The organism is Kitasatospora sp. NPDC059146, assembly GCF_042786665.1.
Classification (GTDB): Bacteria; Actinomycetota; Actinomycetes; order Streptomycetales; family Streptomycetaceae; genus Kitasatospora.
Window position 1 is genome coordinate 1 of sequence record NZ_JBHZCY010000028.1, and the last position, 56998, is coordinate 56998.

Genomic DNA, 56998 nt, shown 5'->3' on the forward strand with positions numbered 1-56998 from the left:
GTACGTCCAGTACGAGGCCGACTCGGGCGCACGCCCAGCCGGGCGCCCAACGCCGCGCGCTGATCTGCCAAGATCCGCCGGACAGGCCCTAGCCGGCTAACAACAGCCGTGGGCCACCGCCGCCCCGACGACCCCCTCCGCCGTCCCGGCCGCCTCCGCCGCCCCGACGGCCTCCTCCTTCTCGGCGATGCGGCCGCGCAGCATCGCGTCCATGACCGCCATGTACCGCTGGGTGCGGGGGCCGCCGAGCAGGAAGGGGTTGGCGGCCCCGGGCGGCTGGTGCCGCAGCTGCTCGGCCCGTTCCAGGCCGTGGTCGTTCGGGTGGTTGGAGAGCTCGACCTCCACGTTCGCCCGGCGCATGACGGCCCGGAAGGAGTGGACGGAGGCGAGGAAGGTGCGCAGCTCGGCGACCGTCGAGGGCGGCTTGAGACCGCCCCACAGCATCGCGCTGTGGTGCCGGCGCCCCGCCCGGACCGGGATGACCGGGGAGACGGTGCCGGGGGTGTGGCCCGGGGTGTGGTGCAGTTCGATCGTCGTGCCGCCGAGGGTGAGCTGCGCGCCGTCCGCGATGTCGAGGTCGCGGGCGGGGGCGTCGGCAGGGCGGGTGCGGGCCAGGAGGTCCCAGTCGGCCGCGGACATGTGCACCCGGGCGCCGTAGCGGTCGGCGAGGGTCTGCGCGCCGCCGAAGTGGTCCGGGTGGCCGTGGGTCACGACGATGTGCCGGATCGCCGTCGGGTCGGCGCCGACGGCCCGCAGCCCGGGGACGATGAGATCCTCGGCGTCGGCGGGCGAGGTGAGCGCGTCGATCAGCACGATGCCGTCGTCCGTCAGCACCGCCATCGCCGAGACCCAGCCCGCGCTCAGCAGCACGAGGTTGTCGAACAGTCTGACGGGCGGGGGCGCGGGCAGCTGGGGGAGGGCGGAGCCGGGTGTCAGCGCCGTCACCAGGGCCCGCAGCACGGGGTCGTCACCGGCCAGGCGGCGCGCCCGCTCGTCGTGCGCGCAGGCGGCGGACGGCGCCTTCGCCGCAGGGCGCGGGCCGGACGGTGCCTTCGCCGACGTTCCGGTGGCGGCCGAGGCCGGGCCCGGCAGGGCGGCCGGCGCGGCCCCGGCGGCGATACCGAGGACGGCGAGCTGGGCGAGCCGGCGCCGGGTGTAGTCGGCCTCCGTCGCGGCGCGGCGGGTGGGGCGGATCATCGCGGTCGGGCTCCTGGTCGGTCGGGAAGGGACGTTCCTGCGCACGTCAGCCGAGGGTGTTGACGACGGTCTTCGTCGCCTCGGCGAGCAGGGCGTCGTCGGACTTGGCGCCCGCCTTGCCGCGGTCGGACAGGACGACGATCACGATCGGGGCGCGCCCGCCCGACGGCCACGCCACCGCGGCGTCGTTGCGGGTGCCGTAGCCCGCGTTGCCGGTCTTGTCGCCGATCCGCCAGTCGGCGGGCACCCCCGCGCGGACGTACGGGCCGCCGGTCGTGTTGCCGACCAGCCAGTCCGTCAGCAGAGCGCGCCGGTCCTGCGGGAGGAGGTCGCCGAGCACGTAACGGCGCAGGTCGCCGGCGAACACCCGCGGCGTGCTGGTGTCGCGGGTGTCGCCCGGGGTGGCCTCGTTCAGGGTGGGCTCGGTGCGGTCGACGCTGGTGGTCGAGTCGCCCAGGTCCCGCAGGGACTTCTGGACGGCCGCCGGGCCGCCGAGTTCGGCGACGACCAGGTTGGCCGCCGTGTTGTCGCTGTACTGGATGGAGGCGGAGGCCAGGTCCCGCAGCTTCATGCCGGTGGCCACGTGCTGCGAGGTGACCGGCGCCCACTCCAGCACGTCCTCCTGACGGTAGGACACGACCTTGTCCAGGTCCGCGTCGGACGCCGTCCGCAGCAGCGCCCCGGCGGCCAGCGACTTGATCGTGGACGCGTACGCGAACCGCTCGTCGGCCCGGTGGGCGACCTCCCGGCCGCTGCCGGTGTCCACCGCGAACACGCCGAGCCGGGCGCCGAAGCGCTGCTCCAGCGCCGCGAAGGAGGCCTCCGCCGCATCGGCCGGGGCCGCCCCGGCCACCGGTACCGCCGTCACGGCGGAGGCCGCCGTACCGGAGGCCGTCGAGGCGCCGCCCGCCCCGCCGCACCCGCCGACCAGCGCGGCCACCAGCAGGGCCGCGGCGGGCAGCGCGACGCGGGGACGGTGGCGGCGGGGGCGGTGGAGGTCGGACGTCATCAGTGGTCTCCCAGGTGGTTCGTACCGTCACGGTCACGCCGATGCGGTCGCGCCGTCGCGCTCAGCCAACCAGGCCGCCGACCCTCCAGTCCAAGACCGCAATCGTGAAGGAGGCGATAAGAAAACACCTATGATGGCTGGCCATGGACCTGCTGGGGCACCTCCGCCACTTTCGCGCCGTCGCCGAGGAACGGCACTTCGGCCGCGCCGCCGAGCGCCTGCGGATCGCCCAGCCCTCGCTCTCCCAGCGGATCCAGCGCCTCGAACGCGAACTCGGCGTCACCCTCTTCGACCGCGGCCCGCGCGGCGTCGACCTCACCCCGGCGGGCCGGCTGCTGCTCGCCGAGGCCGAGGAGACCCTGGACAGCGCCGCCCGCCTCCTGGCCACCGCCGCCGACCTGCGCAGCGGACGGGCCGGCACCCTGCGCGCGGCCGTCCCGCCCGACCTCGGGCCGGCCACCCTCGCCGCGCTGCTCACCGGCTTCGAGGCCGCCTCCCCGGGCACCCGGCTCGAACTGCGCGAGGTGCCCGTCACGGCCGTGGTGCGCGAACTCGCCCAGCACACCGTCGACGTCGCCGTCGTGCGCCACCCCTGCCCGGCCGACGGACTGGCCTTCGGCCCCGTCCTGCACCAGCCGCTCGGCGTCCTGCTCGCCGACCGCAGCCCGTACGCCGACCGCCCGGAGCTCGCGGTGGCCGACCTCACCGGCCTGCGCCTGGTGCTCTTCCCGCGCGCCACCGCCCCGGCCCTGTACGACGAGGTGCTCACCACCCTGACCAGGCACGGCTGCACCCCCGAGGCCGTCGTCGACCCGCCGGGGCCCGACGTCGCGGGCGCGCTCGTGCTCACCGGCAGCGCCATCGCCCTGGTGCCGCGCACCGCGCCGCCACCGGGTACAGTCTGGCGTCCGCTCACCGGCACCCCGCTGGCCTGGCGGACCTCCACGGCCTGGCCGGCCGGGCGGGGCGGGCCCGCCGTCCGCCTGTTCGCCCACACCGCCCACGAGGCGCTGACCGGACCGGGCGGCCTGCTGCCCCCACCGCCCCACCGCCCGCTCTACCCCCGGCCCGCAATGGAGTTCCCGCTGTGACCAGCGACCGCACCGGAGCCGAGCGCCCGACCGCCGACCGTACGGCCGCCGTCGGATCAGCCGCCGACCGGACCCCGCACAGCCGCGCCGCGCGCACCCGCATCACCGCCGCCTTCGCCGACGCCGGCGTCACCGGCCGGCTGCACGCACGCGACCTCGACACCGGCGCCGAGATCGGCCTCGGCGCCGACACCGCCGTCAGCACCGCCAGCGTCCACAAGCTCTGCCTCCTCGTGACGCTCTACCGCGAGGCCGCCGCCGGACGGATCGACCTCACCCGACAGGTCGAGATCCCCGCCACCGGCCGCACCCCCGGCGGCACCGGCCTCGCCGCCATGCTCGACCCCGCCCGCCTCTCCCTGCGCGACCTCGCCTACCTCACCGCCGCCGTCAGCGACAACACCGCCGCCGACACCCTGTGGGACGAGATCGGCCTCGACGCCGTCAACCGCACCATGGCCGACCTCGGCCTCACCCGCACCGTCGCCGTCCACACACTCCGCGACCTCAGCGCCGCCCTCGCCGAGGACACCGGCCCGGACTCCCCGGTCGACCCCGCCGTCGTCGCCCGCCTCAGAGTCCTCGACCCCGCCTTCACCAACCACAGCACCCCCCGCGACATGACCACCCTGCTCGCCGCCCTCTGGCACGGCGACGCCTGCCCCGGCGACCACGGCGCCGCCCTGCGCCGCCTCCTCGGCCTCCAGGTCTGGCCGCACCGCCTGGCCTCCGGCTTCCCCTACGACGACGTCCGCGTCCACGGCAAGACCGGCACCCTCCCCACGCTGCGCCACGAGGTCGGCGTCGTCGAGTACCCCGACGGCGGCCGCTACGCCCTCGCCGTCTTCACCCGCGCCGCGGCCACCACCATCACCCTGCCCGCCGCCGACGCCGCCATCGGCACCGCCGCCCGCCTCGCCGTCGACGCCCTCCGGGCCCGCGCGGCCACGGGCCCGACGGGCTGACAGCCCGCGCGCGTTCGATCCGCGCACTCTGCGCGTACCGCCGAGCAGTTCGCCGGGCGGGCCTCAGCGCAGCACCGACTCCAGGAAGTCGCTGCCGATCCGGGCCACGACGGAGATGTCGAGCTGGTGCAGGACGTAGCGGCCCCGGCGCCGGGTGACGAGGAGCCCGGCCTTGCGCAGGACGGCGAGGTGGCGGGAGATCTCGGGGGCGGTGAGCCCGTACGCGTCGGCCAGCTCGTTCGTCGAGTACGCGGCGCGCGCCAGGTTGCGGCACAGGTTCATCCGCATCGGGTGGGTCAGCGCGTCCAGGCGCAGCTTGACCGTCTCCACGGGCTCGGCGCCGCCGATCTCGTGGGCCGCGGCCGGGTACTGGATCACCGGCTGCCAGCCCGGCCCGTACAGGGTGAACAGGTGCGGCCAGCCGAAGACGCTGGGCAGCAGGGTGACGGCGGTGTCGCGGGCGTCGGTGCGCCCGTGCACGAGTTTGTCGACGACGATGCGGCTGCCGTGCTCGTCCTCCTCCAGGCTCAGCGCCGGCGACGCCGCCGTGAGGGCCTCCGCCAGGCCCTTGCGGCGCAGCAGGTCGGTCTTCTGCTGGGCGTCGGCGGTGAGCTGGACGCGGACCCGGCGCCAGGTGTCGGCGAAGAACGCCCGGTCGCAGTCCTCCAGGAGGCGCCGGATCCACGCCCGGGTCCCGGTGGGGTCGTTGAGCATCCGTTCGACGAACGCCGCCTGGTGCGGGCCGCGGGCCGCCGCCAGGTCGAGCGAGCGGCGCCGCGACCACGCGTCGGTCAGGGGCGAGGGCAGCCCCTTGGGGTAGTGGTTGGTGCTGCAGGAGATCTCCAGGGCCGCCCCGACGAACCTCTCGTCCGGCATCCGGTCGAGGTCGTCCAGCTCCTCGGCGAGGGTCTGCCGGGGGCAGGCGGGGATCAGGAAGTCGGAGCGCGTGGAGCGCCACATGAAGTCGGCCTCCAGCATCCGGCCGGCCAGTTCCGGTTCGAGCGTGCCGGAGGTCGCCGTCGTCCACGCGTGCAGCCGGGGGTGGTGGGCGGGCTCGGCGAGCGCGTGCAGCGCGTTGCCGAGCTCGGCCAGCGGCGAGGGGTGGAAGGCGATCCGCTCGTGCGGCAGTCCGGTGATGTCGATGGTCACGCTCACCCCACCATGGTGCCCGGCCCGCTGACCACGTCATTTGACGGGGGTCGTCAATCGGCGGGACCGGCGGGGCGGCCGGGGTGCACGGTGGGCGCATGAACGCACTGCACCAGCACCTCCTGGACAGCTACCGAGCCGCCCAGCACGCCGAACCGGCCCCGCCCGCCCCCGGCACCCACGACCTCGCGGTGCTCCGGGCGGCCCGTGACCACCGCCGTTTCGAAGCGGTCGTCGCCGGCCGCCCCACCCCCGGCCGGCTGCGCTTCGCCGTCCGCCGCTGGCTGAGCGCCCAGGGCCGGCGGGCCGGGGCCGAGACCAGGTGCTGAGACCGGTGCCGGGGCCGCGGCGCGGTCGCCGTCACCCGCCCGGCCCGCCACCCTGGGAGGTGGACCGGGGGGACGCACCGGGGACGCAGCCGGGAGGTTTCCAGTGGACGTACTCGTCGTGGGCGCCGGACCGGTCGGCCTGACCGCCGCCGTGGAACTGCGCAGGCGGGGGATCGGCTGCCGGCTCGTCGAACGGCTGCCGCAGCGGCTGCCGTTCGCGAAGGCGGTCGGTGTCCAGCCGCGCACGCTGGAGATCTGGGACCGGATGGGACTGGTGCGCGCCGCGCTCGACGCCGCCGTCCCGATGCGCGGGCAACTGCGCTACGTGAACGGCACCGAGCAGCCGAGGACCGACCTGGCGCTGCCGCCCGAGGTGCCGTACGGCTTCGCGGCGCTGCCCCAGTACGAGACCGAGCGGATCCTGGAGGAGCACCTGATCCGCCTCGGGGGCCGGATCGAGCGCCGCAGCGAACTGGTGTCGTTCACCCAGGACGACGACGGCGTCACCAGCCGCCTGGTCACCGCGGCGGGGCAGGAGGAGGTCCGCTCCCGGTACCTGATCGGCTGCGACGGTGCGCACAGTACCGTCCGCAAGGGGCTCGGGCTCGGCTTCCGGGGCGGGGCGTTCCCGGAGGAGTACATGCTCGCCGACGTCGAGGTCGACTGGGACCTGCCGCCCGGCTACGGCGTGCGCGCCCTGCACCGGGGTGAGGACGGCCGCGTCGACGACCTGCTGGTCTGCATCCCGCTGCCCGGCCGGGGCCGCTACCGGATGTCGATGCTGGTGCCACCCGAGCTGTCGGCCGCACCGGCCGCACCGGCCGCACCGGCCGAATCGGCCGCTTCAGCCGCGCCTGCCGTCCCGGCCGCTTCAGCCGCGCCTGCCGTCCCGGCCGAATCAGCCGCGCCTGCCGCTTCCGGCGTCGCGCACGGCCTGGAGGGCGGCCGGGGCCCGGCGCTGTCCGACGTCCAGACGGCCCTGGACCGGCTCTCGCCGCGGCCGGCCACCGCCTCGGCCCTGCGCTGGTCCTCGGTCTTCCGGATCAGCCACCGGCTGGTGGACCGGTACGGGGACGGCCGGGTCCTGGTCGCCGGGGACGCCGCGCACATCCACCCGCCCACCGGCGCGCAGGGCATGAACACCGGCATCCAGGACGCCTACAACCTCGCCTGGAAGCTCGCCCTCACGATCGGCGGCACCGCCCGCCCGGGCCTCCTGGCGAGCTACGACGCCGAGCGCCGCCCGGTCGGCGAGGAGGTGGTCGGCCGCACCGTCCGGCACGCCGCCGAAGGCGTCCAGGCCGACCCGGAGGACCCGGCGACCCTGCTGCTGCGCGAGGCCCAACTGCTCGTCGGCTACCGCGACAGCCCGATCGTCGGCCCCCCGGACGCCGACGGCGCCGACGGCGACAGCGGTGCCGGGCCCGCCCCCCGCCCCGGCGACCGGGCCCCCGACTGCACCGGCCTGACCGGCGAGATCGCCACCTACCCGCAGCGCCTGTACGACGTGCTGCGGGGCGGCGAACACGTGCTGCTGCTGTACGGCACCGACCGGGAGTCGACCGGAGGATTCGACGAACTCTCCTCCCTCGCAACCGAACTGACTGGTCATCAGCTCACCTCCTACGTGATCCTCGCCGACGGCGCACGGCCGCCCGCCGGCGGGACGCGGCTCCCGGTGTACCGCGACACCCGCGGCGAGTTCGCCCGCGCCTACGCCACCCAGGCGGGCCCGACGGCGTTCGTCGTCCGCCCGGACGGCTACCTGGGCACCCGCCTGTACCCGCCCACGGCCGAGGGCCTGACCGCCCACCTGGCCCGTGTCTTCCGCACCCCCCGCCCGGAAGGGCGCTGATCCCGGCTGGTCCCAGCGGTCCCGGTGTGCCCCGGTGTGCCTCCTCGCTTGGCCCGTGTCGCGGGGCGTTCGTACGATCTGGCCCTTCCCCCCGAGCACGGCAGGACCAGGACATCCCATGACGCATCCCCTCACCTCGCTGCGGGCGGCGCTGGGCCTGTCGCAGCCCGAGTACGCCCGCCTCGTCGCCCGCACCCACGACGAGCTCGGCCTGGGGCGGATGGCCGCCCGCCGGGAGAAGGTGTCCCGCTGGGAGTCGGGGCGGATCGCCCCCGAGTTCACCGCGCAGCTGGCGATGGCGCACCTGCACGGCGTGGCGGCCTGGGAGGTCCGCCGTCTGGGCTGGCCGTTCTGGGCGCACCTCGCCACCCGGGACGCGGCCCTGCTGGAACAGCCCCACACCGACGAGGGCGCCGTGACCGTCCTGGCCGGTACGGCGCTGCCGCCCGAGGAGACCCCGGCCCGGGCGCCGGCACCGGTCCTGAGCGGCGCGGCACTGACGGGCCAGCTGCGCGGTGCGCTGGAGCGCCTGCGCCTGACCCGGGTGGAGGCGGCGCCGGGGGCGGACCTCGGGGCGCTGACCGGCCGTGTCGCGGGGATCGAGGCGCGCACCGGCGCCCTGGAGGGCCACGAGAACGCCACCGGGCTGTCGCCCGCCGTCCTGTACGCGGCGGCGCACGCCGAGCACCGCCTGGTCGTCTCCCTGCTCACCCGCGCCGGGCACCCCGGCGCACCGGCGTCGGACCCGTCGTCGGCACACCTGTCGTCGGTACACCCGTCGGTGCGGCGCCTGTTCGCGCTGGCCGCCCGCACGTCCCTGCTCTGCGGGTGGTTCAGCCTCGCCCTCGGCGAGGACGCGCGGGCCGAGCGGCACGGCCTCGCCGCGGTCCGGGCCGCCGCCGCGGCCGGTGAGCCGGCACTCGCCGCGCGGGCCATGTCGCAGCTGACCCTCCACCAGCTGGTCGCCGGTGCGGCGGAGGGCGCCGTCACCCTCATCCGCGCCGCCCGCGCCGCCGGCCCCCGCAGCCCGGCGGCGGAGGCGACGCTGCACTGCTTCGACGCCACCGCGACGGCCCAACTCGGCCACGCGAGCGCGGCCGAGGCCGCACTGGACCACGCCGGGCAGTGCATGGCGGACGCGCCCGCCGACCCCTCGCTCGACCCCGGCATCCACCAGCGCCTGTCGATCACCCGGGGCGGCGTGCTGTGGTACCTGGGCAGACCCCGCGGGGCCGCACCGTACTTCCGGGCCTTCGCCGACACCCTGCTCCTGCCGCAGGACACCGCCCACCACCCGCACACCGCGCTGTTCCTGCTGTACGCGGTCGACACCCACCTGGCCCTCGGGGAACTCGACGTCGCCGCCGCACTGGCGCACCGCGCCCTCGACCTCACCGGCGTGCTTGCGCCGGGCCTGGCCCGTGGCTACCGCGACAAGCTCACCGTCCACCGGCACGAGCCCCTCATCGCCCACGCCCTCGACCACCTGAACGACAGCGCCGCGTCCTGAGCCCGCGTCCTGAGCCCGCGCCCTGGGCCCGCGCCCGCCCTGGGCCTGACTCCGGTGTCGTCCGTCCTCTTGTCAGATGTTAGGGAAGTTTCCTAACTTGATGTCATGTCCGAGACACCACGGCACCCCCGGTACTCCCGGCGCTCCCTCCTACGCGTCGGCGCGGCGGGCGGAGCGGCCTTCACCGGCGGCCTCCTGCTGCCCGGCGCCGCCCGGGCCGCCGCCCCGCACCCCCCCGTCCTCGACACCCCCGTCCTCGACACCCCCACCCCCGGCAGCCCCACCCTGCCGTCGCCCCGCGGCGAGCGCACCGCCGGGTCCGCGCTGCGGCCCTTCGGCCGGCACCTCGCCTACGGGGCCGACCCGTCCCGCCAGGTCGTCGTCTCCTGGCAGGTGCCGGACGCGGTGACCGCCCCCTTCGTCCGGATCGGCCTGCAGCCCGGCGACCTCGGCGCGCCGGTCCCCGCCGAGGTCCGCACCCTGGTCAGCAAACTCGCCTGGCAGCACCCGGTCGAGGACCAGCCGCTGGTCAAACCCACCACCGTCACCCAGTACTACCTGCACGCGCGGGTGGACCAGCTGGTCCCGGACACCACCTACTACTACGCCGTCGGCCACCAGGGCCACGATCCGGCCGGCCGGCTCGGCGACGTGGCGAGCTTCCGCACCGCACCCGCCCCCGGACGCGGCGCCGGCTTCACCTTCACGGCCTTCGGCGACCAGGGCATCGGCTACAACGCCGCCGCCACCGCCCACCTGATCGCCGGCCTCGACCCCGCCTTCCACCTCCACATGGGCGACCTCTCGTACGCCAACAGCGGCGGCAGCGGCAAGACCGACGACGCGTACGACGCCCGCCTGTGGGACTCCTTCTTCGTGCAGAACGACCCCGTCGCCGCCCGGACCCCGTGGATGGTGGCGGTCGGCAACCACGAGATGGAGCCCTGGTACGGCGGCGACGGCTACGGCGGCGTCCGCGCCCGGTTCACGATGCCCGACAACGCCTGGGACCAGTCGACGGGCATCTACTCCTGGCGCTACCAGAACGTCGGCCTGATCAGCCTCGACGGCAACGACGTCTGCTTCAACACCCCCGCCAACCTCGACCACACCAAGGGCCGGCAGAAGAAGTGGCTGGAGGCCCGGCTCGCCGCCCTGCGCGCCGACCCCGGCATCGACTTCATCGTCGTCTACCTGCACCAGTGCACGTACTCCACCTGCCACGACAACGGGGCCGAACTCGGCGCGCAGCAGGACTGGGCCCCGCTGTTCGACAAGTACCAGGTGGACCTGGTGCTCAGCGGCCACAACCACGTCTACGAGCGGACCGACCCGATCCGCGCGGGCAAGGCCACCCGCAAGGCCGCCTCCGGCGACACCGTCAACCCGGTGAAGGACGGCACCACCTACGTCGTCGCGGGCGGCGGTGGCGGCGGGCTCTACAAGTTCCCGGCCTCCGACACCTACCTCGGGCACGAGACCAGGAACGACGCCCCGGTCCCGATGGTGGTCTCCGACCGGAGCGGCCACGAGCAGACCGTCAAGGTCACCTGGTCCAGGGTCCGTTACACCGGCTACTGCCTGGTGGCGGTCGACGTGACGCCCGCCGTGGGCGGCGCGCCGGCCCGGATGGAGGTGCGGTCCGTCACCGAGGACGGCACGGCCGTGGACCGCGTCACCGTGCAGCGCGGCTGAACCCGGGCCGGCGCCGCGCGGAAAGCCGAGGAGCGGCCCGCCCCTTCCGTGGGCGGACCGCTCCGGTGTCACCGGGGCGACGGCTGTCACCCGGGCGACGCCGTCACAGGCCGACCTGCGACGAGCAGCGACGGAAGGGGACCGGGGGGAACCAGCCGACGGAGTCGTTGCCGCAGACGTAGACGCTGGTGAGACGGGTGTGGTACTTGATCGCGCTGGCCTGGTTCTTCGCCAGCTGGAACTCGTGGACCTCGCCGGAGGCGGTCTTCACGAAGGCGCTGGCCCCGTTGAAGCGGGTGCCGGTGGACATCCAGACCCAGCCGTCCGAGCAGTTGTCCACCTGGACCTCGACGTCGTAGAAACGCAGCGGCCGGGTGCAGCCCGCGGTGGCGGCGGTGCCCGCCGAGGCCGGAGTGGCCGCGACGGCGGTCAGCGCGGACACGGCGAGGCCGAGGACGGCGACCGTCTTGGGCAGCTTGCCCGACAGAGACTTCATGGGGTGGCTCCAAGCATTCGATGAGCGTTTCCGAGCATGCGATCCGAGCTGTCCGCTCGGGCCGTGCCCCCACTGTTCTCGGAGCGGCGCACCCGTGGCATCGGTCATTTGACTGTCGATGTGCCGGAAACGGCAGGTGGGCCGTGCGAGGTCCTCCGTATCCTTGGCCGGTCACCACACGCGTACGAACATGAAGGAGAGACCCCTCGTGGCCAGCCCGACCGAGACGCTCGAGTTCCAGGCGGAGACCCGCCAGCTGCTGCAGCTGGTGATCCACTCGATCTACTCGAACAAGGACATCTTCCTGCGCGAGCTGATCTCCAACGCCTCCGACGCCCTCGACAAGCTCCGTCTGGAATCCCTCACCGACACCGACCTCGCGGCCGACACCTCCGACCTGCACATCACCCTGGAGGTCGACCGGCAGGCCCGGACCCTGACGGTGCGGGACAACGGCATCGGCATGACCCGCGAGGACGTCGTCGACCTGATCGGCACCATCGCGAAGTCCGGCACCGCCGGCCTGCTGGCCAGGATCAAGGAGGCCAAGGACGCGGAGGCGGCCCAGAACCTGATCGGCCAGTTCGGCGTCGGCTTCTACTCGGCGTTCATGGTCGCCGACAAGGTCACCCTGCACACCCGCCGCGCCGGCACCGAGCAGGGCACCGTGTGGGAGTCCGACGGCGAGGGCACCTACACGATCGCGCCGGCCGACGGCCTGCCGGCGGGCACCTCGGTGACGCTGCACCTCAAGCCGGCCGACGGCGAGGACGGCCTCGGCGACTACCTGGCGGGGTGGAAGATCCGCCAGATCGTCAAGCAGTACTCGGACTTCATCCGCTGGCCCATCCGCATGGCCGCCGAACCCGCCGCCGCGGACGCCGCCGCGGACGGTGCCGAGACCGAGACCGAGGCCGAGACCGTGGACGGCGCCGAACCCGCCGACGCGTTCGAGACGCTGAACTCGATGAAGGCCCTGTGGGCCCGCCCCCGCAGCGAGGTGACCGAGGCCGAGTACCACGAGTTCTACCAGCAGATCAGCCACGACTGGCAGCCCCCGGCCGAGACCGTCCACATGCGCGCCGAGGGCACCTTCGAGTACGAGGCGCTGCTGTTCATCCCCGCCCACGCCCCGTTCGACCTGTTCTCCCGCGACACCAAGCGAGGCGTGCAGCTGTACGTCAAGCGCGTGTTCATCATGGACGACTGCGACGCGCTCATGCCGAACTACCTGCGCTTCGTCAAGGGCGTGGTCGACGCCCACGACCTGTCGCTGAACGTCTCCCGCGAGATCCTGCAGCACGACCGCCAGATCACCGCGGTCCGCCGGCGGCTCGTCAAGAAGGTCCTCACCGCCTTCAAGGACATGCAGGCCGCCAACCCCGAGGCCTACGCCACGGCGTGGGAGCAGTTCGGCCGGGTGATCAAGGAAGGCCTGCTGGAGGACCGCGACAACACCGACGCGCTGCTGCCCCTGGTCTCGGCCGCCTCCACCCACGACGCGCAGAAGCCGACCACGCTGCGCGAGTACGTCGCGCGGATGAAGGACGGCCAGGACACCATCTACTACCTGACCGGCGAGAACCGCCAGATGGTGGAGAACTCCCCGCACATGGAGGCCTTCACCGCCAAGGGCTACGAGGTCCTGATCCTCACCGACCCCGTCGACGAGGTCTGGACCGACCAGGTCCCCGCCTTCGAGGGCCACCGCTTCCAGTCCATCGCCAAGGGCCAGGTCGACCTCGGCGACGACGCCGACACCGACGGCGACGACGAGGCGAAGGCGCAGAAGGCCCGGCGCGAGGAGGACTTCGCCGCCCTCCTCACCTGGCTGCAGGCCACCCTGGCCGAGCACGTCAAGCAGGTCCGCCTCTCCACCCGGCTCACCACCTCCGCCGCCTGCCTGGTCGGCGATGCCCACGACCTGACCCCCACCCTGGAGAAGATGTACCGGGCCATGGGCCAGGAACTCCCCACCGTGAAGCGGATCCTGGAGCTCAACCCCACCCACCCCCTGATCACCGCCCTGCACCGGGCCCACGGGGCGAAGTCCGACGACCCGGTCCTCACCGACATCGCCGAACTCGTCCACGGCAGCGCCCTGCTCGCCGAGGGCGGCGACCTGCCCGACCCGGCCCGGTTCACCCGCCTCCTGACCGACCACCTCACCCACAGCCTGTAACTCCCAGGCGGGCACCGCGGCGGCCGGCCGTACTCCGGGCCGGCCACCGCGGGCCCTCAGCGGCCCGGGCGCTCGCCCGCCCACACCGGGGGAGTGCGGTCCGACCACGGGCAGGCCTGTTCGAGCTGCCCGGCGAGCCGGAAGAGCAGCCCCTCGCGCCCGTACCCGGCGGCGAACTGCATGCCGACCGGCAGCCCGGTGCCGGGGTCGGCCGTCACCGGCACCGACATGGCGGGCGTGCCCGCCACGTTGAACGCCGCGGTGAAGGGGGAGTGGTCGAGGATCCGGCGCAGCCAGCCGAGGCCGTCCAGGGCCTCCGCGCCCCGGCCGTGGGTGCCCAGGGGCACCGGCAGGTCCGGCACGGTCGGGGTGAGCAGCACGTCGTACGCGGCGAAGTACCGTGCCAGGCTGCGGGAGACCTGGTTGCGGACGGCCAGGGCGGTCACGAGCTCGGGGCCGGTGACCCGCCGCCCGTAGTGGTAGCTGGCCAGGATCGGCGCCTCCAGGGTCGAGAAGTCGACGGGCCGGCCGGTGGCGGCGGCCAGCTCGTCCACCATGACGGTGAGGTTCGCCGTCCACTGCCGGGCGTTGGCCAGGACGAACTCCTCCCAGCCGACGCCGAGTTCGGCCTCGGCCTGCTCCACCCGGTGGCCGAGCGACTCCAGCAGGCGCACGGTGCGCGACAGCGCGTCGAGGACGGGCGCCGTGGTGCGCCGCCCGCCCCAGGCCTGGGCGAGGACGCCGATCCGCAGGGAGCCCGGATCCCGGCGGACCTCCTGCGCGTACGGCCGCTCCGGCTGCGGGGCGACGTAGGGGTCGCCCGCCTCCGGGCCGCCCACCAGGTCGAGCAGGACCGCGCTGTCGCGCACGGTGCGGCTGACGCTGCCGTGCACGGCCAGGCCGTTGAAGATCTCGTCGACGGCGGGGCCGACGGGGATGCGGCCGCGGGTCGGCTTCATCCCGAACAGGCCGTTGTAGGCGGCGGGGACGCGGATCGAGCCCGCCGCGTCGGTGGCGTGCGCGATCGGCACGATCCCGGCGGCGACCGCCGCGCCCGCGCCCCCGCTGGAGCCGCCGGCGCTGCGGGTGGGGTCCCACGGGTTGCGGGTCGGGCCGTACAGCACGGGTTCGGTGGTGGTGCTGTAGGCCAGTTCCGGGGTCGCGGTGCGTCCGAAGGTCACGAGGCCGGCGGCGCGGAAGCGCGCCATCAGGGTCGAGTCCTCGGCAGCGACGTTCCCGGCGGCGAGGCGGCTGCCGAGCTCGGTGCGCCGCCCGGCCATGGTGACCCCGAGGTCCTTGACGAGGAAGGGCACCCCGGCCAGCGGCGCGCCGCCGGGGCGGGGCCGGTCGTCGGCCGGCCAGGTCTCCACGACGGCGTTCAGCCGCGGGCCGACGGCCCGTGCGGCCGCGCGCGCGGCGGCCTCCACCTCGGCGGGGCTCACCTGGCGCCGGGCGATCAGTTCGGCGAGCCCGACCGCGTCGAAGGCCGTGTACTCCGTGACGTCCACTGGGTCACTCCTGGATCCGGGACCGGTACCGATGTCGATACCGACCAGTCTTCAACGATACCGATCGGTATCGCGTGGAACGGACTGGTACCGTAGCAGGAGGTTCAGGAAGTGCGGGACGCCAGGGAGGCGGAGCACCCGCGAGCGACCGGAGGCCCCGAACAGCCATGACAGCGACCGCCGGACGACCGAGCAGGGTGGCCAAGCTGCCGCCCCGCGAACGCATCCTCGACGCCGCGGAGGAGCTCTTCCGCAGCGAGGGGATCCGGCGGGTGGGCGTCCAGGCGATCGCCGAGAAGGCCGAGACCACCAAGATGGCGATCTACCGTCACTTCGAGACCAAGGACGAACTGGTCGCCGAGTGGCTGCGGATCGTCGCCGCCGAGTACCAGGCGGCGTTCGACCGGGTCGAGGCCGAGCACCCCGACCGGCCCCGGGAGCAGATCCTCGGGCTGGCCCGCTTCATCGCCGACGGGCTGCCGGCGGTCTCGCACCGGGGCTGCCCCTTCATCAACTCCATCGCCGAACTGCCCGACCGCGCCCACCCCGCACGGCAGGTGATCGAGCGGCACAAGGAGCGCCAGGCCCGCCGGCTGCTCGACCTGTGCGCGCGGGCCGGGCTGCCCGACCCGGAGCAGACCGCGGCCGAGATCACCTTCCTCCTCGAAGGCGCGCAGGTCAGCACGCAGAACGGCAGCGTCGACCGGCCGGGCGAACGCCTGCTGCGCATCGTCGAGGCGATCCTGGACCGGGCCGCGCCCGCCGCGCCGCCCACCCGCTGACCCCGGGCGACGCGTTCGCGCGGTGTGCCGCTTTGTGACCCGTCGCCTTGTGACCGGTCACTACCCGCGTCGTTAATCTTTGTGACCCGGCCCGGGGACAGCGTGACGGGTCATGGACATGATGTTCTCCGGGGCGCCGGCTACCAGTTGGTAACCCGCGTTCTCCGACGGACCACCAGGAATTCCACGACTCGGGGGAACCATGCGCACGTGCACGTCCCGGCTGCTCGCCGCCGCCGTCACCGCCGCCCTGGCCGCCACCGCCGTGGCCGCCACGGCAGGCCCGGCCGCCGCGGCCGCGCGCTCCGCCACCGCGGGCGACCCCTTCTACGCCTACGACGGCAGCACGCCACTGGCCTCGCTCGCGCCGGGCACCGTGCTCAAGACGCGGACCCTGCCGTACCACGTGCTCGGGCTGCCCACCCCGGTGACGGCGATCCAACTGCTCTACCGCAGCACCGACGCCCAGGGCCGCCCCAGCGCCAACGTCACCACCGTGGTGCGCAGCCTGGCCGGGGACGGCAGCAAGGCCGTCTCGTACCAGTCCTTCTACGACTCGCTCGACCCGAAGGACGGCCCCTCCCGCGCGGTGGCCGGCGACGTCAGCATCAGCGGTCTGATCCCCAACGTCGAGGCGCTCTTCCTGGTGCCGCTGCTCGCCCAGGGCTACAACGTGGTGCTCCCCGACACCGAGGGCCAGAACGCCGACCTCGCGGCCGGCCCGGAGTACGCGACCAACACCCTGGACTCCATCCGGGCCGCCACCCGCTCCCCGGAGACCGGCATGGGCCCCGACACCCGCTTCGGGCTGATGGGCTACTCCGGCGGCGCCGTCGCCACCGGCTGGGCGGCCGCGCTCGCGCCGAGCTACGCGCCCGAGGTGAACGCCAAGCTGGTCGGCTACACCGAGGGCGGGCTGCTGGTGGACCCGGCGCACAACCTCAAGTACGTGGACGGCTCGCTGGTGTGGAGCGGCATCACCCCGCTGTCCGTGATCGGGGCCTCGCGCTCCTTCGGCAGCGACCTGACGCCCTACCTGAACGACTACGGCCGCTCGGTCTACCAGCAGCTGGAGCACGGCTCGATCGTCGACGCCCTGGGCCACTACCCCGGGCTGACCTGGAAGGCGCTGGTCAAGCCCCAGTACGCCGACCCGAACTCGGCGCCGCCCTTCGTCGAGGCCGTCAACCGGAACAACCTCGGCTCGGCCCCCACCCCGACCGTGCCCGGCTCCATCGCCCAGGGCAACGGCGGCTTCCTGGAGGGCACCTTCGCCAGCCCGCCCGGCATCGGCACGGGCGACGGCGTGGCGGTCGCCGGGGACGTCCGGGCCCTCGCCCGCCAGTACTGCGCGACCGGCACCGCTCCGGTCGCGTACCAGCAGTACGACCTCCTCAGCCACTTCGGCGTCCCCGTCGTCTGGGCCCCGCAGGCCGTCGGCTGGCTGGGCGACCGCTTCGCCGGCCGCCCCGCCCCCTCCGACTGCGGCCACATCCCGCCCGGCAACTCCCTCACCCCGGAACAGCCCACCCCCGGCCACTGACCCGGACGGGAGCACGAAGCACCCGCGGCACCGGACACCGTCATACCGGAGTACTACGACGGGACTTGGCACTCCGGTACGACGGTTTCCGCCCCTCCCCACCCGTACCGTCGCCCGTGTCCGAAGCGACCACGGGAACGAACGAGGGGGAACGGCGATGAACACGCGAGGACGGGCCGGGGCGGCCGCGGCGGCGGTGCTGCTGGCGGCGACGGCCACGGTGGGTGCGGCCGGGGCGCCGGGCGCGGCGGCGGCGCCGCAGCGGGCCACCGAGCGGCAGGCCAGGGCCTGGCTGCCGCAGCCCACCGGGCCGTACCCGATCGGCACGACCGCCCTGCAGCTCACGGACGACGGCCGGGACGACCCCTGGAAGCCCGGACAGCACCGCAAGCTGATGATCAGCCTCTGGTACCCGACCACCAGCCCCGCCACCGGCGACGACCGCGCGCCCTACATGCTCCCCGCCGCCGCCGACCACTTCGACAGCGCCGGGAGCATCGGCCAGCGCGAGAACGGCTTCGAACCCGGCCGCACCGACTGGGCGGGCATCCGAACCCACGCCCGCGCCGACGCGCCCGCCCTCCCCGGCGGCAAGCGGCCCGTCGTGCTGTACTCGGCGGGCTTCGGCGCCCCGCGCAGCTGGGGCACCGCCCTGGTGGAGGACCTCGCCTCCCGCGGCTACGTCGTCGTCACCGTCGACCACACCTACGAGGCCTCCGAGGTCGCCTTCCCCGACGGGGACCTCGCCACCTCCGTCTTCCCCGCGCTCATGGACCAGCCCGGCCTCGACCTGGGCGCCCTCCTGCGCAAGATGCTGCAGACCCGGGTCGACGACACCCGCTTCGTCCTGGACCGGCTCGCCGGGCTGCGCCACGACGAGCAGCTGCCGTCCGGCCTCGCCGCCTCCCTCGACCTCGACCGGATCGCCGCGGTCGGCCACTCCGGGGGCGGCTCCGCGGCCCTGCAGACCATGCACGACGACCCGCGCCTCAAGGCCGGCGTCGACCTCGACGGCCAGCTGCACTTCCCCGGCCCGGACGGCAGCGGCGTCCAGCTGCCCCTGCCCACCGTCGCCGCGGACGGCCTGACCCGGCCCTTCCTGCTGATGGGCACCCAGGAGGCCGACTCCGGCAGCTACCACCAGCAGCCCGGCTGGGACGCCCTGTGGCAGCACAGCACCGGCTGGCACGCCGACGTGACCCTGGAAGGCTCCCGCCACGGCTCCTACACCGACGCCCAGCCCCTGCTGCCCCAGCTCGCCCGCCAGGGCGCCGTCACCCCGGAGGCCGTGGCCGCCGCCGTCGGCGACGTCCGCCCCGACCGCGCCGTCCTCGCCACCCGCTCCTACGTGGCGTCCTTCCTCGACCGCTGGCTGCGCGGCCACGACGACCACCTCCTGGACGGCCCGTCACCGCGCTTCCCCGAGATGCGCTACGAGCGGTAGCGCGCGCCGGTACGGCGCCCGGCAGCCGCCCAACCGCCCAGCCGCTCAACTACCCTACGGCTGTACCCGGTTGTCGGTCGCCAGCACGTCGCCCGGCACCGTCGAGCCCACCTGGCGCCGCAGCGCGCCGATCGCCGGATCGGAGATGGAGACGGTGAGCCGGTAGGGCGGCGGGCCGGTGACGGTGTTGTGCGCGTCGGTCGGTGCCACCAGCCGTTGCTGGACGGCGAAGCCGTCGAAGCCCGGGCACAGGGCCTCGGGCGGGAGCGTCACCCGGGCGGACGCGCCGCCCTCGGGCCCGACGTGGACGCTGCCGCCCGGGCCGGCCGGGGCGTCGTCGTCGCCGCGCGTCAGCGGGAGGCCGTGGGCCCCGCCGACCAGGCCGTCCGGGCCCTCGATCTCCACCGCCACGCCCTGCGGACCGAGCGGCGCCGACAGGTCCAGCGCTCGGCCGCCGGGGCCCGGGGCGAGACCCAGGTCGATGGTGAAGTGCCCCGGGTCCTGCGCCGAGTCCCGGGAGAACCCGTAGGAGCTGAGCACGAGTTGAGGCCCCGGCGGTGGGGTGTCGGCCGGTGGCCCGGCGAAGGTGAAGGACGCGGGCGCCGGCTCGAAGTGGTGGAAGCCCCGGGCGCCGCACCTGGCGCCGTCGGAGAACCCGCCGCCGGGCAGCGCGACGTCCGCGGTCGGCCGGGGCGCTCCGGGCACCGGCCGCGGGCCGGGCCTCGACCGGCCGTCCCGGTTCAGCACGCCGGCCGGGTCCGTCCCGACCGCGACGGCCAACAGCGCCGCGAACGCGGTGACCGCGATCAGCGCGGTGCGCCGGCGTCCGGGCCGCAGCCACCGCGAGCGCCCCGCGCCGCGGGCCGCGCGGGGAGCCGGCCCGGGCGTCCAGCGGCGGCCGCCCGGGTCCACCGGCGGCTCCTCCCGCCACCGCGCGGCGAGCATCCTGGTCCGGGCGGTCGGCTCCTTGACGGTGGCCTCCCCGATGAACCGCTCGTCCAGGACGAGCCCCTCGAACGGATCGGGCGTCGCCCGGCCCGGCGTCATCGGCTCCGGCTCCGGCTCACGGGAAGGGGGCTGCTGGGAATCATCGGTGCTCGACACGGCGCCAGTATGCCCGCCCGCTCGGACACACCGCCCTCCACCCACCGGCCGACGCCGCCCACCGGGCCGCGCGACCTCTCCCCGGGAATTCAGGAGGCGAGGCCCACCACGTTCTCCGCGGTGGCGTTCAGATCGCACCACACGGTCGAGGTCCCACCGCTTTCCACCCGGTTTCCGTAGTGGTGGTACCGGCCGTAACCCGGCTTGTAGCACGTCACATCCGCGACGAAGGGCCCGTTGGTACACCTGATCGACGCGCCCGCGTGCCCGCCGCTCCCCGTGAAGAACTGCTTGTTGCCGCAGCTCAACGCCGTCGGGGCGGCCGAGGCCGACGCCGACGAGACGCCGACGAACCCCGCGCCGGCCAGGGCCGTGGCCAGGGCGAACGCCGCAACCCGCTTCCGAGTCCGCATGATGATCCTCCTTCGTATTCAAAGGGATTGGACGAAACCACCCTAGGATTACGAATGGCGGAGGCGGTAGAGGTATTCAGTGAAATGGCTCAGATGCGGCATTTCCCGTGTAAACATCAACCCATGTTCGAATTTTGACCAGGAAAAGCACTGCCGAACACCTGCGGCGGAGCAGCGGCAGCGGTGGCGGGATTCGCACGTCGGTCGGGGCCGGTTCCGTCAGGGCAGGTAGCGCTCGAGCGCCGCGGCGCCCTTCTGCTCGATCTGCTGCCTGGCCCACTCGAGCCGCTCGTGGGTGATGTCTTGCCCGGAGGCCATGACGAGGTCTTCAGGGTCGAAAGGCCGCTCACCTCCGGTGAACAGCCGCTGCGGGGACGCCTTCGCGTCCGCGCCCTCCCCGCCCGCGGGATCGCTTCCTGCGATCGGACTGCCCATGGCTACCTCCCTGGTCGGCCTCCTCCAAGGGTGCCGCCGATCCGCCCCCACCGCTTCCCATCGGTATACGAACCACCCAGCCGCCGCGCCCCGGCCGCCCGACGTCCCGCTCGCCTCCGGGGTCGCTGCGCCATGCGCGTGCTCTCCGCCACCGGGCGCGCGCCCGACGGGACCGGCCCCCGACGCATCGCCATCGTGTCCGCGGGCGTGCTGATCCCGTTCCCGCGGCCAACTGTCGCACGGCTCGCGGACCTGCTGGCGGGCAGCGGCTTGGACACCCACTGCCGGGCTCTCTGACCGGGCTGATCGGGCTGCGGGAGCGGGCCGACAACCTCAGCGGAACGCTGACCTGCTGCCGTACCCGCGACGGCGGCTACCGCGTCCACGCCGTGCCGCCCGACCGCCGGCACTGGCCATCAGCCGACTTCCCGGGTGCCTGCCGCATCGTCGGTTCGTGACCAGGCCCGGGACATCCCGGCTACAGGCCGATGTCGTAGCGCCCGGTCTCGTGCAGCCAGGCCAGGTGTCCGGCGATCTGGTCGTCCAGTCCGCGCGTGTAGCGGGTGAGGATTTCGCTGCCGCGCCGGCGCAGGGCGGCCGCGAGTTCGGTGTACCGGGCCGTGTCGTGTTCGATCTCCCGGGCCGTCAGGTCGATGCCCGTCTGGACGCTGTGACCGTGGTGGTGGGCGAGGACCATGGGCAGGTTGGCGATGTGGCCGCGGGCCACGTCGCGCGGGCAGCCGTACACGTCGTTGGTGAGCCCGATGATGCGGATCGCCAGGTCGGTCAGTTCCCTGACCTGCGGGTCGAGCACCAGGGCGGTCGGCATCTCGAAGCCCTGGGCGACCTCGGTGAGGACGAAGTGGTGGTGCAGGTGGGCGATCAGGTGCCGGATGCGCCGGTACTCGGACACCGGCGGCACCGTCCGGTGCTCGGCGTAGGCGGCGTCGGCGGCCGCTCCCACACTGTAGTGGAGCATCCCCTTGCGGATGCGCAGGACCTGTTGCGGGGTCGCCGCCTGCTCGATCCGCTGGAACAGGTCACGGTAGGCACGTTCGATCGGGACGTCGTGGGGCACCGGGGCGTGGGGGTCTTCGGCGATGGCTTCGCAGGCCAGCAGGTGCTCCGACAGGTCCGTGGTACGGCCGGCGAGGCCCAGACCCTCGGTGTAGCGGTCGTCCTGCACGGTGGCCCAGACGCAGAACCGCGTCGCGATCAGCACCCGTTCCACGTCGCCTTCGGGGATCATCCACGCGTAGGTGCGGCCGAGCGTGGAATGGCGCAGGTATGTCTCGTCCGCGTCGGTGCCGATGATGCCGACGTCGCGAAGCCATGCCAGAGTGCGCTCCTCCAACTCGTCGGCGCGGGGGTGAAGCCGAGGGGGTACCGGAAACGAGATCCGGGGGAGCACCAGTTCCCTGGCCAGGTCACGCCTGTCCTCCCGGGGCGCGGGTACGGGCCTCATCGGGTGTTCCCCCCGCTGTCGTGGCCGTCCTCCCGGTGATCCAGGTGCCGGCTCGCCGTGCGCACCGCCCGGTGGGCCCGCGCGAGCGGCTCGGCGCAGAAGGCCCGGGCCGGTCCGTCCGACAATGCGGCCAGATAGGCGTCGGCACCGCTCAGCTCCCGGCGCGCGTATGCGGCCAGGTCCGCGGCCCCCCAGCCGTCCGGCCAGAAGTCGACACCGCGGGCCGCGTCCTCGTCCCGGTCGATGAGGATGTTGACGCTCTGCAGCGCCCGTCCGTAGGCGACGCCCAAGGTCCGGTCGGTGCGGGTGCCGTCGTGCCAGGCCCACAGGTCGGACAGCAGCAGGACCAGGGTGCCCGACACCGCGTAGGTGTACCGGTCGAGGTCGGTGCCGGTGCGGACGGTGAATCCGCCGGCGGCCCACTGGGCCATGCGTTCGGCCATGGTAGCGAAGGTCTCGTACACCCGGGGCCCGATGTCCGGCGGGGGCAGTGCCGTCCACTCCCCGATGCGCAGGGTCACTGCGGGCAGTACGCCGACGTGCTCCCGGAACAGCGTGGCGAAGTCACTCTCGGTGAAGCGGGTCTGCAGCAGCCGCCCGACGCCACGCAGCAGCACGCCCTTGTCCTCGGCGGCCAGCGACGAGTGGTCCTCGATCTCGTCGATCGCCCGCATGAGCAGGTAGGCGCACGTGACCGCCTCGTTCAGCGGAGCCGGCGTACCGATGACCGGCCCGTACCAGGTAGTGCTGTACTCGCGCACCACGGCGTGCGCGTCGTCGAGCAGGGCCATGACACCCCGTACCTCTCTTCGCGGGTCGGGCGACGACGGTGGGCCCTCGTGCCGCTTCCGGCCCCCGGCTTCGCGGAGCTGTCGGGGCAGCAGGCCGTTCGGGCAGGCCTCGCGCGCCCCTGCCTGCAGCAGACCGCATCTCGGCTCGATGTCAATCCTCCTGACCGGAAGTCGACTTCGGCACAACGGACGGGCCGGGCACCGCCGCGACCGGTGGCCGTCGGATCAGTGGCCCGGCGGCCTCCTTCGTCACGGACGCCGAACACCTCTACCGCTTGTCCCCGGACCACGCCGAGGTCGCGCAGTGGGACCGGGCCACCGGACCCGCCGGGCTGTTCGCCACTGATCCCGGCAACGACCACGTCACCCGCTACAGCGGCAGCCCCGGTTCCTGGACCCCGATCGGCGAGACCGCCGCGGAGACCGCCGTCACATGATCCTCATCGAGGGGCAGGGCGTCAGCGGCTCCACCATCTCGGCGGATGCCGGAGGCGAGCCGACCCCGGCGCCACGCGGACACGCCCGCCCACCCCGGTCTTCCCCCAGATCCGGCCCCCGGTCCGGCCGCGCCATCCCGTCCGAGGGGATGTCGGAGGCCCCTGCGAAGATCGCGGCCATGGAGCTCCCCACCGCCCTCGCCGGCCTCGACGACCACCCCTGGGCCACCGTCGACCACGCCTACGGCCCCGCCGAGGACCTGCCCGAGTTGTTGCGCGCCTTCGCCGAGGGCGGCGAGGACGCCGAGGAGGCACTGGACGAGCTGTACGGCTCGATCGTCCACCAGGGCACCGTGTACGCGGCCAGCGTCGACGCCGCCCCCTACCTCGCCCGGATCGCCGCCTCCGGCAGCCAGAGCGTCGACGCGCTCCGCCTGCTCGGCTGCCTCGCCGAGAGCGAGGACGAGCACGGCGTCGAGCCGGGCGCCGTACGGGCCGCCGTCACCGCCCAACTGCCCCTGCTCATACCGCTGCTGGCGGACGAGGACGCCGACGTACGGCAGGCGGCCGGCTGGACCGTCGGCCACACCCGGGACACCGGCACCGCCCTGCCCGCCGTCCGGGCCCGCCTCGCCACCGAGACCGAACCCGCCGTCCGGGCCGAACTCCTCACCGCCTACGGCCGGTTGGACCGCGAGGGCGCCGCCGACCAGGCCCGCGCCCTGCTCACCCCGGACACTCCCGCGCCGCTGCGCCTGGCCGCCGTGTTCGCCGCGCTGGACGCCGACGAGCCGTGGCTCGCCGCCCACCACGACGCCGTCCTCGGCCTGCTGCCCGCGTGCGAGACCGCCCGGTTCGGCCACGCGGGCGAGCACCGGGAGCCGCTGCGCACGATCGTCGGGCACCTGCTGGAGCGGGACGACGCCGCCGACCGCGAGAGCGCCCTCGCCCTGCTCGACGCCGCCCTGCGCGACGAGCGCCCCGAGGTGCGGGCCGAGGCCCTGTGGGCGGCCGACCGCGCCTGCGCCCTGTCCCGCAGCGCCCCGCAGCGGCTGGTCCCGGCGATCGTCCCGCTCGCCGCCGACCGGGCGGCCGCCCAACTGCTGGCCAAGCTCGGCCCGGCCGCCGCCGAGGCCGCGCCCGTCCTCGCCGAACTCGCCGCGCGGCCGGACGCCCAGGCGGACAACGGGCCGGACAACGGGCCGGGCAGCTGGCCGGACGACGAGGCGGCCGACCAGGCCCTCGCCGCGCTCGTCCTGGTGGCGCCGGAGGCCGCCGCCCCGCTGCTGGCCCGGGCCCTCGGCCGGCGCCCGCGCGCCATGCAGAGCGCCGCCGGGTCCTACGCCCCGGCCGACGCCCCCTTCCCGTTCGACCCGGAGCTGTTCGCCGCGGTCCGCGCCCGCCTGGCCGCCAAGGCCCTGGAGCGGCCCGCCTCGGAATGCCAGGACTGCGGCTGCACGACGGTCAAGGACAACAACGACATCGCGGGCCTGGTCCACCTGCTGCGGCGATGGGGCCCGCAGGCCGTCACGGCGCTGCCCGAACTGTGCGCCGTGCTGCCCCGGTTCCCGTACGCCGCCACCGCGATCACCGCCGTCGCCGCCGACGGCGGACCGGAGCAGCGCGCGCAGGCCGCCACCGGTCTGCGCGCCGAGGCCGGGAAGCTCCTGGTGGCCCAGGCACTGCACGAACTGACCGGCGAGAGCGGACCGTTGCTGGCCGCCGCCGAGGCGGCGTTCGCCACCGGAGTACGCGGCGCCGGTGACGGCGCCCAGGCCGCGGCCGCCCTCGGACCGGCGGCCACCCCCCTCGTCCCGGCCCTGCGGGAGGCGCTCGGCCGCACCGCCGAGCGCGACACCACCCCGCAGGTGGACACCGACCTCGCCCTGGCGCTCGCCCTGTGGCGGATCACCGGGCAGGCGGCCGAAGCCGTCCCGGTCCTGGCCTCGGTGCTCGACAACAGCCGGGGCCGGCAGTGGTTCCGCTGGACCGCCGCCCGCGCCGCCCGCGAGATCGCCGCCCTCGGCCCGGCCGGACGCCCACTGACCGCCCGCCTCGAATCCTTCCTCGACGACCCGACCCTGGCACCCTCGGCCGTCCTCGCCCTGCTCGCCGTCGGCGACCCGGCCGTCCTCGACCGCACCCGCCTCGCCGAAGCGGCCCTGCACTCCGCCGAGACCCACGCCGACCTCAAGCACGCCGTGGAGGCCCTGCGGGCCCTCGGCGCCTCGGCCCTGACCCCGGAACAGCACGACCGCCTGACCGCGCTCGCCACCCGGGACCGCCGCCTGGTCCTCTCCGGCGCCGACCACGCGATGATCCGCGAGGACGAACACCTGCGCACCGCACTGGCGGCCCTCCTCGGCCCGACCGCCTGAGACCTGCCGTCCCCGGCCTCCCCGGCCTCCCCGCCCCCGGCCTCCCCGCCCCCGGCCTCCCCGGCCTCCCCGCCCCCGGCCTCCCCGGTGACGCCGGGGAGCCCGGGCACGGCGAAGCCCCGCCGGGCGGGTGCTCGGCGGGGCTCCGTGTCGCGTGGGGGCGGTGGGTTCCGGGGGAGGGGGTGTCAGGCGCGGGCGTCGATCTTGCCCTGGAGGGCGGCGAGCAGGTCCTTGAGGATGCCGGCGGTGCCCTCGTCGGTCAGCTCGCCCTGCTCGTCGAAGCGCTCGTGCGAGCGGAAGGCGACCAGCTCGGGCTTGACCACGACGTCGCTGTCGGTCCAGACGAAGACCTGGCGCAGCGCCAGCTGGGCGCGGACGGAGCCGAAGTTGGTGGGGGCGGCGCCCATGATCGCGGTGGGCTTGCGGTGCAGCGGCAGGCCCTCGCTCTTGCTCCAGTCGGTGCTCAGCCAGTCCAGGGCGTTCTTGAGGACGCCGGGGACGGAGTAGTTGAACTCCGGGGTGGCGATGAGCAGTCCGTCGGCCTCGGTGACCTTGCGGCGCAGCTCGTCGACGACGGCCGGGCGCTTGCCGGGGTGGTCGAGGTCGTAGTCGTACGGCGGGATCTCGCGCAGGCCGTCGTAGATCTCGATCTCCATGCCGGCCGGGTTGAGCTTCCGGGCGGCGCGCAGCAGCGCGGTGTTGTGCGAGTCGGCGCGAAGCGAGCCGGAGATGGCGAAGACCTTGGACGCGCTCATGACGGTGCTCCTTGCGGTGTGCGTGTGGCTGCCGGGGCGGCGGTGGTTGTTCCGACGCCGAGAAACCTAAACCGTTCAGTTCAATGCGTCAACCAGACAGTTCAGTCTTGACTCTGAACTGGCTTGTGTAGTTCAGTCCTCGGCATGACGACGACTCAGTCCGCCGCGGCCCAGGCCGCCCCCGTCCGCTCGACCACCACCGTCATCGACCCCGTGCACACCTTCGAGGGCGCCGGGTTCCCCGTCCGCCGCCCGTTCCCGGTGGCCGAGCTCCCGATGCTCGACCCGTTCCTGATGGTCGACCAGACCGGTCCGCTGCTGCTCGCCCCCGGCGAGGCCAAGGGCGCCCCCGCCCACCCGCACCGCGGCTTCGAAGCGGTCTCCTACCTCATCGAGGGCTCGATGGACTGGGCCGACTCGACCGGCCGGCGCGGCACCAGCGTCGCCGGCGAGGTCGAGTGGCTCACCGCCGGCGCCGGCATCGTCCACTCCAACGAGCCCACCGCCGAACTGCTCACCCACGGCGGCCGCCAGCACATGCTCCAGATCTGGGTGAACCTGCCCGCCCGGCTCAAGGACCTCCCGGCCCGCAGCCAGAACCAGGGGCCCGACACCATCCCGGTGGTGCACACCGAGGACGGCAGCCGGGTCAAGGTGATCGCGGGCCGCAGCCACGGCGTGGCCGGACCCTTCGAGACCCACCTGCCGGTCCTGCTCGCGCACGCCGTGCTGCCCGCCGGCGGGCGGGCCGACTTCACCGTGCCGACCGGCCACAACGCCGCCGTCTACGTGCTCTCCGGCGCCGTCGAACTGCCCGACACGCCGCTGACGGACGGCCAGCTCGCGGTCCTGGCGCACGACGGCGAGCGGATCACCGTCGCCGCACCGCACGGACCGGCCGAGGTGCTGGTCCTGGCCGGCGAGCCGATCGGCGAGCCGGTCGCCCGCGGCGGCCCGTTCGTGATGAACACCGCGGCCGAGCTCCGGCAGGCCCAACTCGACTTCTCCAACGGGAAGTTCGGGCGGATCCCGGAATGAAGCCGGGAGCACTGAACACGGCGGCAGGGGCGGACGCCCGCCCCGCGCAGCCGCCGACGGACAGCACCGGCCGGGGCGCACGGGGGTCGCTCCGGACCGGCCTGCTGCTCGCCGCGCTCGCCGCCCCGGGAGCCGCAGGACTCTCCAGCCCGAGCCTGGTCCTGCCCGCCGTCGCGCGGGAACTGCACACCGGCCCCGGCCCCGCCGCCTGGCTGATGAGCGGCTACGGGCTCGGCATGATGCTCGGCACCCCGCTGCTCACCGCCACCGCCGGGCGGCGCGACCCCCGGACACTGCTGCTCGCCTCCGCGGGGGCACTGCTGCTCGGCGTACTGGTCACCCTCGCCGCCGGGGCGGACCTGGGCCCGCTGGTCGCCGGGCGCGCCCTGCAGGCGGTCGGCGCGGCCGGGTTCAACGTGGCCGCCTTCCAACTGGCCGCGCGCCAGCCGGACGGACGCGCCTCAGGGGTCGTCGCGATCGGCAGCGCGGCGGGCGGCACCGCCGGCCTGTTCATCGGCGCGGCGGTGGCGACCGGGCTGGGCTGGCGGACCTGCCTGGTGCTGCCGGTGCTGACCCTGGCCGTACTGCCGGCCGTACTGCGCGGATGCGCCGGACCGAAGCCCGGACCGAAGCCCGAGCCGACACGGGAGCCGGCACAGGATCCGGTACGGAAGCCCGTGCAAGGCCCGGGCGCGCAGGCGCCGCGCCGCTCGTTCCTCGGCCTGGACGCCCTGGCGGTGCCGCGCTTCCGGGCCGTCGCCGCGGTGATGCTGGTCCTGGCGACCGTCAACTTCGGCCTGGTCTACGGCGCACCGCGGCGGGCCGCCGCGCTCACCGGCTGGAGCACCGTCCAGACCGGCGCCGTCGGATCGCTCGCCACCCTCACCGGCGCGCTGCTCTCCTGGTCGCTGGTGCGCGCCGCACCCCGACTCGGCCTGCGCCGCACCACCGGCCTGCTGCTCGGCGGCTCCTTCACCGCACTCGCGCTCGCCGCCTTCGGCCCCTGGGCACCGCTGGTGCTGCTGGGCGCCGGGGCCAGCGCCTGCGTCAACGCGGGCGGCCAGGGCATCCTGACCGGCGCCGCCGCCGAGGCCGTGGCACCGCAGCGGCGACCGGAGGCGATCGGACTGTTCAACCTGGTGTTCCTGCTCGGCGCGGCGCTCGGCCCGCAACTGGCGGTGCTCGCCGAGCGGATCGCCGTGCCGGGCCCGTAACCCGCCCCGCCGACGCGCCGGCCGAGCACACCGACCGAGCGCGCAGGGCCGAGCGCCCCGCCCGAGCGCACCGACCGAACCGTTCAGTTTCATATACTGGCCCGTACCGTCTCCCCCCGAGCACCCCGAGGAGAACCCGATGGCCGCCGACGACCCCCAGCCGACCGACGAGTTCGGCATCCCGATCATCCCGAGCCCGGTCGACGCCGCCCAGCGCCGCCGACAGGCCATCATCGACGCGGCCCTGGTCGAGTTCCTGAAGGAGGGCTACTCCGCCGCCTCGATGGACGCCATCACCGCGCGCTCCGGTGTCTCCAAGGCGACCATCTACAAGCACTTCGGGAACAAGGAGCGGCTCTTCCTCGCGGTGATCGGCGGCATACTGCCCACCACCTACGAGGACCTCAAGCCGTGGAACTCCACCATCGCCGAGGCCGACGACCTGCGCTCCGCGCTGATCACGCTCACCCTCGACTGGACCCGCATCCTGCTGCGCCCCGACATCATGTCGCTGCGCCGGCTGGTGATCGGCGAGATCGACCGCTTCCCGCAGCTGGGCCAGCTCTGGTACCGGGTCAGCTACGACATGAACAACGGCCCGCTGATCGAGGCCTTCGCCGAACTGGACCGCCGCGGGGTGCTCGCCGTGGAGGACCCGGCGCTGGCCGTGCAGCAACTCGTCGCCTGCACGGTGGGCGTGCCGCAGCTGGTGCGCACGTTCCGCCCGGAGGCCGAACTGGACGAGGCCGCGATGCACCGCACGATCAGCTCCGGGGTCGACCTGTTCCTGGCCCGGTACGCACGGGAGCAGTGACCGCGGCGACGGCGGGCCCGGCGCCCGGGGCCGCCGCCACGGCCGGCCCGGCGACCGGCCCGCGCCGGTGCCGCCGCAGCCCGGCCACCACCAGCAGCACCGCCGTCCACGCGCCGGTGCAGAGCACCTGGCTGCGGCTGCCCGGGTCCACCAGCATGAACACCAGCACCCCGGCCATCGCCGCCAGCGCCCCGTAGCCCAGGTACGGGAAGCCCCACATCGAGGCCGCCTGCTCCCGCCCGCGCTCCTGCTCCTGCTCCTGCCCGTCCGTGCGCCGCTGCCGTCGGCCGTGCAGCCGCAGGTAGGAGGCGGCGATCAGGATCCAGACCACCAGGATCGCCGTCCCGATCGAGTTCAGCAGGAACGGGAAGACGGTCCGCGGCCACAGCAGACTGAGCACCACCGACCCGAAACCGAACGCGGCCGAGGCGAGCACGGCCCGCCCGGCCCCGACCAGCGCGCCGCCGCCCGCACCACCCGAGTCCTCCACCCCACCACGCCCGGTCAGCAGGCGCGGCGCGTCACCGCGGGCCGCGAGGGCGTGCAGCATCCGCGAGGAGCCGTAGATGTTGGCGTTCATCGCCGACAGCAGCGCCACCAGCACGACGGCGTCCATCAGCTGCGCCGCGCCCGGCACCCCGATCCGGCCGATCGCCGCCGCGTACGGGCCGCCGGCGACCGCCGGGTCGTCCCACGGCACCACGGCGACGATCACCGCCATCGAGCCGATGTAGAACAGCGCCACCCGCCACAGCACCGTGCGCACCGCCCGGCGCACCGCGGCCACCGGGTCCGCGCACTCGGCGGCGGCGATGGTCACCGTCTCCAGCCCGCCGTACGCGAACACCGCGGCGATCGTGCCCACCGCGACCCCGTGCCAGCCGTGCGGCAGCAGCCCGCCGTGCGCGGTCAGGTTCTCCGCGGCCGGCGTCCGGCCGGTGAGCACGGCGGCGGCGCCGAGCAGGACGAACGCGCAGATCGAGGCCGCCTTCACCCCGGCGAACCAGAACTCCAGCTCGCCGAAGTGCCGCACACCCGCCAGGTTCGTCCCGGTGAACAGCGCCATGAACACCGCCACCCACACCCAGGCAGGCACCTGCGGCAGCCAACCCGCCACGATCCGGGACGCCCCGATCGCCTCCGCGGCCACGCTCACCACCAGCAGCGCCCAGTACATCCAGCCGGCCAGCAGCCCGGCCCACGGCCCCCAGGCGCGGGTGGCGTGCGCGGCGAACGCCCCGGAGCCGGGGCGGGCGGCGGACATCTCGCCGAGCATCCGCATGACCAGCACCGTGAGCACCCCGGCCACCACGTACGACACCACGATCCCCGGCCCCGCCGCGGCGATCCCGACGCCGGAGCCGACGAACAGCCCGGCTCCGATCGCACCGCCCAGCGCGATCATGGCGATGTGGCGCTGTCTCAGCCCACGACTGACCGACCGGTCCTCGGACATCACGGCTCCCCCCGTTGTGATCCAACCGGGGGAGATCTTGGCCCCGACCACCCGTCATGATCAAGCCCCCGGTGGAACCCCGTCCGGCGGGTGCCGGCGGCGAGGCGCCGTGGATCCGGCCAACGCCCGGGCGGGTGCTACCAGTTGGCCCAGAGGAGGTTCCAGCCGCCGAGTCCGTTGTCGGGGGCGACGGTCTTCTCCTTGGAGTGCACGACCGTGACGACGTCGCCGATCAGCGAGTCGTCGAAGAACGACCCCGCCTCCGCTCCCGCCCGGTGATGGCCGAGGGCAGCGCCGGCCTGCCGGTCGAGGTGAGCGAGCGGGACCCGCAGGTCATCGAGGTCACCGCCCAGACCACCTCCCACGACGTCAGCTGGTACCTGGAACTGGAGTGGTCCAGCGGCACCCGGAAGGGCACGCTGACCGTCGGCCCCGGCGGCGGCGCGCCGTTCCGCACCAGCGCGGTCAAGGGCCGGCCGCTGTACAGCCACCCGGTCGGCGGGAAGGCCTGGGGCCCCAGCCCCTTCCAGCGGTGACGGCCGCGCCCGGCACCGCACCGCACCGCAGGTGACCTCCCCGGCCGGGGGTGCTCAGCCGCGCGGCGGTCGCGCGGTCGTGCCGGAGGTCAGCCGCCAGAGCCCGGCCAGCTCGTAGTAGAGGCCGTTGACCACCTGGAGGAGTACCAGCGTGACCGGCCACAGCAGCGCGCCGAGGCCGGGCACCGCGTCCACCGGCAGGGTGTACGCCATCACGACCCGCGCGGCGGCGTCGAGCAGCATCGCCACGCCCCAGATCGCGGTCGAGACCCGCCAGATCCGCCGGAAGGCCGGTTCGCGTTCCCACAGCACGTCCCAGGAGGTGCCGTCGGAGCGGAACCGGCCCTCCAGCAGCGGCCGTCCGGCGTGGAAGAGCAGCGGACGCCTGGCCCTGACCGAGACCAGGAACCAGAGCCCGGCCACGCCGGTCAGCCACCCGTCCTTGGCCAGCAGGAACCGGGGGCTGCCGCTGACCAGCGCGGCCGCGACGCCGAGCAGCATGGTCCCGGCGATGAATCCCGCCATGCCCTCCAGGCTCCGGGTGCGCAGCCACCGCACCGCTGTGGTGAGCGCGGGCAGGACGGCGCCGGCCAGCAGCGCGCCGAAGACGCCGACCCCGGCGGCGCGCAGCCCGTAGTACACCGCGATCGGGACCACGACGTCCCAGGCGACGCCGAGCAGCAGGCGCCGGCCGCTGGGCCGCGGCGGCGGCGCGGGGGCGTCACCGCCGGCGCTTCGCGTGGGGGGCACGGCGTCCTCCGGGGCCGGGGAAGGCCAGGGTAGTGCCGGGGTGGAACCGCCCGGTCAGCGCGGGCGGTAGCGCCGGTAGCGGACGTACAGCACGATGCACGTGATCGCGCCGATCGCGCACACCGGCAGGCTCAGCCCGACCGCCATGATCACACCGTCGCCGACGCCCTGCACGGTCTCCTCGCGGAGCATCCCGTTCGGGTCGGTGACCGTGCGGGTGGTGTCCGCGTGGCTCGCGAGATAGGCGACCATCGAGACCCCCGCCAGCAGGAACACCGCCGCCCCGGCCAGGAACCAGCCGCCCGCCCGGTCCTGCCACTCGTCCCCTTGCAGCCGCCGCGCCCGGGGGCTGTGCTCCAGCACCGCGCGGCCCAGGCCGAAGGCCCCGGCGGCGTGCCCGTCGATGTACAGGCGGGCGCCGCCGTCGAGGGCGAGGCGGCAGCGGTAGTCGTTGCCCAGCCGGCGGGCGAGGCCGTGGATCCTCGGGGTGCCGGGGATCGTGACCGACACGATCCGGCTCCACTCCCAGCCCACCGCACCGCGCCGCGAGCCGTGGACGATCCCGCGCTCGCGGACCTCGAAGTACTCTCCCGACCCGCCCCGCACCGCGCGCCACGCCTGCGTCACGGCGACGTACAGCGCGCCCAGGGACAGGCCGATCACCAGGCCGATCGCCCGGCCCCCGCCCGGACGGCCGTCGTCCGCGGCGACCAGCGCCCACAGCCCGAGCCAGCCGCTGGGCACGGCCACCACCAGCGCCCACACGGCGTTGCGCCACCGCGCCCGGGTGTCCACCCGGTGCCTGCTGAGTACGGCGCCGAACAGGTCAGTCATCTCGGCCTCGCTGATCATCCGCACAGTGAAGCACCAACACCGGCTCCGCTCAAGGGCGTTAGCCCGCCCTCGCCCGCCCGCAGGACTCCCTTCCGCAGACCCCCTCCCGCAGGTGTCCGGTCAGCGCTGGCCGACGCGTTGCTGTCCGGTCCGGCGGGAGTCGGCGACGATCGGGAAGGCGTAGTCCCGCATCCGGCTCTCGTACACGCCCACGGCCCGGGCCAGGCCCGGGCCCGGGCCGGTCGCGTCGGCCAGGGCGCGGCTGAGTTCGGCGGCGTCGCGGACGGCGGTGTTGGCGCCCATCGCCAGGACCGGGCTCATCGCGTGGATCGCGTCGCCGATCAGCGTCACCGGGCCCGGCTCCCAGGGTGGCACGGGGGCGGAGGTGGAGATGCGCAGCGGGAAGAGCGAGGCGGTGTCCCACCGGGCGAGCAGGCGGTGGACGTCCTCGTGCCAGCCGTCGCCCAGCAGCCGCAGCGCGAGTTCGCGCAGGGCGGCGGGCGGCAGCGTGCGCAGGTCCGCGGGGGCGGGCATCGCGGGGTGGTCGGCGGGTGCGCCGACCATGCACGCGAGGTAGTCGTGGGCCGGGGGCAGATCGAGGGCGGGGGTCCGGGCCCGGCCGGCCAGGTCGGGCCGGGTGGCGAACTCCACCGGGCCCAGGCCCAGATGGGCCTTGCCCGGGCCGTCGGTGACCACGGTGAAGATGCTCTCGAAGGCCCAGCCCGGCAGGGCCTCGCGGGTTCGCCCGTCCAGTGGGATCCGGCCGTAGACCAGCCGCAGGCCGGCGTCCTCGACCCGGGCCGCGGGCAGCAGGAGCCGGCGCACCGTCGAGTTGACGCCGTCGGCGCCGACGATCAGGTCGCCGGTCGCGGTCCGGCCGTCGGCGAAGCAGGCGGTGACCCGCCCGTCGTCCTCGTGCCGGTAGGAGGCCAGTTGTGCGCCGTGGTGCACCCGGTCGCCCAGTCCGAGGAGCATGATCCGACGCAGCGTCGGCCGGTCGAAGGCGTGCGGGCCGACGCCCGCCGCCTCGAAGCCCGCCGTCGGGTCCGCGGTTCGGCCCGTGGCTCGGTCCGCCAGGACCTCCAGGTGACGGTTGCGGACCGAGACCCGGGCCGGCGGTGCCCCGGCCGTGGCCAGGCAGAGCCCGAACAACTCGGCGGGCAGGCAGTGCCGTAGGGCGGTGAGGCCGGGTTCGTCGAGTTGGATGCGGTAGCCCTGCGGCCGGGCCCCGGGACGGGCGTCGCGCTCGTGGACGGTGACGTCGACGCCTCGCTCGCGCAGGCCGTGGGCGAGCGCGAGCCCGCCCAGTCCGGCCCCGATGATGATCACACGGTACGGAAAAAGCACAGTCCTCTGCCTTCGTTCAGGACGACGAAGGAAGCACCGGGTTCCTCGCAGAGGAACGAACACCGTGTGGGGCGCCGCTCAGAAACACCATTCAGGAGCGGATTTTTTCGCGCATTCCAGCCAGCGCCGACGACCGTAGCACACCCCGAAACGGCCCGACCCCGGCCCGGCCCCGGTCCGGCCCCGACCGTTCACGCGGGCCTGGTCGCCCTGCCGTCCAGCCACAGGGTGTCGGAGGCGTCGCGGTGCGACCCCGTGGTGCCCACGTGCCGGGCGTCGATCTTCGCGCCGTGCTTGAGGACGTGGACGAGGGCCATGCCGTGGCCGCGGCCCAGTCCGTAGTCCTCCTTGAGCCAGGCGAGGATCACCCCGGCCTTCGTGGCCGGGGCGTCGAAGCCGAGCTGCTCGGCGAGCGCGACGAACTGGCGCGGCGTCAGGCCGGTCCTGGTCTCGATGGTGTCGAGGTACGCCTGGAAGGACATGTGCTCTCTCCTGCTCGTGTCGGTGTGTTCAAGGGGTAGACCGGCCCGGGCGGCGAAACTCATCGCCCGACGGCCGGGAACTTCCGGACCGGCCGCGCCGCCCGGGCGTCGCCCGGCGGCCCCTCGCGTACACGTGCGTTTGTTAACATCGCGGCCCGCGCGGACACTTGGGGGGCCGCGCACGGGGAGACGGAGCGAGATCCATGAGCGTGCCCACCGAAGTCTCACGGTTCCGTCTGGGCCACCGGACGAGCATGACCCGCACCGAGGGGCTGCGCAGCACGACCTACCACTCGCAGTGGCACCTGTTCCCGCTCGGCGCGAGCCGGCGCCCGGAGTCGGGGTCCGTCGTCCTCGACGCGTACTGCGGCGACTGCCGCCTCCCCATCAAGGTCGTGCTGGAATCCGAGCCGACCGCCGCACAGAAGCAGCGCACCCGCACCACCTCCGGCTGGCTCCTGCTCGCGGCGGGCATCGCCCTCATCGCCGTCGCCTGCCTCATCGGCGGCGGCGGAGCCGTCCCCGGCCTGTCGGGCGTGACCGGCCTGATGGCCGTGCTCATCAGCTTCGCCGTACGCAACGCGGGAAAGACGTACCCGGGCGTCCACCTGGACCGCAACCAGCCCGCCACCAAGGACACCCCGCACCGGATCTTCGTCCACTGACACCACCCGACGGCGCGGGCGGGGACGTTCCGCCCACCCGCGCGGCGCCCTGTTTCCGTACGTGGGTGAACGACGCCCCGACCGTGCGGGCCGTTTGAGTGACCGAATTGTCACCTTCTGTACTCGGGTGCGCGGTGTGTGGTGCGATGCCGACGTGTAGATCCGGGGGCGGGCGCGGAGACCGACGCCCGCCCCCGGACCCGTGGACGGTCGAAGGGAAACCATGGTGCTCCGCGTGCTGGCCGCGACTGGTGTCGCCACCTCACTGTTCGGCTCGTCGGCCTTCGGCGGCAGCCCGGCCCCGCCCCCACCCCCGCCGCAGGAGCGGATCGTCATCGACAGCGTGGCCGTCAACGGCACCGGCTGCCCGGAGGGGACGGCCGCCGTCGCCGTGTCCCCCGACAACACCGCCTTCACCGTCACCTACAGCAACTACCTCGCCCAGGTGGGGCCCGGGGCGTCGCCGACGGACTTCCGGAAGAACTGTCAGCTCACCCTTCTCGTGCACGTCCCCAGCGGCTACACCTACGCGATCGTGTCCGCCGACTACCGCGGCTTCGCATCACTGGCGCCGGGCGCCTCCGGCACCCAGCGGGCCCGCTACCACTTCCAGGGCGACCCCCGCACCACCACCGCGACCCACCACTTCAAGGGCGGGTTCAACGGCGACTGGCAGACGGCCGACACCGCGCCGGCCGCGGCCCTGGCCTTCGCCCCCTGCGGGGAGGAGCGCAACCTCGACATCACCACCGAACTGCAGGTCGACCGCGGCACCTCGAGCCCGGGCGACACCAGCTTCCTGGAGATGGACTCGACGGACGGCACGGTCAAAACCGTGTACCACCTGACCTTGCGGCATTGTCCATGACCTCCTGACGCCGCGCCCGCCGCCCCCGGGCGGCGGCGGGCGCGGCCGGACTTCCAGGTGCCGGCGAGGCCGGGCAGCGGGTCGCTCCCGTCAACCTCGGAACAGCACCGGGCCTCCCAGGAAGACCCGTAACCTCGCGGCGGGTAGCCGGTGTCCTACGGCTTCCGGAGGGACGCCGGCCGGGTGCGTTGGGTGCTACGAAGGGCAGCGGGGGATGTTGGGGTCCCGGTCGACGGAGCGGGCGTTGCCGTCCGCATACCCGGCGAAGACGTAGACGGTGGGTAGGACGTTGGTCCATCCGTGGCCGTCGTTCCAGAAGATCCGGTTCGTGCGGTACCAGGTGTCGCCGTAGTTGCCGATGCTCTCGCCGACGGTCCAGCACTGGGCGATGATCGCGCCACCGGGAGGTACGTCGGCCCACCCGTCCTTCGAGCTGGTGTTGGGAGCGTCGTAGAGGCCGACCCAGTGGCCGACATTGATCGGGACGTAGTCGTCGGCGTGAGCATTCCCTACGGCAGACACAAGCGCGCCGACACTCAAAGCCGCAGCCGTCGTGACCGCCGCCGTACGGCGGCCGACCCTGAACCTCATGTAGTACCTCCTGTTGTCCGGCCCTCTGCCGTGCAGACGACAGCGCAGTTGGAGCGGGAGCTCTCCCGGGCAGATTGCCTCTCCACAGCCATCGCAGGGAACGACGTTCGCCGGACATTCCCCTGACACTTCACCTCACAGCTCCCCGGCTGCGCCCGGCAGTCGCACCCCTCGCTGCACGAGCCGGGGCACGCCGTACGGCCAGCGCGGACGCGAGCCGCCCGGCTGCGCCCGCACGCCCTTGACGGATCGTCAGCACTGCGGAACGGTGACGCGCAAGTGACCGCAACCGGCGTGGTGCTGGAGGGTGTCGTGGGGCTAGATTTCGTGGGGATCGACCCTGAGACGGGGAAGGAAGGGTCGCCCATGGTGCTGCTGGACAACGACAAGCAGGAGTTGGTGATTCAGGGGTTGAAGGCGGACGACGCACTGAACGCCGAGGTCGGCGGGACGATCTGGGTGGAGGGGCACGATCCCGGTATTCCCGGTCACGAGGCCGTGATCCGCATCCCGTACCGGATGATCCCGATTCTGCGAAAGGCCTGCGATGACGCAGAGCGTGATGAGCTTCTCTGACCTGCTGGCCGCCGCCCGGTACTCGGCGGTCCACCTGGAGATGCGCGACAGCTACGGTGTCCCGGACGAGGCAGAGGCCGTCGAACGGTTCCGACTGACCGGCGAGTCCGACCTCGACCCGGAGTCGGAGTACTGGCGGGACTGGACGGCCATGCTGCGCGAGGCGACCGAACGGGGTGTGGCTGTCCGCCGGGCCCGGATCGTGTCCGAGCCGGTCACCCTCTACACGCGGTACCTGCACGCCATGACGCCGGTCAACACCGCGGCCGGCGAGGACGTCCGCTGGCTGCCGCGCCGCGACGCGTGCGACCTGGCGTTGCCCGGCGCCGACTTCTGGCTGTTCGACGACCGCGTCGTGCGGTTCAACCACTTCACCGGTGACGGCGACTGGGCCGACCCGCGCACCTCCGACACCGAGGACCCCGCCGTCGCGAAGCTCTGCGCCACCGCGTTCGAAGCGGTGTGGGAACGGGCCGTCCCGCACGAGCGGTACACCGTCTGAGCCCGCCCACGCCGAGCAGACAGCCCATGCCCGCCTCGCCCTCATCCAGTGCCCAGGCCGCCCGCGCCGCGCTCGCCGTCCGGCTGCGCGAGCTGATGCTGGACGCCGGGATCGACGGCAAGGAGTTGTCCGCCCGGTGCGGTTGGCACCCCTCCAAGACCTCCCGGATCCTCAGCGGAAAGTCGGCGCCGTCCGAGGCCGACCTGCGCGCCTGGTGCACCGCGTGCGACTCCGCCGACCAGACCGGCGACCTGATTTCCTCGCTGCGCGCGGTGGAGCTGATGTACCTGGAGTGGCGCCGTGTGCACCGCACAGGCATGCGGCAGGTGCAGCAGGAGTCGCTGACCTTGCACCACCGGACCGCGGTGTGCCGGGCCTACGTCTCCAACGTCGTCCCCGGCTTCCTCCAGACCGCCGCCTACGCCACCGCCCTGATGCGCTCGATCACCGAGTTCCAGGGCACCCCCGACGACGTTGCCGAGGCGGTCGCCGCCCGCACCGAACGCGGCCGGCTGCTCCACGACGGCCGCCACCGGTTCGTCATCCTCATCGAGGAGACGGTGCTCCGCTACCGCATCGGCGACGCGGAGACGATGGCCAGCCAACTCGGCCACCTGCTGGCCGTGATGCCCCTGCCGTCGGTCTCCCTCGGCATCATCCCCTTCACCGCGCAGCGCAGGATCTGGCCGCTGGAGGCCTTCTACCTCTTCGACAACGACCAGGCCTGCGTAGAGACCCTGACCGCCGAGGTCACCGTGACCCAGCCCCGCGAACTCGCCGACTACCACCGCGCCTTCGCCGAGCTGGCGAAGCTGGCCGTCCACGGCGCGGCGGCCCGGGCACTCATCGCCATCGCGATCGACACCCTCGGGTGAATCCCCGCAATCACCCGCAATCGCGTTGAACACGCTAGCGGTGACTCCCTACCGTCGAACCGTCGCCCGCCGTGACGGACCGGACACCCGGTTCCCGGCGGGCGCGCCGGGGCCGCTGCGCCCGCCTGACCCCCCGTCGGGTGGGCGCAGCCGTCACCGCCCGCGAGGGAGCGGAGTACCGCCATGGTCTGCCGTCCGGTGCGCACCGCACTGCGCGGATGTGCGCGTTCGCGGCCCGGCGTGGCTCGCGCGGGCCGGGCAGGCCCGCTACTCCTCCCGGCACCGGGAGGCACCGTCACAGCGGCGACAAGGGAGGTCGGCATGGATCACGACGGAGGCCACGGCGGCGCGGGTTCGGGTGGCGGTGGCGGCGAGGGGGACGGGCATCCGGGCACTCCGTGGACGCCGCCGTCCGACCCGCCGTCCCCGGACGGCGGCCCCCCGCCCGGGGACGGGGCCACCGCAAGTGACGCTCGCACCTGAGCAGGAGGACCGCCCGCCGGGGCGGTCCTTCCCCGTCGCCGACGCGTGGACGTCGGCCTTCGACGCCGTCCCGCGCTCACTGTTCCTACCGGACCTGGTCTGGGCCCACGACATGGCCACCGGGAAGAGCCGGCCCGTCGACCGGACCACCGACGAGGCGGGCTGGTTGGCGGCGGCCGCCGCGGACATCCCCATCGTCACGCAGTGGGACGACGGAGAACACCGGGGCGCCGAGCCCGGCACCGTACCCACCAGCTCCGCCTCGATGCCCTCCCTGGTCGCCTCTATGCTGGACGACCTCCAGGTGGAGCCGGGGATGCGGGTGCTGGAGCAGGGCACCGGCACCGGCTGGAACGCCGCCCTGCTCGCGCACCGGCTCGGCGACGCGAATGTGACCACGGTCGAGATCGACCCCGGGATCTCCGCCCGGGCCCGTACCGCGCTCACGAGCGCCGGCTACCGGCCGACCGTCGTCCGTGCGGACGGCGAATCCGGCCACCCGCCCGGCGCCCCGTACGACCGGATCATCGCGACCTACGGGCTGCGCGAGGTTCCGCGGGCCTGGATCGAGCAGACGAAGCCGGGCGGGCTGATCCTGGCGCCGTTCGGCACCCACTACTCCAACGCCGACGCCCTGGTCCGCCTCACCGTGACCGGCGACGGCGCCGCGAGCGGCCCGTTCCTCCAGCCGGTGGAGTTCATGAAGATGCGCTCCCAGCGCCTGCGCCGGCCGCAGCACCCGCCCGGTGGCGGGAGCGTCGCCGAGTCCACCACCACCGCCGTCCTGCCGCCGCACGGCACGTTCGACCCGTTCCCGCTCGCCGCCGGCCTGCGCCTGCGCGACGTCGTCCACGCGATCCAGCCGCACGACGACGGTGCCCGCACCCTGTGGCTCTACTCCCTCACCACCCCGGCCTGGGCGGCCGTGACCTTCCGCGACGGCGAGGACGTGCACCCGGTCCGCCAGTACGGCGGCCGCCGCCTGTGGGAGGACTTCGAGCGGGCTCTCGCCTGGTGGCACGAGGAGGGCGAGCCCGGCATCGCGCGCCTCGGGCTGACCGTCACCCCGGACGGCTGGCGCGCCTGGCTGGACAACGCCGGCCGGCCGATCCGGTGAGCCCGCCGTCCGGGACCCGTCCCGGGTGATGGCGGACCGGTTCGGGGTGTCGGGGCGTGGGTCGCTCCAGTCTCCTACCGGGCGGCGGCGCAGCGCCTGAGATCGAGCTCGACGGAACGGCACAGGCTCAGCGCGTCCTGCGGGTCGTCGGCCCGGTGGCCGAACCGGCGGACGAGTATCACCGAGTCGAGGGTGCGGCCTTCGCGGGCCAGTACGAACAGCAGGGTGAGCAGGGCGGCGCGGGCGTTGCCGTCGTCGAACGGGTGGAAGAAACAGACGTCCAGGTGGGCCCGGGCCGCCCTGGCGGCCAGCGAGGGCCGGCTGTCGGTGGCCTGCGCGAGACAGGCGTCGAGGCGGGTGCCGGTGTCGGGGCCGATCCCGTAGCGCTCCTCGCCGCCCTTGGCGAAGGCGGGGCGGGTGCGCAGCGGCGGCGGCTCGGGTGTGCCCAGGACGTGCTGCTGCCAGCTGCGCAGCAGCTCGAAGTCGAGCGTGGCACCTCGCGCCGCGTCGGCCCGCACCAGCTCCAGTGCGGTGAGCAGGCCGGCGGCGCGGGCGGGGTCCACGGCGGCGTCGAAGGAGCGGAAGTCCTCCGCCGCGCTGTCGCGGGCGGCGGCCGTCGGCTCGTGGTCCGCGCCGTCCGTGCCGGCCTCGCCGTCCGGCCACGGCACGCTCTCGCGTACCGCGAGCCAGCGCTCCAGGTGGTCCGGGAGCCCGCCCGGGGCCGGCGACCAGTGGGTGTCCTGCGGGCGCAGCGGGCCGACGAGCCGTTCGGCGACCTCCTCCGCCAGGACGGTGTCCGGCGCGGTCCAGCTCTTGAACCGGCCGCCGACCGCCTGTCGCACCAGCCGTTCGGCCGCCTCGGGGGCGACGCCCCAGTAGGTGAGGAACCAGCCCAGGACCTGCTGGCAGTGCCCGTACCAGCCGCTCTCGGCGCCGGTCCGGTCGGCGACCTGCAGGATCAGGTTGCGGGCGGCGCGCTCCCACAGGATCCGGTCCGCCACCAGGGTCTCCGGGTCCAGGGGGTAGGCCTCGAACCACCGCGCGAGGTGCTCCAGCCAGTCGCGCCACTCGCACAGCGAGGCCACGACCCGGTCGAGGGTCTGCTCCGCGGTGGTGATCGAGTGCGACCCGCAGCACCAGTTCCCGACCGGCCCGCCGTCGACGTCCGCCTCGCCGACCGACCAGCGCCACCCCGCCGCCCACCGGCCGTAGTGCTCGATCAGCACGTGGGTCATGGCATCGGTCCAGGGCCTGGCCGCCTCCCGCGCCCAGTTGACTCCGATCGGATCGACGGCGGGGTCCGGTCGGGAGGGCACCCGCCGCGCCGGGCCGAGGGAGCGGACCACCTGCGCGGCCGAAGCGGGGTCGAAGGGGTGGGCGGCGGGGTCGACCTCGTCCCAGGTCAGGCCTGCGGGGTAGAGCGCGTTGGACACCGGGTCAGGGTGCCACGGGGGCCAGGGGTCCGGGCAACGCAATTTCCGCCCGCACCGCCCACACCGCCGCATCGCCCGTACCGCCCAGGGACACCCGCGAGGGCTGTGCGACCCCCGCTCCGGCCCCACCGGTTCCGGGAGGGTGGCGACGCGACCCGGTCCGTGCTGCGACACTGTCGATCATGACAGACCACAGTCCTCTCGTAATGCCCACCTTCTCCGCGACCGCCGCCGACACGCCCCTGCCCACCCAGTCCGGCGCGCGCCGGCCGCCGCTCGAGCAGGGCGCCGACTTCCGGCAGCCGCCCGGCGAGACCGCCGCAGTGCCCGCCCCGGCCCGGCGTCCGCTCGCGGTCGGCGGCCTGACCTTCTCCGACCCGGACCGCCAGATCTGACCACCCGGCCGCCTGCCGCAGGCTCCTGACCTGCGACGCTGTCCTCGACGACGGCGAGCAGGCGAGCAGGCGGGTGCCGCCGGAGCCGAGGAGTACGAACTGCGGCTGCGGATCGCACCGTGTAGTCGGGGGCGCCGTGGTTCTCACGCGGTGAGGGTGCCCAGGGCGTCCCGCGCGGCGGCGGTGGCGGCGGCCTCGGCCTCCGAGGGCGGGACGTCCTTCAAGGTGTAGCCGGAGCGGGTGGCCGCCTGGTAGTTGACGGTGATGAGCGCGTTGCGCTGGAGCACCACGAGTTCGATGCGGCCGTAACCCCACGCAACGGTGTAGAGCAGGGTCGCCTTCTCCCCGATGCCGGGGACCGACCGGTCGTCGGTGATCTTCATGGTGCCGGCGCTGGTGGCCGCCGCCGTCCGGGCGCTGCTCAACGTTTCCTGGTAGATGCTGTCGGTGCTCGGGGACAGCGTGACCAGGACCTGCAGCATGGTCAGGCCCGAGTCCTGGCTGGTCCAGCTCCCGCCCGTCACCGGTATGCCCCCGATCGGCTTCTGCTCGGTACAGGGGGCGCCCTTGGCATAGCGGGCGACCGTCTCGGGGTGCACCAGCGAGCAGCCGGCCGCTGAGGCGGTGTAGAGCGCCGCGGACGGGGACGCCGGGCCGGAGGACGCGACTGCGGCGGAAGAGTTCGCCGCGGACGAGGCGGTCGCGGTCGGCGTGACGAGGTTGGCCACCAGGCCCAGGACGAGCGCGGCGGCGCCCGCGCCGGCCGTGATGCCCCCGAGCAGCCAGGTCCACCGCCGGGCGGGCCCGCCCGGGCGCAGGTCCGCCGGGTCGGGGAGGGTGGCGGGAACGGCCTGGGCCGGCAGGGCGCTCGTGCGCGGGAGGGTGGGCAGCGGCTGGGTCGCCGGAGGGGTGTCCTCGATCTCGGCCATCTCGTACGGAACCCTTCGAAGGCTGTCAGCCGCCGGCTGACAGGTGGTAGGCGGTCAGGGTGGGCCCGTAGCCGACCAGCAGGGCCGCGTCCTGGACCAGGACCTGCGGGTCGCCGGGCTGGCGGGCGAAGGTCTGGTGCCACTGCGGGCTGCCGTCGGCGCCGGCCAGCGACTGGAGGGCGATCCCGCCCGTGTCCGTGGGCGCGGTGACGAGGACCGAGTTCCCCCAGGAGCCCCGGACGGTGGCGGCGCCCTGCGCCGACGGCCAGGTCCACGCGGTGGCCCCGGTGCGCGGGTCGGTGCCGGACGCGCCGTGCGGGCCGCCGGTCGCGACCAGGGCCGCGACGTCCGCGCACCCGGTGATGGCGCCGGTGTGGGTGCCGCTCCACAGCCGGGCGCCCGTGGTGTCGAAGGCCGCCGTCGGGATCTGCCCGTCGGTGGCCGTCGTCCCGGAGACGGGCAGGCAGGTGAGCACCGCTCCACGGAGCGCGAGCGAACCCAGGTAGGAACCGGCGGACATGGTCGCCGAGGCCGGCGGCAGGCCGCTGGGCCGGCTCCACTGGGCGGTTCCGCGCCCGCCGTCCACGGCGGTCAGGGCGCGGTCCGGATCCAGGGCGTACAGGTTGGTGCCGCTCGGCGGCGCGTACAGCTCCTGGGCGTCCAGCGACCAGCGTTGGCGCCCGCTCGCGCGGTCGAGTGCCAGGAAGCGGAAGGTGCCGTCGGCGAGCAGGGCCGGATCGCCGAGGACCGTGACGACCAGCAGGCCCGCCGCGTCCATGCCCTGGACGCGGAAGGAGGTGCCCAGCGCGGCACCGCTCCACAGTCTGCGCCCCGCGGCCGCGTCGTAGCCGTGCAGGGCTCCGTCCGCCCCGGTGACCAGCAGCAGGCCCGGCAGCGGCAGGGCGAGGGCCTGCGCACCGGGGACCGGGTCGGACGAGCGCCACAGGTCGGCGCCGCTGCGCGCGTCGCGCGCCCGCACCGAGCCGTCCTGGTCCACCGACCACACCCGCCCGCCGTCGCCGACCGGGGACGCCCCCGCCTCCGAGGTGCTGGTCCACAGCACCCGTCCGTCGGAGCGGGCGTAGCCGACCGCCCCCGTGCGGTCCGCGCACACCACCGCCGCCGGGCCGCAGGCCACCGGCGCCATCCCGGCCCGGGGGAGGGGCGCCGACCAGGCCTTCGGGGGCGCCCCCGCGTTTCCCGGCCACAGCAGCCGGGTGGCCCCGCCCGCGGCGGCCGTGGCGAGCAGCGCGCCGCCGAGGACGAGCAACCGGCGCCGGGTGCCGTTCGGATCGCTCAGCACCCGGGCCAGTTCACGCTCACGCCCGCGTACGGTCCGCTCCGCCCCGCCCATCCAGTCGGTGCCGACCGCCGGGCCGTACCGGAAGGCCTCGGCGAGCTCGGCCGGTGCGGGCCGCCGGGCCGGGTCCCGGTCCAGACAGCGCACCAGCAGTCCGGTCAGCTCCGGCGGCGCCCCGTCCAGGTCAGGGGGCTCCTCGGAGGCCCGGTAGACCAGCACCGCGGGCGGCCCCTCGCCGAAGGGCGCGCGGCCGGTCGCGGCGAAGGCCAGTACGGCGCCCAGCGAGAACAGGTCGCTGGCGGGGGTGAGGGTGCGGCCCGCCGCGTGTTCGGGGGACATGAACCCGGGTGTGCCGATGATCTGGCCGCTCGCGGTGGGCAGCGCGTCGGCCGTCGGCTTGCTGATCCCGAAGTCGATGACCCTCGGGCCGTCCCGGGCGACCAGGATGTTGGAGGGTTTCAGGTCCCGGTGGATGATCCGGGCGCGGTGGACGGCCGCGAGCGCCTCCACCAGGCCCGCCCCCAGGACGTGGAGCGCGGGCCGGGCGAGCGCGCCGTGCCGCGCCACCGCCTCGTACAGCGACGGTCCGGCGACGAACTCGGTTGCCAGCCAGGGGAGTTCCGCCTCCGTGTCGGCGTCCACCACCGCCACGGTGTAGGCCCCGTTGACCGATCTGGCCGCGGCCACCTCCTGGGCGAACCTGCGCCGGAACTCCGGATCGGCCGCGTACTGCTCCTGCACGGTCTTCACCGCGACCGGGCGCCCGCTGCCGGTGGCGGCCAGGTAGACGGCGCCCATGCCGCCCGCGCCGAGTCTGCGCAGGACGCGGTACGGGCCGATGCTGCGCGCGCTCATCCGGCACCGGCTCGGAAGGCGCGCAGCGTGGTGGACGAGGCGCAGTAGAGCGTCGGGCCGTCGGCCGCGGTGGTCCACAGGCCCTCGTCGGAGGGCGGCCGGGCCACCCAGCGGACCGTACCGCGGGCGGCGTCCAGGACGGCCGTCCCGTACGGCCCGCCCTGCAGCGGGACGGCGAAGAAGCCGTCACCCGCGCTCGGAGCCCGGAAGTCCCCGCTCGCACTCGGAAGGGTCACGGCCGCCACGGTGCAGTGCCACAGCCCCCGGCCGGTCGTGACGTCCAGGCAGTAGGCCGTGCCCTGGGCCCCGGACAGCAACAGCCGGTCGCCGCCGAGCGCACAGCCGAAGACCGCCTGCGGGACCGGGGGAGCCGTCCAGCGCTGCCGCCCGGTCGCCGCCTCCACGGCCACCACCGTCCGGTTGGCGACGACCACCAGCAGGTCGCCGGCGCGCAGCAGCCGCGCGGGCACCCCCGCGCCCGCGGGTGCGAGGCCGGCGGCCTGCCAGCGGGACTCGCCGGTGCGCAGGTCCAGCGCGTGCAGGACGTCACCGTCCCGGTAGTAGCACCTGCCGTCGGCGACCAGGCCCATCGCGCTGCCGGAACCGCTGTACAGGGACTCCGAGTGGCGGGCCATCGACACCGCCAGGTTCTCGGCGACGTCGTGCTGCCACAGCACCTCGCCGCTGCCCGCGTCGGTCCCGGCGAGGAGCCCGCCGCCGGTGGCGGAGGTCTGCCGGGCCGTCACCACGGTCCGGTCGTCCGCGCCGAAGACCCGCAGGGTCATCGCGGCGTACATGTGCTGGTCGGCGGGCACGGCGAGCGGGATCCGGTGGGTCTGCGCCGAGGCGTCCAGCCACACCAGGCTCGCGAAGTCCGGGGACGTCCCGTAGAGCAGCCCGCCCTGCGCCTGGAAGAACTGGACCTCCTGCTGGGACCATGCCGTACGCCCCGTCGAGGGGTCCACACCGGTCGCGCCCGTGCCCTCGGTCCACCACACCGGCGTCGAGCCGACGAGGGACAGCTGGTGGAGGACCGTCACGCCGCTGAACGGCCGGCTCCACAGCGGGGCCGGCGCACCGGGCGAGGCCCCGGCACTGCCCGCGCCGCCCGCGTCGGCTCCCCACGCGTCCACGGGGTCACCGACCATCGCCGCCCCGGCCGCCGCCCGGGCCCGGCGGGTGAGCAGCAGCGGCACGCCCACGGCCGCCGCCGCGCCCGCGCCGAGCCCGGCACCGAGGCCCAACAGCCCGCGCCGGCTCAGCGACCGCCACGCCCGCACCGCCCGCGCGGGCGGATCCGCGGGCGGCGCCGCCAGGTCGATCCCGGCCTGCCGCTCCCGGGCCTCGAAGTCGGCCAGCAACCCCGGACTCAGCAGCGCCGCCGGATCGGCCGGGGCCAGCGCGGCCAGCACGGCCGCCGCCGTGGGCCGCCGACCCGGGTCCTTGTCCAGGCACGCGGCCACCAGCGGGCCCAGCGCGGCGGGCACCCCGGACAGGTCCGGCCACTCGTACACCACCCGCCGGTTGATCTGCGCGGGCTCACCGGCGCCGAAGGGGGTGCGGCCGGTGAGCGCGTACACCAGCAGGCAGCCGAGCGAGAACACGTCCGAGGAGGCGAAGGTGACGGACGCGGAGACGACGCGCTCGGGGGCGATGTAGCCGGGGGTGCCGCACACCATGCCGGTCCGGGTCAGGTGGACCGCGTCGAAGGCCCGGCTGATCCCGAAGTCGATGACGCGCGGACCGTCCCGCGCGATCAGCACATTGCCCGGCTTGAGGTCACGGTGCACCACCCCCGCCGCGTGGATCGCGGCCAGCGCCTCCGCCAGCGCCGCCCCCAGCGCCCGCGCACCCGCCTCGCCCAGCGGACCGAACCGCCGCACCACCTCGCCCAGCGACGGCGCCGGCAGGTACGCCGTGGCCATCCACGGCCGCGGACCGCGCGGCTGGGCGTCCACCACGGGCGGCGTGTGGAACCCCGTCACCCGCCGGGCGGCCTCCACCTCCTGCTGGAACCGGCGCTGGAACTGCGGGTCCTCGGCGTACTCGGGCCGGATGACCTTCACCGCGAGCAGCCTCAGCCCGGGCGAGCGGGCGAGGTACACCACCCCCATCCCGCCCTCGCCCAACGGCCGCAGCAACTGATGGGGGCCCACGAACACGGCCGCCCGCGCCCCGGTGCCCTCGCTGTCACCCTTGGCAGCCACCAAGCCTCCCCCGTGCCCTCGCCGCCGTCACCAGACAGAGTGGCACGGACAGGTCATCCGGTGGACCCCTTCCGTCCATCGAAGGCCCCCCGTCCGGCGGGCGGGAGGGAATCGGCATGTGCGGGATCACCATCGGACTGACCATCAGATTTCCGCCCCCTCAAGCAACTTCGCGATCTGCGCCGCTCGGCCGGAGCCGCCGGTGACCACGCTCGACCCACTCCGCGGCCTGCGTCGGCAGGCCCTCACCCGCGCGAGCCACCCGGCACCGCCCGGCACCCGCTGACGGGCGCCGGGCGGTGTGCTCAGCCGGCCGCGCGGTAGGCCTCGCCCATCCGGTTGGGCGTCGCCCGGTGGTAGAGACCGGTGCCGCCGCGGTCCGCGGAGAGGGTGAACCACGCGTAGCGTTCGACGAAGGGGAGCCCTTGGAGCATGGCGGTCGACTTCGTCACGAACGCGGCCTGCTGCTCCGGCGTCGGGTATCGCGGGGTGCCGCCGGAGAAGTCGATCAGGGCGTACTCGGTGAGCCAGATCGGCTTCTTGTAGCGGTCGTGGACGGCCTGGAGGTAGCTGCGCAGCTGACCGGTCGCGGCATCGGCGCGGAAGTCCGAGCCGTACCAGTGCAGGGGGATGAAGTCGACCTTGTGGTGGCGGGCGGCGGCGCCCTTCATGAACTGGTCGAGCCAGCCGCCCGCGACGTCGCCGCCGCCCGCCACCGCGGGCGCCCCCAGGCGCATCCCGGTCGACTGGAGCCGGGGCCACAGGTCGAGGGCCTGGGAGACGCTCATGGAGGCCTGGCCCCGCAGGTCGGGCTCGTTGAACCCGAGCAGGGTCGTGCCCTCCTTCCGGGCCGTCGCGAGCTGCGCGTCGGTCACCGAGCCCGCGCCCCAGATCATGGGGACGAACTCGACGCCGGCCGGCGGCCTGATCTGCTGCCGGTCCGAGGCCCAGGTGTAGAACCAGCCCACCCTGGCGTCGGCCATGGCCTTGGTGACGTCGGTGAAGTTCCAGGCGCTCACGCCCTTCTTCTTCGCCGGGGCGGCGGACGCGTCGCCCGTGGTGCCGACCGTGAGACAGGTCAGCACGGCGAGCAGGGCGGCGAACAGACGTGTTCGACGTGGCAAGGCGTTCCTCTCCTTCGATCAGGCGGTCGTGCCGGGGCTCTCATCCGGCCGGGGCGCTCACGCGGCCGGGGCGCTCACGCGGCCGGGGCGCTCACGCGGAGGGCCCGAAGGTGACGGTGAAGCCGCTGCAACGGCTGCACTGCTGCATCACCTTGTTGCCCGGGACCTGGTCCTGCTTGGACCACGTGTAGGCCTTGGGGCACTTCGCGCTGAGCGCGCGGCTGTAGTCGCTCTGGGTGTCGCGGCTGGGGTTGGTGCACAGCAGCGGCTTGCCGTCCGGCCCGCGCGTCAGGTCGGCGGGCGGGCAGGAGGGCAGCAGGTCCTTCGCGCAGCCCCTGGTGTCGCAGCCCCCGCCCGCCGGGATCGAGGCGTTCACCGGGGTGATCGTGACCGGCAGCGAGAACGCGTTCACGTAGCTCACGTCGTACCAGGGGGCGGCGCCGTCCTTGGCGTCGAAGTTGAACTCGGCGAGGCTGGCGGGCTGTTCGCCCGTCGTGCAGTGGTCGGCGAACGGGCCGCAGTCGCCCACCCGGCAGTGGAAGCCGTTGCCGGAGGCCCCGCCGCAGTCCTGGCGGGCGAAGAACTTCCCCCGCCAGTGGAACGGGGCGGTGGTCTCGGGGATCGTCACCGTCGCCGACTGCCCGGGAGCCAGGACCGGCAGCCGGCTGAACTGCTTCGACCCGTCGGCGTTGACGCCGCTTCCGATCCACAGCCGCTGCGACGAGTGGTTCACGAAGGTCACCGTGTGGTTGACCGCCGCGACCGCGTCCGAGGCGGGCCCGGTGCGGGCCGGCGCCGCCGCGCCCGCACCGGGCAGCACCACGGTCAGAGTGGCGGCCGCCGCCGCGACGAACAGCCTGGTCAGGAACCTTCGCATGACGTCTCCGTTCCGTTCCGCTCAGCAGGTCTTGTCCGGGTGGTCATGGGTGATGGCGCAGATCATCGCCTGCGCACGGCCGTTGGTCGGGTACCTGCGCCGGAGCTCGTCCTTGAAGTCGTTCCACTGACGGGTGATGTCCTTGACGGCGAGGTCGTAGGCGCGGTCGAAGTTGTGGCCGACGGCCGAGCGCGGGGTGTCCTTGGTGTCCTTGTTCAGCACTCCGTCGTGGGTGACGCGGTTCGCGCAGTCGGACACCGTTCCGCTGTGGTCGCGGTCCGGGTAGCAGCCGGTCGCCAGGTCGTGCGGGATGTGGGCGGTGGCGTCCTTGGCCCAGTCGGGCCTGCTCATGGAGCTGTAGCGGGCGATGGAGAAGAACGCGGGCAGGTCGGTCCTGCCCAGGCCCGGGGGGTTCTTGACGCCGACGGCTCCCGGGCCGGCCTGGTCGACCCAGTTGCTGTGGGCGTAGAAGTCCTCGATCTGGTGCCAGCCGCGGCCCAGGTCCTCCAGCACCTCGCACTTCGCCCGTCCCGGCCGGTCGTTCCAGTCGCAGGCCGGGGAGATGGCGGTCTGGGCGGCGACGACGTGCCCGTTCGCGTCGACCAGCCGGTCCGCGGCGGCGGCGGCCCGCTTGAAGTTGTGGACGGAACCGTCGACGCAGTCGATGATCTCGGCGTCGGCCTGCCCGCGGGTGCGGGGGTAGCGGCTGTCGTACCGGGGGTCGAGGTAGTCGGCGTTGTCGCAGTGCAGCTTGCCGATGCCGAAGTACTCGCCGTGGTCGTTGGCGACGATGGCGCCCGAGTTCCCGTCCGCCATCGCCGTCAGCGAGGCCGGGTGCCAGCCCGCGGCCCCCAGGGCGGCCCGGGTGATCCTCTCGTGGTTGCCCCCGCTGAAGGCCTGCGCCGGTGTCGCGGCGCCGAGGGCGACGGAACACAGCAGTGCGACGCAGGCGGCGCCGGGAACGCGCAGGCGCTGCCGGCGGGAAGCGGGGCGGGGATCCACGGGCTCTCCAGGGTGTGCGACGGACGTCTTCGACGTGCGGGCGGGCGTGCGTGCGGGCGCGGCGTCCCGTCCGTACCGCGCGAGTCCACGGCGGAATCCGGTGACGGACCGTCATGGACCGGGCAGCTCGTACGTACGCTAGCTGTCATGTCCGCCTCGCGAAAGGCCGCCCGGCCCGCCGAGAAGAGTCGGAGCTGTCGGGTGCGGAGGTGGTCCGTTCCGCAACGGTGCACGGTTGGTTGATTGTTGGGTCGCTGTTGGAGCACCCTGCCAGCCTCGTGGCGTCACCGCGTGACCGGTCCGGCAGCGAAGCCGGGCCGGTCGCGCGCACCCAACGCCAGAGGCAGGACACGTGAAGATCAGAGTTCCCCGATTCCGCCGGATCAGAGCCGGCCTGACCGTCGTCGCCGTGCTGGTGGCCGGCCTGTCGTTCTCCGCCGGCCAGGCGTCGGCCGACGTGCATCCCTTGGCGTTCCAGATCCAGAACAAGGCGACGGGGCTGTGCCTGGTGGGAACCACCGACATCGGTGCGTGGCCCGTCGCACTCCAGCCCTGCGGCAGCAACGACAACCAGTACTTCGTCACCGGGTACCAGAACCAGATCGTCGACGGCTCCATGTACTACGGCGGTTCCTGCCTGGCGACGGACGGCTCCAACGTCCTGACCGTGGGCTGCGGCAGCCACGACTACGGGCTCGCCTGGATGGAGCTGGGGGTGGACGGCCGCTGGACGAGCGTCGCCAGCCCCAAGGGCTGCTACCTGAAGGTCGCTCAGGGCAACCCCGTCTGCAGGACCGGCTTCCAGGGCGATGACGCCCAGTGGCGCATGATCAGGACGCACTGGGACCACCACAAGGGCACCGAGGCCGGCAACGGCCGCGTGAAGTGGGCGGACTTCTGGGGCCGGGGCAAGGACGACTACATCACCATCGGCGCCACCGGCGCCGTCACGGTCTGGCAGAACAACGGCGGCGACGGCCGCGGCGACTGGGGTTCGCCCGTCCAGGTCGCCGCCGGCATCACCGCGGACCCCAACCGCGTGCGCTTCGCCGACTTCGACGGCGACGGGCTGCCCGACTACATCGCCGTCAACCCGGACGGCTCGGTGCACGTCTACCTCAACCGCGGCGGCGACACCGGCGGCGGCTGGCAGGACATGGGCACCGTCGCCACCGGCGTGACCACCGACCTCAGCCGGGTGCGCTTCGCGGACATCGACGGCGACGGCCGGGCGGACTACAACGTCATCAACCCGGACGGCTCGGTCACCACCTACCTCAACCGCGGCGGCGACACCGGCGGCGGCTGGCAGAACATCGGCATCTCCGCCACCGGCCTGACCACCGACCAGAGCAGGGTCCGCTTCGCCGACCTCGACGGCGACGGCAAGGCCGACTACACCGTCATCAACGGCAACGGCTCGCTCACCGCGTACCGCAACGTCGACGGCCACGGCCAGTGGTCCGCCATGGGGCAGATCGCCACCGGCGTCACCACCAACCAGAACGCCGTCGTCCTCGCCGACTTCACCGGCGACAACCGGGCCGACTACATCACCACCAACCCGAACAACTCGGTCAACGTCTACCGCTACGACGGCGGCAGCAACTGGACCAACCTCGGGCAGGTCGCCACCGGCGCCTGACACCCGTGACCGGCGCCGGCCACCCGTCGCCGGCGCCCGAGGGGGCTCCGGTCCGTCAACCGGAGCCCCCTCCGCAACCGAACGACCGCACGTCATGGGGGAGACCTTGAAACGCATCCTGGCCCTCGGCCTGAGCACCCTGCTCGCCGCAGCCGCCGCACCGGCCGCCCACGCCGCCGCACCGGCCGCCGCGCACGCCACCACGCCGGCCACCACCACTACCGCCGCACCCTCGCTGCGCGTGATGCCGCTCGGCGACTCGATCACCGCAGGCGCCGGCAGCGCCACCGGCTCGTCCTACCGGGCCCCGCTGTGGAGCCTCGTCGCCGGCCAATCCCGCTACACGGTACGGTTCGTGGGCTCCCAGGCCGGCGGGCAGCTGCCCGACCTCGCCCACGAGGGCCACTCCGGCGACATGGTCGACGACCTGCGCGCCGGCATCGACCAGTGGCTCGCCGCCGCGCACCCGGACGTCGTCCTGCTGCACATCGGCGTCAACGACCTCGACCGCGGCGCCGACCCGGCGCACGCGCCCGAGCGCCTCAAGGCCCTCCTCGACCGGATCTACGCGGACCGGCCCGGCACCGCCGTGGTCATGGAGGGCGTGATCCCCACCACCCAGGGCCTCCAGGAGTCCCCGGCCGTCTACAACGACCGGGTCCGCCAGCTGCAGGCCGTCGAGGCCCAGGCCGGGAACTCCTTCCGGTACGTGGACCCGCCCGCCCTGAGCCCCGCCGAGATGTCCGACCGCCTCCACCCCAACGACAGCGGCTACCGGCGGATCGCGCAGGCCTTCTACGGCGGGCTGGACCAGGCGTTCTCCGACGGTGCGGCGCGGGCATCCGTGGCCTCCGACACCGCCAGCGAGTCGGGCGGCCTCGGCCGCGTCCGGTACGCCGACTTCGACGGGGACGGCAAGGCCGACTACCTCACCATCGGCGCCGACGGCGCGGTCGACGTCTGGCTGAACAAGGGCGGTGACGGGCGCGGCGGTTGGCAGCCGCTCGGCCAGGTCGCCACCGGTGTGACCACCGACCCGGCCCGGGTGCGCCTGGCCGACTTCGACGGGGACGGCAAGGCGGACTACGAGGTGATCAACCCGGACGGCTCGGTCCGCGTCTACCTGAACAAGTACACCGGCGGCCAGGGGAGTTGGCAGGACATCGGGGTCGTCGCCACCGGTCTGACCACCGACCCGACCAGGGTGCGCCTGGCCGACTTCGACGGGGACGGCAAGGCCGACTACGAGGTGATCAACCCCGACGGCTCCGTGCACGCCTACCTCAACAAGTTCACCGCAGGTCAGGGGAGTTGGCAGGACCTCGGGACCGTCGCGAGCGGTCTGACCACCGACCAGAGCCGGGTGCGCCTGGCCGACTTCGACGGCGACGGCAGGGCCGACTACGCCGTCATCGACCCCAGCGGCGCCGTACGGATCTGGCTGAACCGCGGCGGCGACGCCAGCGGCGGCTGGCTGGGCATCGGCCAGGCCGCCAGCGGGCTCACCACGGACCAGAGCCGGGTGCAGTTCGCCGACTTCGACGGCGGCGGCAACGCGGACTACATCCGCACCGACCCGCCGTCCAACGCCGCTCTCGTCTACGCCTGGAACGGCGGTGACGGCCGCGGGGGCTGGACCGGCCTCGGCCAGGTGGCCGGCGGAGTGCCCACCGGCTGACCGTACGTGCCCCGCGCCGCGCGGCCGACCGTACGTGCCGCGCGTGCCGCCCGGGCCCCCGGGCGGCACCGGCACGTTCAGCGCCGCACGCCCCGGAGCTGTTCGAGGCCGTCGAGGCTCCGCCGGAGCAGGGCGGGGATGGAGTGGTCCCGGCTGATCCCGGCCGCCTGCTCGAAGCAGGCACGGGCCTGCGGGAGCCAGCCGAAGTGGGCGTGGGCCCGGCCGGTGATGATCAGGCAGTCGGCGATGCCGCTCATGTCCCCCAAGCCGCGGCGGATCGCCAGCGACTCGTCGAGAGCGGCGAAGGCGTCCTCCTGCCGGCCCAGTCCGACCAGGCAGTCGCCGATGTTGGCCAGCGTCACGGCGACGTGCGTCAGGTTGCCGCGGGCCCGGCAGGCTTCGAGGACCCGGCGGAAGTGGGTGTGGGCGGCCTCGAAGTCCTCGTTGCGCAGGTACGCCGTGGCCAGGGCCGCCCGCACCCTGATCGCGCCCTCCTCCGCTCCCGTCCGCCGCTGGAGGGTCCAGGCGTCCTGGGCGTACTCCAGGGCCCGGCCGCCCTCGCCCCGCTGACCGAGGGCCATGGACAGGTTCGCCAGGACGGTGGCCCGGCAGACGTCGTCATCGTGTCCGCCGTCGAGGACGGCGAGTGCGGCCCAGGTGGTCTCGATCGCCTGGTTGTTGCGGAAGGCCATGCCGTGGGAAGCGCCGAGCCGGCGCAGCGTCCACGCCTGGCCGAGGCGGTCCCCGCGCTCTCGGCGGACCTCAGGGCGAGGTTCAGGCAGGTGTCCCACTCGCCCGTCCACCAGAAGGTGTTCGCGTACCCCATGAGCCAGATCGCGAGCCGCCAGGTGAGATCGGGGCGGGAGGAGTCCGCGGCACGGCGGATCACCTCCTTGATGACGGGCAGTTCCCGCCGGCACCAGTCCAGGGCGTGCTGGGGGTCGGTGAAGACGGGCACCGGTGCGGCGGGAGGCTCGGCCAGGCGCGGCGCGCCCGCCGCGTCGACGGCCGTGCTGGCGGCCTCCAGCGCGAGCGCGTACCAGACGCCCAGCCGCAGCGCGGCCTCCTCACGGGCCCCGGCGCTCTCCTCCTCCAGGGCGCGCTGGGCGGCGAACTCCCCGAGCAGGTCGTGGAAGCGGTAGCGCCACTGCTCCGGCGTCTGCACCAGGTGGACGTCCGCGAGCAGTTCGAGCAGGTCCGCGGTGTGCTCCCGGGGCCGGTCCAGCAGGGCGGCCGAGGCGTCGACCCCCAGCGTGTGGCCCGCCCACAGGCCCAGCAGCCGGAAGGCCCGGGCGGCCTCGCGCTCCAGCGGGTCCTCGCTGTCGCGGATGGCGAGGTAGCTGGTGGCGAAGGTGGTCTCGACGGCCAGCCGCCCCACCGACAGGGCGCGCAGCCGCCCCCGGCTGTCGTCCAGGCGCCCGGCCAGGGTGCCCAGGCTCCAGGCCGGACGGGAGGAGAGCCGGGCGCCGGTGATGCGCAGGGCCAGGGGCAGGCCCGCGCAGGCGGCCAGCAGGCGCAGCGCACCGTCCGGGTCCTGCCGGATCCGCTCGGGGCCGCAGAGCCGGGAGAGCAGGGCGCGCTGCTCCTCGACGTCGAGCGGGGCGAGGGAGAGCCGGGCGCCCGCGGGCAGGTCGGGCAGGGCGTTGCGCGAGGTGACGATCACGGCGCTGCGGCAGCCGCCCGGCAGCAGGGGCTCCACCTGGGCGGCGTCGCGGGCGTTGTCCAGCACCAGCAGGACGCGGCGCTCGGCGAGGGCGGTGCGCAGCAGGGCGGCCCGGTCGTCGGTGTCCTCGGGCAGCGGCCTCGCCGCGGCGCCGGGGCCCGAACGGCGCCCGGCCTGCCCGGCCTGCCCTGGGCGGTCGGGGTGCTCGGTCTGCCAGGTCTGCCAGGTCTGCTCGGGGCGGTCGGGGTGGTCGGGGAGGTCGTCCAGGACGGCGAGCAGGACGGCGAGCAGCTCGTGCGGGTCGCGGGCGGGGGCGGCGCCGAAGCCGCGCAGGTCGGCGTGGAGCTGGCCGTCGGGGTAGTGGTGCCGGACGGCGTGGGCGGCCTGGACGGCGAGAGCGGTCTTGCCGATGCCGCCCATGCCGGAGACGACCGCGACCCGGGGGAGGGCGCCGGCGGGCTCGGCCGCGAGGAACTCGGTCAGGGCTCGCAGGTCGCCCTCCCGTCCGGTGAAGTCGGCCAGGGCGGCCGGGAGTTGGGCCTGCGGGCGGATGGTTCTCACGGGCCGCCCGGTGGCGCCGGGCTCCCCGCCCCCGCCGCGTCCGCCGTGTTCCGCACCGCCCGCGCGGCCCTCCCCGCCCGTGCGTTCCCCGTACTCGTCCTCGTCGCGCAGGACCCGCTCATGCGCCGTCCGGACGGCGAGCCCGGGCTCGATGCCGAGCTCCTCGGCCAAGGCGCGGCGCAGCCGCTGGTGGACGGCGAGGGCCTCGGAACGCTGCCCGAGGCGGTGCAGGGCGCGCATCAGCTGGGCGTGGAAGGCCTCGTGCAGCGGGTGCTCGTTCGCCAGCGCGGTCAGTTCGGGCACCAGCCCCCGGACACGACCGAGGCGCAGCTCCGCCTCGATGCGCCACTCCAGGGCCTCCAGCCGGGCCTCCTGCCACTGGCGATGCGGAACCTGCGCCTCGGGAAGGTCCGGGAACTCGCCCAGCGGAACGCCGCGCCACAAGGCGAGCGCCGCCGCCGACTCCTCCCGTACGGCGTCCCAGTCCTCCCGCAACAGCGCCTCGCGGGCGCGCCGGACACCGAGGTCGAAGACCCGGGCGTCCACCTCGCCCGCGGCGACCTCCAGGACGTAGCCGAGCGGGGTGGAACGCAGGCGTTCACCGCGCTCGTCGCCCAGCTGCGCGCGCAGACGGGCCAGCATGTTGTG

General features: G+C 74.4%; 50 protein-coding genes and 2 pseudogenes (1 of these 52 cut by a window edge). 25 read left to right on the top strand and 27 right to left on the bottom strand.

All coding sequences use genetic code 11. From position 1 onward, the window contains the following. Positions 1-96 precede the first annotated feature (96 nt). Both ACFXPX_RS15080 and bla read right to left on the bottom strand, forming a co-directional pair. Positions 97-1197 carry an MBL fold metallo-hydrolase gene (locus tag ACFXPX_RS15080; RefSeq protein ID WP_380532032.1) on the bottom strand — a complete coding sequence of 367 codons (1101 nt, stop codon included), beginning with the start codon at positions 1195-1197 and terminating at the stop codon, positions 97-99. Between the two features lie 46 nt (positions 1198-1243). Beyond that, positions 1244-2206 (bottom strand): class A beta-lactamase, encoded by a 963-nt coding sequence (bla, locus tag ACFXPX_RS15085; protein WP_380587447.1) that lies wholly within the window; start codon positions 2204-2206, stop codon positions 1244-1246. Between the two features lie 143 nt (positions 2207-2349). Here bla and ACFXPX_RS15090 point away from each other — a divergent pair, with 143 nt between their 5' ends. Both ACFXPX_RS15090 and ACFXPX_RS15095 read left to right on the top strand, forming a co-directional pair. Beyond that, on the top strand, positions 2350-3297 hold the full coding sequence (locus ACFXPX_RS15090) for a LysR family transcriptional regulator (RefSeq protein ID WP_375895017.1): 948 nt from the start codon (positions 2350-2352) through the stop codon (positions 3295-3297). A 101-nt stretch (positions 3298-3398) separates the two neighbouring features. Beyond that, a complete protein-coding gene (locus ACFXPX_RS15095; protein WP_380532035.1) occupies positions 3399-4262 on the top strand; it encodes a serine hydrolase in 864 nt (287 codons plus the stop codon). Positions 4263-4325: 63 nt separating this feature from the next. Here the strand turns inward: ACFXPX_RS15095 and ACFXPX_RS15100 are convergent, their stop codons facing one another. Continuing rightward, on the bottom strand, positions 4326-5417 hold the full coding sequence (locus ACFXPX_RS15100) for a DUF5937 family protein (RefSeq protein ID WP_375895020.1): 1092 nt from the start codon (positions 5415-5417) through the stop codon (positions 4326-4328). A 92-nt stretch (positions 5418-5509) separates the two neighbouring features. On the opposite strand from ACFXPX_RS15100, the gene ACFXPX_RS15105 reads away from it, so the two are divergent. From ACFXPX_RS15105 to ACFXPX_RS15120, 4 genes are all read left to right on the top strand, one after another. Next, positions 5510-5740 (top strand): hypothetical protein, encoded by a 231-nt coding sequence (locus ACFXPX_RS15105; RefSeq protein WP_375895023.1) that lies wholly within the window; start codon positions 5510-5512, stop codon positions 5738-5740. 103 nt (positions 5741-5843) lie between these two features. Then, on the top strand, positions 5844-7595 hold the full coding sequence (locus ACFXPX_RS15110; RefSeq protein ID WP_380641458.1) for an FAD-dependent monooxygenase: 1752 nt from the start codon (positions 5844-5846) through the stop codon (positions 7593-7595). A 118-nt stretch (positions 7596-7713) separates the two neighbouring features. Then, positions 7714-9105 carry a hypothetical protein gene (locus ACFXPX_RS15115; RefSeq protein ID WP_380641460.1) on the top strand — a complete coding sequence of 464 codons (1392 nt, stop codon included), beginning with the start codon at positions 7714-7716 and terminating at the stop codon, positions 9103-9105. Between the two features lie 105 nt (positions 9106-9210). Next, positions 9211-10800 carry a purple acid phosphatase family protein gene (locus tag ACFXPX_RS15120; RefSeq protein ID WP_380641462.1) on the top strand — a complete coding sequence of 530 codons (1590 nt, stop codon included), beginning with the start codon at positions 9211-9213 and terminating at the stop codon, positions 10798-10800. A gap of 103 nt (positions 10801-10903) precedes the next feature. Here ACFXPX_RS15120 and ACFXPX_RS15125 read toward each other — a convergent pair whose 3' ends face one another. Continuing rightward, complete coding sequence (locus tag ACFXPX_RS15125; protein ID WP_380532014.1) at positions 10904-11296, bottom strand: hypothetical protein; 393 nt, start codon at positions 11294-11296, stop codon at positions 10904-10906. Positions 11297-11504: 208 nt separating this feature from the next. Here ACFXPX_RS15125 and htpG point away from each other — a divergent pair, with 208 nt between their 5' ends. Next, complete coding sequence (htpG, locus tag ACFXPX_RS15130) at positions 11505-13478, top strand: molecular chaperone HtpG (protein WP_380641464.1); 1974 nt, start codon at positions 11505-11507, stop codon at positions 13476-13478. 56 nt (positions 13479-13534) lie between these two features. Here htpG and ACFXPX_RS15135 read toward each other — a convergent pair whose 3' ends face one another. Next, positions 13535-14986 carry an amidase gene (locus ACFXPX_RS15135; RefSeq protein WP_380641466.1) on the bottom strand — a complete coding sequence of 484 codons (1452 nt, stop codon included), beginning with the start codon at positions 14984-14986 and terminating at the stop codon, positions 13535-13537. Positions 14987-15153: 167 nt separating this feature from the next. Here ACFXPX_RS15135 and ACFXPX_RS15140 point away from each other — a divergent pair, with 167 nt between their 5' ends. From ACFXPX_RS15140 to ACFXPX_RS15150, 3 genes are all read left to right on the top strand, one after another. Continuing rightward, positions 15154-15768: a TetR/AcrR family transcriptional regulator gene (locus ACFXPX_RS15140; RefSeq protein WP_380641468.1), complete on the top strand. Its 615-nt coding sequence runs from the start codon at positions 15154-15156 to the stop codon at positions 15766-15768. A 202-nt stretch (positions 15769-15970) separates the two neighbouring features. Further along, positions 15971-17311: a lipase family protein gene (locus ACFXPX_RS15145; protein WP_380641470.1), complete on the top strand. Its 1341-nt coding sequence runs from the start codon at positions 15971-15973 to the stop codon at positions 17309-17311. Positions 17312-17468: 157 nt separating this feature from the next. After that, entirely contained in the window at positions 17469-18755 is a 1287-nt protein-coding gene (locus ACFXPX_RS15150; RefSeq protein ID WP_380529043.1) for an alpha/beta hydrolase family protein, read from the top strand. A 54-nt stretch (positions 18756-18809) separates the two neighbouring features. Here ACFXPX_RS15150 and ACFXPX_RS15155 read toward each other — a convergent pair whose 3' ends face one another. From ACFXPX_RS15155 to ACFXPX_RS15175, 5 genes are all read right to left on the bottom strand, one after another. Further along, entirely contained in the window at positions 18810-19859 is a 1050-nt protein-coding gene (locus ACFXPX_RS15155) for a hypothetical protein (protein WP_380641472.1), read from the bottom strand. A gap of 89 nt (positions 19860-19948) precedes the next feature. After that, the gene (locus ACFXPX_RS15160; protein ID WP_380641474.1) at positions 19949-20272 is read right to left on the bottom strand and encodes a hypothetical protein; all 324 of its coding nucleotides are present in this window, start codon (positions 20270-20272) and stop codon (positions 19949-19951) included. A 219-nt stretch (positions 20273-20491) separates the two neighbouring features. Further along, positions 20492-20707 (bottom strand): hypothetical protein, encoded by a 216-nt coding sequence (locus tag ACFXPX_RS15165; RefSeq protein ID WP_380529038.1) that lies wholly within the window; start codon positions 20705-20707, stop codon positions 20492-20494. Between the two features lie 478 nt (positions 20708-21185). Further along, on the bottom strand, positions 21186-22172 hold the full coding sequence (locus tag ACFXPX_RS15170) for a hypothetical protein (protein ID WP_380529037.1): 987 nt from the start codon (positions 22170-22172) through the stop codon (positions 21186-21188). Then, positions 22169-22963 carry a squalene/phytoene synthase family protein gene (locus ACFXPX_RS15175; RefSeq protein ID WP_380641476.1) on the bottom strand — a complete coding sequence of 265 codons (795 nt, stop codon included), beginning with the start codon at positions 22961-22963 and terminating at the stop codon, positions 22169-22171. Before ACFXPX_RS15175 ends, ACFXPX_RS15170 begins: the two co-directional genes overlap by 4 nt. A gap of 275 nt (positions 22964-23238) precedes the next feature. Here ACFXPX_RS15175 and ACFXPX_RS15180 point away from each other — a divergent pair, with 275 nt between their 5' ends. Together ACFXPX_RS15180 and ACFXPX_RS15185 are read left to right on the top strand one after the other, a co-directional pair. Beyond that, complete coding sequence (locus ACFXPX_RS15180; protein WP_380641478.1) at positions 23239-23400, top strand: hypothetical protein; 162 nt, start codon at positions 23239-23241, stop codon at positions 23398-23400. Between the two features lie 179 nt (positions 23401-23579). Next, positions 23580-25778, top strand: a complete 2199-nt coding sequence (locus tag ACFXPX_RS15185) for a HEAT repeat domain-containing protein (RefSeq protein ID WP_380641480.1) — start codon at positions 23580-23582, stop codon at positions 25776-25778. 185 nt (positions 25779-25963) lie between these two features. Here ACFXPX_RS15185 and ACFXPX_RS15190 read toward each other — a convergent pair whose 3' ends face one another. Then, a complete protein-coding gene (locus ACFXPX_RS15190) occupies positions 25964-26533 on the bottom strand; it encodes an NADPH-dependent FMN reductase (protein WP_375895067.1) in 570 nt (189 codons plus the stop codon). A gap of 144 nt (positions 26534-26677) precedes the next feature. On the opposite strand from ACFXPX_RS15190, the gene ACFXPX_RS15195 reads away from it, so the two are divergent. The 3 genes from ACFXPX_RS15195 (at position 26678) to ACFXPX_RS15205 (ending at position 29599) form a co-directional block, all read left to right on the top strand. Beyond that, the gene (locus ACFXPX_RS15195; protein ID WP_380529030.1) at positions 26678-27571 is read left to right on the top strand and encodes a pirin family protein; all 894 of its coding nucleotides are present in this window, start codon (positions 26678-26680) and stop codon (positions 27569-27571) included. Next, on the top strand, positions 27568-28785 hold the full coding sequence (locus tag ACFXPX_RS15200; protein WP_380641482.1) for an MFS transporter: 1218 nt from the start codon (positions 27568-27570) through the stop codon (positions 28783-28785). Before ACFXPX_RS15195 ends, ACFXPX_RS15200 begins: the two co-directional genes overlap by 4 nt. Positions 28786-28924: 139 nt before the next feature. Continuing rightward, on the top strand, positions 28925-29599 hold the full coding sequence (locus ACFXPX_RS15205; RefSeq protein ID WP_375895075.1) for a TetR/AcrR family transcriptional regulator: 675 nt from the start codon (positions 28925-28927) through the stop codon (positions 29597-29599). Here ACFXPX_RS15205 and ACFXPX_RS15210 read toward each other — a convergent pair. Beyond that, positions 29550-31055 (bottom strand): amino acid permease, encoded by a 1506-nt coding sequence (locus tag ACFXPX_RS15210; RefSeq protein ID WP_380587404.1) that lies wholly within the window; start codon positions 31053-31055, stop codon positions 29550-29552. The two genes, ACFXPX_RS15205 and ACFXPX_RS15210, sit on opposite strands and share 50 nt — an antisense overlap. A gap of 206 nt (positions 31056-31261) precedes the next feature. Between ACFXPX_RS15210 and ACFXPX_RS15215 the strand changes: the two genes are divergently transcribed. After that, entirely contained in the window at positions 31262-31591 is a 330-nt protein-coding gene (locus tag ACFXPX_RS15215) for a hypothetical protein (protein WP_380641536.1), read from the top strand. 54 nt (positions 31592-31645) lie between these two features. On the opposite strand, the gene ACFXPX_RS15220 is transcribed toward ACFXPX_RS15215, so the two are convergent. The 4 genes from ACFXPX_RS15220 to ACFXPX_RS15235 all read right to left on the bottom strand — a co-directional run bounded on the left by ACFXPX_RS15220 (position 31646) and on the right by ACFXPX_RS15235 (position 35004). Next, entirely contained in the window at positions 31646-32341 is a 696-nt protein-coding gene (locus tag ACFXPX_RS15220) for a VC0807 family protein (RefSeq protein ID WP_380529024.1), read from the bottom strand. Between the two features lie 54 nt (positions 32342-32395). Continuing rightward, positions 32396-33193 carry a hypothetical protein gene (locus ACFXPX_RS15225; RefSeq protein WP_380529023.1) on the bottom strand — a complete coding sequence of 266 codons (798 nt, stop codon included), beginning with the start codon at positions 33191-33193 and terminating at the stop codon, positions 32396-32398. 102 nt (positions 33194-33295) lie between these two features. Beyond that, positions 33296-34504 carry an FAD-dependent oxidoreductase gene (locus tag ACFXPX_RS15230; RefSeq protein ID WP_380641484.1) on the bottom strand — a complete coding sequence of 403 codons (1209 nt, stop codon included), beginning with the start codon at positions 34502-34504 and terminating at the stop codon, positions 33296-33298. A 209-nt stretch (positions 34505-34713) separates the two neighbouring features. After that, positions 34714-35004: a DUF4287 domain-containing protein gene (locus tag ACFXPX_RS15235; protein WP_380641486.1), complete on the bottom strand. Its 291-nt coding sequence runs from the start codon at positions 35002-35004 to the stop codon at positions 34714-34716. Between the two features lie 254 nt (positions 35005-35258). Between ACFXPX_RS15235 and ACFXPX_RS15240 the strand changes: the two genes are divergently transcribed. Then, complete coding sequence (locus ACFXPX_RS15240) at positions 35259-35669, top strand: hypothetical protein (RefSeq protein WP_375895091.1); 411 nt, start codon at positions 35259-35261, stop codon at positions 35667-35669. A 223-nt stretch (positions 35670-35892) separates the two neighbouring features. Continuing rightward, positions 35893-36537 (top strand): DUF4360 domain-containing protein, encoded by a 645-nt coding sequence (locus ACFXPX_RS15245; RefSeq protein ID WP_380529017.1) that lies wholly within the window; start codon positions 35893-35895, stop codon positions 36535-36537. Positions 36538-36732: 195 nt separating this feature from the next. Here the strand turns inward: ACFXPX_RS15245 and ACFXPX_RS15250 are convergent, their stop codons facing one another. After that, on the bottom strand, positions 36733-37059 hold the full coding sequence (locus ACFXPX_RS15250) for a hypothetical protein (RefSeq protein ID WP_380641488.1): 327 nt from the start codon (positions 37057-37059) through the stop codon (positions 36733-36735). A 435-nt stretch (positions 37060-37494) separates the two neighbouring features. Between ACFXPX_RS15250 and ACFXPX_RS15255 the strand changes: the two genes are divergently transcribed. The 4 genes from ACFXPX_RS15255 (at position 37495) to ACFXPX_RS15270 (ending at position 40681) form a co-directional block, all read left to right on the top strand. Further along, entirely contained in the window at positions 37495-37704 is a 210-nt protein-coding gene (locus ACFXPX_RS15255) for a hypothetical protein (RefSeq protein WP_380641490.1), read from the top strand. Further along, positions 37676-38206 (top strand): DUF6879 family protein, encoded by a 531-nt coding sequence (locus ACFXPX_RS15260; protein WP_380529014.1) that lies wholly within the window; start codon positions 37676-37678, stop codon positions 38204-38206. Before ACFXPX_RS15255 ends, ACFXPX_RS15260 begins: the two co-directional genes overlap by 29 nt. A 26-nt stretch (positions 38207-38232) precedes the next feature. Further along, positions 38233-39081: a helix-turn-helix domain-containing protein gene (locus ACFXPX_RS15265; protein WP_380641492.1), complete on the top strand. Its 849-nt coding sequence runs from the start codon at positions 38233-38235 to the stop codon at positions 39079-39081. A 466-nt stretch (positions 39082-39547) separates the two neighbouring features. Continuing rightward, a complete protein-coding gene (locus tag ACFXPX_RS15270) occupies positions 39548-40681 on the top strand; it encodes a methyltransferase domain-containing protein (RefSeq protein ID WP_380641494.1) in 1134 nt (377 codons plus the stop codon). 74 nt (positions 40682-40755) lie between these two features. Here the strand turns inward: ACFXPX_RS15270 and ACFXPX_RS15275 are convergent, their stop codons facing one another. After that, entirely contained in the window at positions 40756-42114 is a 1359-nt protein-coding gene (locus tag ACFXPX_RS15275) for a Fic family protein (RefSeq protein ID WP_380641496.1), read from the bottom strand. Positions 42115-42296: 182 nt separating this feature from the next. On the opposite strand from ACFXPX_RS15275, the gene ACFXPX_RS15280 reads away from it, so the two are divergent. Beyond that, positions 42297-42509: a hypothetical protein gene (locus tag ACFXPX_RS15280; RefSeq protein ID WP_380401193.1), complete on the top strand. Its 213-nt coding sequence runs from the start codon at positions 42297-42299 to the stop codon at positions 42507-42509. Between the two features lie 143 nt (positions 42510-42652). On the opposite strand, the gene ACFXPX_RS15285 is transcribed toward ACFXPX_RS15280, so the two are convergent. The 6 genes from ACFXPX_RS15285 to ACFXPX_RS15310 all read right to left on the bottom strand — a co-directional run bounded on the left by ACFXPX_RS15285 (position 42653) and on the right by ACFXPX_RS15310 (position 50803). Beyond that, a complete protein-coding gene (locus ACFXPX_RS15285; protein ID WP_380641498.1) occupies positions 42653-43438 on the bottom strand; it encodes a hypothetical protein in 786 nt (261 codons plus the stop codon). A gap of 25 nt (positions 43439-43463) precedes the next feature. Continuing rightward, positions 43464-45593, bottom strand: coding sequence for a protein kinase (locus tag ACFXPX_RS15290; protein WP_380641500.1), 2130 nt, complete (start codon positions 45591-45593; stop codon positions 43464-43466). Then, on the bottom strand, positions 45590-47800 hold the full coding sequence (locus tag ACFXPX_RS15295; RefSeq protein WP_380587377.1) for a protein kinase: 2211 nt from the start codon (positions 47798-47800) through the stop codon (positions 45590-45592). The genes ACFXPX_RS15290 and ACFXPX_RS15295 overlap by 4 nt, the downstream gene beginning before the upstream one ends. A 305-nt stretch (positions 47801-48105) precedes the next feature. Continuing rightward, the gene (locus ACFXPX_RS15300; RefSeq protein ID WP_375896396.1) at positions 48106-48924 is read right to left on the bottom strand and encodes a glycoside hydrolase family protein; all 819 of its coding nucleotides are present in this window, start codon (positions 48922-48924) and stop codon (positions 48106-48108) included. A gap of 91 nt (positions 48925-49015) precedes the next feature. Beyond that, a complete protein-coding gene (locus tag ACFXPX_RS15305) occupies positions 49016-49801 on the bottom strand; it encodes a thaumatin family protein (protein ID WP_380587374.1) in 786 nt (261 codons plus the stop codon). 21 nt (positions 49802-49822) lie between these two features. Further along, positions 49823-50803: a hypothetical protein gene (locus ACFXPX_RS15310; RefSeq protein WP_380587371.1), complete on the bottom strand. Its 981-nt coding sequence runs from the start codon at positions 50801-50803 to the stop codon at positions 49823-49825. A gap of 352 nt (positions 50804-51155) precedes the next feature. Here ACFXPX_RS15310 and ACFXPX_RS15315 point away from each other — a divergent pair, with 352 nt between their 5' ends. Next, the gene (locus ACFXPX_RS15315) at positions 51156-52448 is read left to right on the top strand and encodes an FG-GAP-like repeat-containing protein (protein ID WP_380641502.1); all 1293 of its coding nucleotides are present in this window, start codon (positions 51156-51158) and stop codon (positions 52446-52448) included. A gap of 106 nt (positions 52449-52554) precedes the next feature. Next, a complete protein-coding gene (locus ACFXPX_RS15320) occupies positions 52555-54126 on the top strand; it encodes an FG-GAP-like repeat-containing protein (RefSeq protein WP_380641504.1) in 1572 nt (523 codons plus the stop codon). Between the two features lie 77 nt (positions 54127-54203). Here ACFXPX_RS15320 and ACFXPX_RS15325 read toward each other — a convergent pair whose 3' ends face one another. From ACFXPX_RS15325 to ACFXPX_RS15335, 3 genes and pseudogenes are all read right to left on the bottom strand, one after another. After that, positions 54204-54605, bottom strand: coding sequence for a tetratricopeptide repeat protein (locus ACFXPX_RS15325; RefSeq protein ID WP_380641532.1), 402 nt, complete (start codon positions 54603-54605; stop codon positions 54204-54206). A 72-nt stretch (positions 54606-54677) separates the two neighbouring features. Next, positions 54678-54818: pseudogene (locus ACFXPX_RS15330) on the bottom strand (hypothetical protein); the annotation flags it as partial. Between the two features lie 1025 nt (positions 54819-55843). Then, positions 55844-56998 (bottom strand): annotated as a pseudogene (locus ACFXPX_RS15335) (BTAD domain-containing putative transcriptional regulator); its annotated part runs 186 nt beyond the window's last position; the annotation flags it as partial.

Coding starts and splice junctions, on each gene's coding strand:
- ACFXPX_RS15080 (WP_380532032.1), bottom strand. CDS start 1,197: ATGATCCGCCCCACCCGCCGCGCCGCGACGGAGGCCGACTACACCCGG.
- bla (WP_380587447.1), bottom strand. CDS start 2,206: ATGACGTCCGACCTCCACCGCCCCCGCCGCCACCGTCCCCGCGTCGCG.
- ACFXPX_RS15090 (WP_375895017.1), top strand. CDS start 2,350: ATGGACCTGCTGGGGCACCTCCGCCACTTTCGCGCCGTCGCCGAGGAA.
- ACFXPX_RS15105 (WP_375895023.1), top strand. CDS start 5,510: ATGAACGCACTGCACCAGCACCTCCTGGACAGCTACCGAGCCGCCCAG.
- ACFXPX_RS15115 (WP_380641460.1), top strand. CDS start 7,714: ATGACGCATCCCCTCACCTCGCTGCGGGCGGCGCTGGGCCTGTCGCAG.
- ACFXPX_RS15120 (WP_380641462.1), top strand. CDS start 9,211: ATGTCCGAGACACCACGGCACCCCCGGTACTCCCGGCGCTCCCTCCTA.
- ACFXPX_RS15125 (WP_380532014.1), bottom strand. CDS start 11,296: ATGAAGTCTCTGTCGGGCAAGCTGCCCAAGACGGTCGCCGTCCTCGGC.
- ACFXPX_RS15140 (WP_380641468.1), top strand. CDS start 15,154: ATGACAGCGACCGCCGGACGACCGAGCAGGGTGGCCAAGCTGCCGCCC.
- ACFXPX_RS15145 (WP_380641470.1), top strand. CDS start 15,971: ATGCGCACGTGCACGTCCCGGCTGCTCGCCGCCGCCGTCACCGCCGCC.
- ACFXPX_RS15150 (WP_380529043.1), top strand. CDS start 17,469: ATGAACACGCGAGGACGGGCCGGGGCGGCCGCGGCGGCGGTGCTGCTG.
- ACFXPX_RS15160 (WP_380641474.1), bottom strand. CDS start 20,272: ATGCGGACTCGGAAGCGGGTTGCGGCGTTCGCCCTGGCCACGGCCCTG.
- ACFXPX_RS15165 (WP_380529038.1), bottom strand. CDS start 20,707: ATGGGCAGTCCGATCGCAGGAAGCGATCCCGCGGGCGGGGAGGGCGCG.
- ACFXPX_RS15170 (WP_380529037.1), bottom strand. CDS start 22,172: ATGAGGCCCGTACCCGCGCCCCGGGAGGACAGGCGTGACCTGGCCAGG.
- ACFXPX_RS15175 (WP_380641476.1), bottom strand. CDS start 22,963: ATGGCCCTGCTCGACGACGCGCACGCCGTGGTGCGCGAGTACAGCACT.
- ACFXPX_RS15185 (WP_380641480.1), top strand. CDS start 23,580: ATGGAGCTCCCCACCGCCCTCGCCGGCCTCGACGACCACCCCTGGGCC.
- ACFXPX_RS15190 (WP_375895067.1), bottom strand. CDS start 26,533: ATGAGCGCGTCCAAGGTCTTCGCCATCTCCGGCTCGCTTCGCGCCGAC.
- ACFXPX_RS15195 (WP_380529030.1), top strand. CDS start 26,678: ATGACGACGACTCAGTCCGCCGCGGCCCAGGCCGCCCCCGTCCGCTCG.
- ACFXPX_RS15200 (WP_380641482.1), top strand. CDS start 27,568: ATGAAGCCGGGAGCACTGAACACGGCGGCAGGGGCGGACGCCCGCCCC.
- ACFXPX_RS15205 (WP_375895075.1), top strand. CDS start 28,925: ATGGCCGCCGACGACCCCCAGCCGACCGACGAGTTCGGCATCCCGATC.
- ACFXPX_RS15210 (WP_380587404.1), bottom strand. CDS start 31,055: ATGTCCGAGGACCGGTCGGTCAGTCGTGGGCTGAGACAGCGCCACATC.
- ACFXPX_RS15225 (WP_380529023.1), bottom strand. CDS start 33,193: ATGATCAGCGAGGCCGAGATGACTGACCTGTTCGGCGCCGTACTCAGC.
- ACFXPX_RS15235 (WP_380641486.1), bottom strand. CDS start 35,004: ATGTCCTTCCAGGCGTACCTCGACACCATCGAGACCAGGACCGGCCTG.
- ACFXPX_RS15240 (WP_375895091.1), top strand. CDS start 35,259: ATGACCCGCACCGAGGGGCTGCGCAGCACGACCTACCACTCGCAGTGG.
- ACFXPX_RS15245 (WP_380529017.1), top strand. CDS start 35,893: ATGGTGCTCCGCGTGCTGGCCGCGACTGGTGTCGCCACCTCACTGTTC.
- ACFXPX_RS15255 (WP_380641490.1), top strand. CDS start 37,495: ATGGTGCTGCTGGACAACGACAAGCAGGAGTTGGTGATTCAGGGGTTG.
- ACFXPX_RS15260 (WP_380529014.1), top strand. CDS start 37,676: ATGACGCAGAGCGTGATGAGCTTCTCTGACCTGCTGGCCGCCGCCCGG.
- ACFXPX_RS15265 (WP_380641492.1), top strand. CDS start 38,233: ATGCCCGCCTCGCCCTCATCCAGTGCCCAGGCCGCCCGCGCCGCGCTC.
- ACFXPX_RS15280 (WP_380401193.1), top strand. CDS start 42,297: ATGACAGACCACAGTCCTCTCGTAATGCCCACCTTCTCCGCGACCGCC.
- ACFXPX_RS15285 (WP_380641498.1), bottom strand. CDS start 43,438: ATGGCCGAGATCGAGGACACCCCTCCGGCGACCCAGCCGCTGCCCACC.
- ACFXPX_RS15290 (WP_380641500.1), bottom strand. CDS start 45,593: ATGAGCGCGCGCAGCATCGGCCCGTACCGCGTCCTGCGCAGACTCGGC.
- ACFXPX_RS15305 (WP_380587374.1), bottom strand. CDS start 49,801: ATGCGAAGGTTCCTGACCAGGCTGTTCGTCGCGGCGGCGGCCGCCACT.